The sequence below is a fragment of the Natronococcus sp. A-GB7 genome (genome assembly GCF_029688865.1).
Taxonomy (GTDB): domain Archaea; phylum Halobacteriota; class Halobacteria; order Halobacteriales; family Natrialbaceae; genus Natronococcus.
Window position 1 is genome coordinate 1 of the sequence record NZ_JARUKV010000015.1, and the last position, 54,219, is coordinate 54,219.

The following is a 54,219-nucleotide window of genomic DNA, read 5'->3' on the forward strand; positions in this document are numbered from 1 at the left end:
CATCGGCTCGTTCAATCCAGTGCAAAACATACCGAGTCGGTGCCGAACACGAAACGCGAAATCTGTTTGTGGCTCAGTTGCACAGCCCTGTAGAGGTTATTTACGCGCAGGTACCGTGGATTGGATGATGGCTACGGAGGCTTCGTTTACGGTTCCATCCGACGAGTTCCCGCTGGGAACGGTGTTCGAGCAACTGCCGGATGTATCAGTCGAACTGGAGAGGATTATCCCCGCCCGAGACGTGGTGATACCCTACTTCTGGGTTCGGGGAACCGCAGTTGACGACGTCAAAGAGGCGTTCTCGGAGCATCCGGGTGTGAATAAAATCCAGTTCATTGACTCCGTCGAAGACGAGTATCTGTTGCGCGTCGAATGGGCGGTGGATTACGACGACGTGTTAACCACGTTGACGGAGACGCAGGTCGCGCTCATCGAAGCTCTCGGGACGAACGAACAGTGGACGTTCGATATTCGTGGAGACACCCGTGGGGATCTTGCTGATTTTCAATCCCGGTGTCGGGAGATGGGCATCCCGATTACGCTCACGGGGCTTCGCGCGCTCACACCGGTCGAGACGGCCACCGAGGCGGCACTGACCGATACCCAGCAAGAAGCGCTAGTGCTCGCCTACGACCTCGGCTATTTCGAATCACCTCGTGAGGTAACGATGGAAGAGATCGGCGACGAGCTCGGTATCACTGAGCAGGCCGTCGCATCCAGACTCCGGCGCGGAATCAAGCACATTCTCGGAAGTACGCTATCCGACGTATCGGCTCCCTCTCGATAGATGGCTTAAAAGCGTGTTGGGTACTAAAAAGTGAGAGTGATCCGGACAGGTCTCCGAAGATAGCGCAGTGAGTCAAGCCCCCCATCACCTTCAACACGATTCTTGAACTGTGTGGTGATGAACACCGTCGCATCATTCTTGCGGTACTCGCAGAAGAACAGCGTTCGTTGACGGTCAATGACCTCCGAAGAACGATTCTCACCTATAATCATCACACGCCAGTTACCGACGCTTCTGAAGAGGTGCTAACGGAAATTCGGGTCTCGCTATCCCACACGCACATTCCGAAGTTAGAATCGGCAGGAGTCATCGAATATGATTCGGAACGGCAACTCGTAGAACCAACAGAACAGTTCGACCAGCTACAGCCCCATCTATCTGCAATCCTCGGTACCGATCCGAATCTCGACGAACCAATTGAGTTGTGAGTTCGGGCAAGACCCTCTATTTTCGATATAGGGCTTGGAATGCGTCCGTACCGTCTGAGTGGAGATAGGGTCAACAAGCACGTCTTTGTACGATTAGTCAGGGCCGGTTAGACGAAATAATGTGAGTCGTCGTGATGGATACACCCTCTAGGCCTTGTTTGAACGCGTGATTTCACGGGTGTGAGTCCTCGATGGCGCGTTCGATGTTGCGGACCGCCGATTTCATGACAAGTTCACGGAATTGACCGAACCAGGTTCTCGACCAGAGCGTATCGCCGTATCTGCGTCGGAGTCAGAAAAACACCGATTCAGCGTTCGAACGTTGGTGATACGCCCGATCCCTGATGAGCAAATTTCTCGCCCACCCCCGTATTCCAGGGTCTCGCTGCGGAATCAGCGGTGTGATACTTTCTGCACGCAACCTCGTACGAATCTCTTCCCAGTCGTAGCCCTTATCGGCAGCGACAGTCGCCAAATCGTCGAGATTCCGCACTAGCACCTGCCAACCGACCTGTGTATCGTGCGGTTGTTTCATCGAGCAGTGTATGTCGAGAATCGCACTGGTTTCACAATCGATAAGCAGTGTCGTCTTCACCCCCTCAAACGTATAGTCCGTCCGTTTTGCGTAGTGCTGGCTGGCCTGGACGCGATCGACACCGGTTGCGTCAATCGCCTGTACATCACCGAGATCATACAGCTCGACGGACTGATCAAGGATCGCTCGCCACCGCTTCATCGGAATTGCTTGCTTTCGCGTACACACCGTCGAGAAGTGTGGAACCGTTTCAGGCGTCAATCCGAGTGATTTTGTCACTCTCGGCATCTCGCGGAGGACGTCCATCAGCTTCCGGTACGGATGGCCGAGATACTCTTTCAATCCCTGAACGGCGAGAATTACCCAGTCAGCGTAGCCTTCTTCTCCCCGACGGTAGGCCGGTGCTGGCGTTCCAACGACGGCTTTTTGGGCGAGCGATACAACCTTCTCTGTGAAGCGGGAGGTCTTCGTGTGCACAACGAACCCGTCCCGCTTCACTTCCTAGTAGATTTGGTATTTTCCCCGAGCTACTAGCACGGCGATACGAGTTTGATCGACTCTACACTGCTAACGTTTGAGCGTCTAAACAAGGCCCACCCTCTATATTCAGCAGACGGTTTTTGACAGCTATCGGAGAGATTGATCGTCTCTCCGTTACCTGCTTCATCTGTGCTGATCACGAGAGAAACTGCTCGGACTGGATTCGATAGAATCGTGGAATCCACGCCGACAGTCGCACGTGGACGTCAGAACGCTGCCGTCGCGCCCCAGGCGACCATCGAGGTCACCATGAGCACGACGAACAGGAGCGCGATGATCTGGTTTCGGTCCATGTGTACGCGCAGTCAGCCCGGCAGTAAGAATGTCACGCCCGACTCACGCCTCGAGTCGCGTCGACTCACGCTTCGTCGCCGAACCGCGCGTCGACGACGACGTGAGCGACGCCCGCGCTGTGGCTCTTGACTCGTCGCTTTTCCAGGACCTCGAGCTCCCGACCCGCTCTCTTGGCGGCCGCCTCGAGCCGTTCGATCGGGCGTTCCCACAGCCGCGACTCGGGGACTGCCTCGTGGTAGTGGACGATCCCGCCGGGCACGAGGGCCTCGAGGGCATCGGGGAGGAACTCGTGGGCCTCGTCGGTTCTGGCGGCGCGGGCGTCCTCGGTGTCGGCGTCGTCCCCCGCGTTGTCGGCACGGCCGTAGTAGCCCATCACCACCCTGTCGACCTCGAGCTCGCTCGCGACGTCCCGACAGTCGGTCATGTAGGCGTCGACTCGGTCTGCGACATCGTTGAGGACGGCGTTCTCGAGGAGATAGCGGAAGGCGGTCGGATTCAGCTCGGTCGCGGTAACGGTCGCGCCCGCACGGGCCATCGGGAGCGTGAAGTAACCGATGCCGGCGAACATGTCGAACACCCGCTCCCCGGGATCGACGACTTCGCCCATTCGGGCGCGCTCGGCCTGGTTTCCCGGCGAGAACATCACCTTCGCGGGGTCGAGCCCGTAGCGAGTCCCGTGTTCGGTGTGGACCGTCTCGGTGTCCGTCTCGCCCGCGAGCAGGCGGGTCCGGGGCTCGCGGTAGGTGCCCGCCGCCCCCTCGTTGGTGATCCCCTCGTCGGCCAGCACGCTGTCGGCCTCGCCGTGGAGCTCGAGCAGGGCCTCCGCCAGTTCGACTTCGTCAGGGCAATCGTCGGGTACCGTTACGAGGACGACCGAGCCGATGACGGCCCAGGAGCCGGGCGCGGCCTCGCACTCGGCGTCGCTCCAGCCCCGCTCGGCCAGCAGGTCCTCGAGGTCTCGACTCCGGCGTTCGGGCTCGAGCTGGCGGACGACCTCGAGGACGCGCGTTTCGGTCGGGGGCTCGGTGATCGGGAGGGCGATCCGTTCGGACCCCTTCTCACGAGTGGCATCGTCCTCCGAGGACGTCATTTCGCTCGCAGCCCGGTCCGCCTCGAGTGCGTCGCCGACTCGATCGCCGTGATCGCGAACCACACCGCTGACCTCCTGTACGCGCCGCGAGTCGTCGTAGACCCCCTCGGAGCGAAGCGATTCGATGGCCGTTTCCGTTCGCGCCCTCTCGACGACGGCCGCCAGCGGCGCGTCGGCGCGCTCGAGCGAGTCCATCGCCGCTGTCGCGTTCGGGTCGGGATCGGACTCCTCAGGCATCGTCCTCGTAGGGGTCGTAGTAGCCGTCGTCGTCCTCGTCGCCGGTGTCGGGGTCGGGATCGGGCAGGACGTGGACTCCGGCGCGACTCTTCAGGACGGGTACCGTCTGCGCGTCGGGGTCAAAGTAGTCCGGCCGGGCGACCGTCTTGGCCTGGAACGTCTCGGGGTCGAGCACCTGGACGGCGTTCTCGTCCTCGACGGTGACGACGGTCGTTTCGACGGCGTCCTCGAGGTCGCCGAGCCTGCGGGCCTCCGGCGAGTTCCCCTCCTCGTAGCTCGCCTCGTAGCGCTCGCCGGTCGTCACGCGGGTCCCCTTGAGGTTGCCTCGAGCGCTGCGGACGAGGACGGGGCCGCCGTCGTCGTCCGCGAGGTCGATGACCTCTCCCGGAACGTACGGCGGGAGTCGAACGGCGAACGTTACTCGATACACTTCGTTGCCGTCCTCGTCCTCCGTGACGAGCGTCTCGGCGTCGTTGACGGTGCCGCCGAACTCCTCGACCATCTTGTTCGAGATTTTCTTGCCGATCTTGTTGGTCGAGACCTTGATGTCGAGTCCGTCGTCGGTCTCGCTCGTCTCGGTGACGAAGGCGTTGCGATCGCCCGTCGCCTCCATGTCGGCGACGACCTGGTTTGCGATCTCCCTCGCGCGGTCGACTTCCTCGCTCGTCGGCGTTCGATCCTCCGCGCGGATCTGGACGATGCTGGCGTAGTAGTCGCCGGCGATCCGACCGCAGCGCTTGCAGGTCTGGCGGGCGATCTTCACCGGGACCATCACCTGCTCTTCGACCGGCGTGTCACGGACGACGCCCGTGAAGTAGGCGTGCATCCGGATCGTGTTCTCGCCGACCTGCTCGGGCTCGACCTGCCAGGCGACGTCCTCGACGTCGACGTGGACCGCCAGCGCCTCGCTGACCTCCTCGATGGCGATGTCGGTGTAATCCTTCGCGCCGACGTCGACCCACCGGTTGCCGCGGTGGACGGCGCCACAGCGGGCACAGACCTGCACGTCGATCCGGTCGGGCGCGTCGATGAAGTCGAAGTCGTCGAAGTAACAGCCGTCGCAGAGTTCGACCTCCGTCCCGGGTCGGAGCGGATCCGCGGCTGCGTCCGCGTCGCTCGCCGATCGGTCGGGTACCGGATCCCCACACCGGGGACAGAACGTACGCGACTCACTCATTGTCCCCGATTGGGCCGTGGCGGTGTTAAACGGCCCGCTCTCGGCTCGTCGCTCGCACAGCCGAACTCGAGCGGCAAGCGGGTCGTCCGGGCGTAGACCCGTTTCGACCGCCCGCTCACTCCGACTCCGATTCCACGGGCTCGACGCCTGCACTCCGCCGGAGCCACTCGAGCGCGACGGCACCGCCGAGGATCCCGGCACCGGTCGTGAACCCTGGTATTCCCTCGTCCTGCCCGTCGTCGTCCCCGAGGACCTCGTCGGCCGATTCGGTTTCCCCGTCGTCGGTTTCGTTGCCGTCTCCGTCGCCGGAGTCGTCGGCGTCGTCCCCGATGTCTTCCGGATCCTCGGTGTCGAACGTATCGTTTCCGTTCTCGGGTTGGGTGACGTTGTCGCCGTCGGTCTCGTTGGCGTCGATGTCGTCGAACGCCGACTCCGCTCGAATCGCGAGCAACTCGTCGGCGACGGCGTAGAGGGTGTTGTCGGCGATCGCGAGATCCCCGGGCTGCGCGTCGGTTTCGATCGACCACTCGACGGTTCCCTCTTCGAGGTCGAACGCGACGATCCCGGGACCCTGGTTCGCGCTCTCGATACCGACATACAGCTTCTCACCGTCGGCGACCGGCGGGCCGTACGTCGCCGACTCGAGACCGGGACGCCACTGCTCCTCGCCGCTCTTACGGTCGTAGCCGACGACGTCGGGCCCGGTCAGCGCGTAGACGCGGTCGTCGGTCGCGAGCGCCGAGGCGTACCCGTCGCCGATCCAGCGGAGGTCGCCGCTATCGGTCTCGTAGACGGCGATCTCGTCGAGACCGCCGGCCTGCACCGAAACGGTGTCGTCGGTCGCAACGACGACCTGTTTGCGGAATCCGCCGTCGTGGTTCGCCCACCGACGGCTGCCGTCGCTGGCCTCCAGCGCGTACAGGGTTCGACCGTCGGTCACGAAGACGGCGCCGTCGGCGACGGCGACGGCTCGTCCGTGTAGCTTTCGGCCGTTGCCCTCGGACCGCCAGCGCTCGGTCCCCTCGGCGGCGTCGATCGCGTAGAGGATACCGTCGACGACGACGAACGCGCTCCCCTCGGCGACGATCGGTTCGGGCACGTCGTCCTCGAACCCGATCGTCCACTCGATCCCCTCGAGGTCGGCGTCGAGGACCGCCAGTCGGTCGCCGCCGACGTAGATCCGCCCGTCGGCGACCGTCGGCGCGCCGTCCGCGCCGACGTCGGGGCTCGTTTCGATTCGATCCCCGTCGTCGGCGTCGAAGGCGTGGACCGCGCCGTCGTCCGTCTGATAGACGACTCCGTCGACGACCGCGACGGGACCGGTAGCGTCGCGTCTCCACTCGACGACGGCCGGATCGTCCGGTCCGCTCGCCTCGGGAGCGTACCCGGTGTTGCCCGGGTTCCCGCGGCGGGACGTCCAGCCCTGCGTGTCGGACCGGACCGCTGACCCGGCGCTCGCGCTGTCGGTGATCGCCCGATCGTCGGCAACCGCGGCGTTCACTGCGAGGGTGCCACCGATCGCGACGATACCGGTCCGTTTCAGCACCTGCCGTCTGCCGTACCCCGTCATATCACGCTCTTGGACTGATCACTCTTCCCTATCGACTTCGTAGTATCGTTCCGGCGGCCCGATCGATCGTTGCGGTTCCGGAACGACCCCCCGACCGCTCCGGCACGACCGCTAGAACTGACCGGCAGACGCGTGTCTGACGGCGCTCGAGCGACGGCGATACGGTCTGTCGGTTTCCACGCGAAACGAGGGGGTTGGGACGGCGGCCCGTGAGAGCTGTCCTCGTCCATCACTGCCCATACTTATCTCGCCGGAGTCCCTCGTTCCGGGTATGGATTGGCAGCCGGACTGGGGTCTCCGCGCGCGGATGTTCGTCACGATGTTTCTGCTGTTCGCGCTGTACATCGTCTTCGCCGGAGTACTCACCGCCTACATGCAGGGTGGCGTCGTGCTGTTCGCCCTCTTCTTCGGGGGGTTCTCGCTGGTGCAGTACTACTTCAGCGACACCCTCACGCTGAAGAGCATGGGCGCGAAGACGGTGTCGGCCGAGGAGTACCCGCAACTGCACAGCTCCGTCGAACGCCTCTCCCAGCAGGCCGACCTCCCGAAGCCGAAGGTGGCGGTCGTCGACTCGAAGGTTCCCAACGCCTTCGCGACCGGCCGCAACCAGAAGAACGCCGCCGTCGCGGTGACGACGGGACTGATGCGGACGCTCAACCAGGACGAACTCGACGGCGTCATCGCCCACGAACTCGCCCACGTCAAGAACCGGGACATGATGGTGATGACGATCGCTTCGTTCCTCTCGACGATCGCCTTCATGATCGTCCGCTGGGGAGCCTTCTTCGGGGGCGGGGGACGAAACAAAAACCAGGGCGGGATCATGGTCGCGATCCTCGTCTCGCTGGTCGTCTGGATCATCAGCTATCTGCTGATTCGCGCGCTCTCGCGGTACCGCGAGTTTTCCGCCGATCGAGGCGCCGCGGCGATCACCGGCAAGCCCTCGGCGCTCGCCTCCGCGCTGATGAAGATCTCCGGCGAGGTCGACAAGGTTCCCGACAACGACTTGCGCGAGGAGGCCGAGATGAACGCCTTCTTCATCATCCCGCTGAAGTCGGGGATCGTCGGGAAGCTGTTCAGCACCCATCCCTCGACGGAACGACGGGTCGAACAGCTTCGGGACCTCGAGCGCGAGATGGAGGGCTTCTAAGAGGACCCACCCCTCATTCCGGGTATGGGACTACTGGACGGGCTTCGCTCCATCCTCGGCACGCGCGCCGAATCCGACGCGAAACGCGACGCCGATCCGGACGACCTCTTCGGAATGAGTACCGCCTACCTCACGATGGAGGCCGACCTGGGCTACGAGTCCGCGGACGTCGGCGCCCTCTGCTTTTCGGGCGTCGACTCGAGCAGCTTTCGCGAGGCCGTCGACGAGGTCGAGGCGATCCTCGAGGCCGGTCGCGAGGACACTGGCACCGAGTTTTCGGTCTCGGAAGACGACCACGGCTACCACTGGGTCGTCCTCGAGGACACGGATCCGGAGGACCTGATCACCAGTCTCCACTTCGCCGCGGACACGTTCATCGAGCACGGCTACGGCTCGCGGCTGCTCGCGGCCGTTTTCGCCTACCGGAACGAGTCGGGTCCGGCCTACTGGATCTACTCGTTCCGCCGAGGGCGGTACTACCCGTTCGCACCTCGCCCCGGCCGGGAGCGGGATTCGAACGCCGAGTTCAAACTCGAGGCGACGCTGGACGGCGAACTCGAGATCGAGCGCGACAAGGAGTACTGGTATCCCCTGTGGCCCAGCGAGGGTGGCACCCATCCCTGGGAGTAGGTAAGGCTCCGACCCGCTCGACGGGACCCAAATCTGTTTGGGGTTAGCGATAATGCGTCCACTCCCGTAGGACTGAGTACGGCAGGACGCGAAACCAGCTGCGCCATACACCAGCTGTCCTGTCGCACCCCTTCCCTCACCCCCCTCTTCCGTTTTCGTCTCTCCCCCGTAGCGACCGCTGTCGAACCAGTTATCCGGTCGGCATCGGTACGCCCGAGCAGTGACCGACTGGAATCAGTTCAAACGGGATCCACAGCACTCGGGCGTTCGTCGCGACCTCGAGGGACCCGAGCGCGTCGAGTCGGCCTGGACGGTCGAACTCGCCGGTGCGGCGGGGTCGCCGGTTCTCGACCGCGACACCGTCTTCGTCGGGACGACGCGCGGAAACCTGTACGCCCTCGACCGCGGAACGGGCCGTCGCCGGTGGGTGTTCGAGTCGACCGACGGGATCGACGCGACTCCGATCGCCACCTACGACGGCGTCTACGCCGCGACCGACACCGGCACCGTCCACGCGCTGGATCCGGGAACCGGCGACCCCCTGTGGCGGATCGAGCTCCCGGCCGCCCTCGAGTCCGACCTCGCGTTCGCGGACGGGCGACTGTACGCCGGCCACGCCGCGGGCTTATCGGCGCTCGAGACGGCGACGGGCGAGCTCGCCTGGACCCACGAGACCGACGCCCCGACCGCCGGCTCCCCGGTGGTCGCCGCAGACCGCCCTCGAGTGTACGTCGGCACTGCCGACGAGCAGGTTCGCTGTCTCGAGGACGGGACCGACGCGGTCGAGGAGGAGTGGAGCGCGCCGACCGACGGGGTCGTCGCGGCGCCGCTCACGATCGCCGACGGCCGGGTCTACGTCGCCGACGACGACGGCACGCTGCTCGCGCTCGACACCGAGACCGGCCAGACCTGGTTCAGCTACGAGATCCGGGGCGCGTTCACGTCGTCGGCGACGGTACTCCCCGAGGAGGGGACCACCTTCGTCGGCGCCGACGACGGATACCTCCACGTCACCGACACCCGTTTCGGCCGGCGCAAGGTCCGAGGATGGCTGTTCTCGAAGAAGGGGATCGCGCTGGACGGCGAGGTCGACGCGAGTCCCGTCGTCGCCGGCGACGTCGTCTGCGTCGGCGACTCGACCGGTTCGCTCTACGGCGTCGACGCGACCGACTACGACCTGCGCTGGCACGTCGACCTCGGGGCTCCCGTCTCGAGTACGCCCGCACTCGCACCCGGAAGGCTGTACGTCGCTGCCGACGACGAACTCTCCTCGCTGGAGTGGGCGACCGACGAGCCAACCGCCTGACCCCTCTCGAGGCGCGACGGCACGACCTCCCGTCCACGCGGCCTCGGCCGCGCCTTGAGATCTAAACCTTCGTTCCTCGTCTCCAATCATCGCGGCGCCCTCCGGCACTTTCACTTTCACTCTCCTGTTAACGAGGCTTTATGGGGCGTCCGCCACAACGAGTGAGTAATGCCAGACGCAGACCTAGAATCCCTCCCTGGTGTCGGACCGGCAACCGCAGACAAACTTCACGAGGCCGGCTTCGATTCCTTCCAGAGCCTGGCCGTCGCGTCGCCCTCCGAACTCTCGAACACGGCCGACGTCGGCGAATCGACGTCGGCAGACATCGTTCGTGCGGCCCGCGACGCCGCCGACGTCGGCGGCTTCGAGACCGGCTCCACGGTGCTCGAGCGACGAAACGAGATCGGCAAGATGAGCTGGCACATCGACGAGGTCGACGACCTTCTCGGCGGCGGGATCGAGACGCAGTCGATCACCGAGGTGTACGGCGAGTTCGGTTCCGGTAAATCGCAGGTCACTCACCAGATGGCCGTCAACGTCCAGCTTCCCAAGGAGGTCGGCGGTCTCCACGGCCGCGCGATGTTCATCGACAGCGAGGACACGTTCCGTCCCGAGCGGATCGACGACATGGTTCGGGGGCTTCCGGACGACGTCATCGAGGCCACCCTCGAGGACCGCGAGATCGAGGGAACGCCGGGCGACGAGGCGACGATGGAGGAACTCGTCAACGACATCCTCGACAAGATCCACGTCGCGAAGGCGTTCAACTCCAACCACCAGATGCTGCTGGCGGAGAAGGCCAAGGAGCTCGCCGGCGAGCACGAGGAAGGGGAGTACCCCGTTCGACTGCTCGCGGTCGACTCGCTGACCGCGCACTTCCGCGCCGAGTACGTCGGTCGGGGCGAACTCGCCGAGCGCCAACAGAAGCTCAACAAGCACCTCCACGACATCGACAAGGTCGGCAACCTCTACAACACCGCCATCATCGTCACCAATCAGGTCGCCTCGAACCCCGACTCGTTCTTCGGCGACCCGACCCAGCCGATCGGCGGGAACATCCTCGGCCACAAGTCGACGTTCCGGATCTACCTCCGCAAGTCCAAGGGCAACAAGCGGATCGTCCGACTGGTCGACGCACCGAACCTCGCCGACGGCGAGGCCGTCATGCGCGTCGAGGACGGCGGACTGAAGCCCGAATAACGCGCCTCGACGACCGCCATTCTCGTGTCTCGTTTTCGCGCTCGTTCGCTCGTCCAGCGATAGCCGTACCCGGCTCGAGCGCTACGCGTCGCTCTCGATTCTCGCTACCGACGGCACACCGGTTTCCGGTTCAGGCGACGACAGAAAGGGGACGGATCGGGCTCAGCTACTCCTCGGTCGAGGTCTTCTCCTTGTCGAGCTCGCCCCGGTAGATCTCCGCGCCGTCTTGGGCGACCTTCTCGGCAAGCACCGCACACTTGACTCGCATCGGCGAGATATCGACGCCGAGCATGTCGATGACGTCGTCACGGTCCATCTCGAGGAGTTCGTCGATGGACTTTCCCTGGAGCTTCCCCGAGAGCATGCTCGCGGAGGCCTGACTAATCGCACAGCCGTCCCCGGAGAAGGCGACGAACTCGATCGTCTCGTCGTCGTCCTCGAGTCTGACGTCCATTCGGATCTCGTCGCCACACATCGGGTTCTCGCCGATGTGGGTAAAGGTCGGATCCTCGAGCTCTCCGTAGTTGCGGGGGTTCTTGTAGTGGTCGAGGATCTGCTGTCGGTACATATCGGAGCCGAGTCCCATCGTTGAAAACGCGTACGGCTGTCCGCTGTAAAAGGGTTCCGGGGCTCGAGAGCCGTCGCTACGGAACTCGGCGTCGACGAAAACCGGTTCGGATACCGGATCGCCTCCGGCTCCGTCAGGTTGCAGACGGTCGTCGGTCAGTACTCCGTCGATCCCCGGTCGACCGGCGGGTTCAGGTAGCAGGCGTCGGCGATAACGCCGATGCCGACGACTGCCGCGGGCGCGAGGGCGTACACCACCGGGATACCCAGTGCGCCCGCGGCGACCAGCGCAACCGCAAACGCGATCGGGATGAGCCCGAGCGCGAGATCGTACCGGTTCGCCGCGGCGAGAACGTCGACCAGGGTGTCGAACGGATCCCGTTCGGGACGTCCAGTCGTACTCTCGTGCATTGATTCTCACCTCGGCGGCTACCCGTATGTGATCGAATCTAAAGAACTTTTCTCGGGTTTCCCGTTGTTCGGACAGCTGGACGGACTACGTATCGCCCGACGCCTCGGCCTCGAAGCGCTCGAGGTACTCGCGGACGAACGTCGCTCGGTCCGCGGCGAGCTCCCGGCCGGCGTCGGTGTACATCCGTTCGGGAAGCTCGAGGATCTTCTTGTAGAAGTGGTTGTACTGGCTCCGTCCGTCCGTCGTCTCGTCCGCGGCGGGCGGAACGTCGGGATCGTACAGCGGACTCCCGATCACCGAGCCGTGGGCGAACGCGCGGGCGATGCCGACCGCGCCGAGGGCGTCGAGGTTGTCCGCGTCGCAGACGATCTCGGCCTCGAGGGTCTCGGGTTCGATCTCGTTCGAGTAGCGGTGGGCGCGGACGCAGTGTCGAACGCGCTCGATCGTCTCTTCGCTCGCCCCGACGTCGGCGAGGATCCGGCTGCCCTCTCGAGCGCCCCACGTCGCGTGGTCGTCGATCTCGCCGCGGTCCTCCCGCTCGCGGCCGATGTCGTGGAGCGCGACCGCCAGCTGGACGATCCGCTCGTCGACGGGCGCCGTCTGTTCCGCGACGAGAGTGTCGGCCAGCGCCGCGACCCGCCGGACGTGGTGCCAGTCGTGAGCTGGCGGCGCGTCCTCGAAGTACGGGCTGGCGCGGTCGCGGACGGTCTCGAGCATACCGTCGCGTTTCGGCGACCGGCTGATAAGGACTCCGCACTCACCCCGGTGCGCGGAATGCCTTCCGCCGGAACTGCAGGACGATCGGCTCGACGGCGTCGGGCCGGCCCGTCCACACAACTGTCACCTCGGTCAGCCGGTACGACGGTCCCACCGGGACTTTCTCCGCCGACAACCGGGCTCGCCAGCCGTCTCCCTCGACCTCGCTCTCCCCGATTCGTTCGCCGCCAAGTCCCTCGAGGTAGCCGGCCGCCTGCTCGAGCGTGAGCCCGCGAAACCGTCGCACGAGTCGAAGCTCGCCGTCCTCGATCGAGCGTTCGATCGGCGGAATCGCCTCAAGCGCCGCTTGCTGTTTTCGCATCCTCGACGTGAGCGTGGTGCTTGTCACTGTAAGAGCCTCACCGTACTACTCGGTCGGCAGCGAGCATAACCGCTTGTCCCGATCGAACGGAGTGTCCGCGACGCGTTACGGTGTTTCGAGGTGAGGCCCGCAACTCGCCGCCTACGTCCGTCGTGGTCTGCCAGGTTCACTATCGGGGATCTCACGGGTTCGATCGTGGAGTCGAACTACGACGTTTTGGGCCGGGGATTCTCGAGGGGGTAGTCGACGTCGTCGGGATACGCGCTCTCGTCGGTCGGCTGGAGCTCGAGGGCGATACAGAACCGGTCGAGCCCGACCTCCAGACTGGCGAATAACAGGAGTTCGACGACCTCCTGCTCGGTGAACGCCTCGCCCAGTTCCGCGAAGAAGTCGTCGGAGAACCTGTGCGGATCGGTCGAGAGCCCCTCGGCGAGCGAGACGGCGAGGTACTCCCGCCGAGAGAGTTCGTCCTCGTCGACGTCGCCGAAGACGGCATCTTCCTTCGGCGCGACCGCCTCGCGCACCTCGAGGGTGCGGACCGTCGCGCAGTAGGCACACTGGTGGGTTTCGGCGACCTTGATCCGCATCAGCTCCAGCAGCGCCGTGTCGACGTTCGCTCCCCGACCGAACGACTCGAACGCCGCCACGATATGCTCGAACAGCTCCGGGCAGTGGGCCATCGCGCCGAAGAACGCGCTGTCGCCGTACCAGCCGGTTTCGGCCTCCTCGAGCAGCTCTCGGATTCGCTCATCGTCTACGTCCTCGGGGTCGCGTGGCTCCGGTCGCGGTAACATAGCTCGCCGTTTACCACGTGTGATGTTATATCTTGCCGTGATCGGATTCGGACCGCAGCCCCCGTCGCAACCGACAAAGGATAAGACGGTAGCGCCGATTTCGTCTACCTATGACGCCCTCGCCGTCCGACGGTTCGACCGACGACGACGCGCTCGCACCGGCGGAGATCACGGACCGCCTCGACGGACTGGAAGCCGGCGATACTGTGCGGGTAAACAGCCGCGAGTTCCCCTACGAGGTGGTCGAGACGGACGCCTACTCCGTCGTCGCGGTGGATCCGAACGGCCACCGGGTGACTATCTCCCAGAACCTCCAGTCCGGCGGCTGGACGATCAACGAGCCCGTTTTCGACGTCGAGCCGCTCGAGGAGTAGTCACTCCCGCTCGAGGAAGAGCCGAAACTCCAGTTCGTTCTTGTCGTCGCCGACGACGTCGGTGTACTCCTTCTGAAACGGCCTCGAGAGATCGCTTTCATCGGTCACGGACGGCTCGCAGAGCCGATCCGCCAGCCGCTGGACGGCGTTGGCGCGCTCACCCGGCGACCGGAGGACGATCCCGTCGTACTCCTCGAGCGGAACTCCCTCGAGTCGGTCGAGGATCCCCTCGAGTTCCGCCGGCTCGTCGACGGCGACGCTCGCGAACCGCTTCGAGTCGTGAGTCAGCGCCCGCACGCCGTCGGTACCCCCCATCCTTTGGGTCGCGCGTTCCACAGCGGCAGTTCGGATCCGTTCGGCACGGTCGACTGCGTTGGTCCGCCACGCACGCTCTGGTTCGTCGGGTTCGACTCGCACCGCGTAGGCGTCGCCGTCGAACTCGAACAGTCCGTACGCGACGGCCAGCGCGAGCAGTCGCTGGGACGGGGTGCCGGCGAGCTCCCGCTTCGCCCTGGCAGCCGTAAACGGCTCCGACCCGTACCGTTCGACGGCCGCGGCGTAGAGCTCGAGGCAGTCCTCGAGCCGGGGGAGTTCGGTTTCGCTCATCTCAGTGCCCCATCGAGTGGCCGACGGCCCAGGGGTAGCCCTCGGTGCTCCGGATCAGCCCGTCGGGGCCGTGATCGTGGTCGTGATCGTGACCCGATTCCTCGCCTCGCGGGGCCATCGGGACGTTGTCGTCGATGCGGACGATCATGCTCGCGGCCTCCCCCGCGCTGGCGATCGCCTGGCGCTTGACGTACAGCGGCTCGAGCACGCCCGCTTCGGCCGCGTCGACGACGGCTCCGGTCTCGAGGTCCAGTCCGGCGGTGCCGTCGCCGCCGTGGTGGGCGTTCCGCAGCGCTAGCAGGGCGTCGGTCGACCCGACTCCGCTGGTTTCGGCCAGCGTCCGTGGGATCGTCTCGAGGGCGTCGGCGAACGCCTCGACGGCGAGCTGTTCCGTTCCGTCGCGTCCGGCTGCGAACGACCGCAGCTCGCGAGCGAGCGCTACCTCGGTCGCGCCTCCACCGGGGACGATCGCCTCGTCCTCGATCGCGAGCTTCAGCGCGTAGAAGCAGGTGTCGAGCATCCGCTTGGTCTCGTCGGCGACGTGCTGAGTTCCGCCCCGGAACACGACCGACACCTGCTCGAGCTCCTCGAGTCCCGAGACGACCGTCACGTCAGTTGGTCCGACCGACCGTCGTTCGACGGTCGCGGCGGTTCCGGTCGTCGCTCGCGTCAGGGCCTCAACCGGGACGGGCTTGCCGCCAGTCGCGCGGGCCAGTCTATGGAGTTCGTCCCGCTGCGTCCGTTCGATCGGGAGGATCCCCTGCTGGGCGAGCAGGTAGCGAACGGGGTCGTCGATCGACTGCTGGCAGAAGACGACGTCGGCACCGACCTCCGCGATCGCGTCCGCGTAGTCCTCGTAAACCTCCCGCTCGTACTCCCTGAGCGCCTCGTACTGCTCGACCGTCTCGAGGTCGACGCTCCCGACCCCTCGGGCCGTGTCGATCGACAGCTCCTCGTCGACGAGCGCGACCGTCGCGTCCCGGTAGCGGTTCGGGAGCGTCGCGTCGGGCGAGACGACGTCGGTCGAGGACTCCCGCATGTCGATAACGAGGCCCTCGATCACCGCCGAGTCGTAGAACGACCCCCCCGGGATCGTCTTCCTGGTGAGGCGCTCGAACGCGACGCGGTCGTCGCGCTCGATCGCCCGCACGGCCTCGACGGCCCGGTCGGCGAGAAAGTCGGTTCCCGACTCGTCCCACTTCCCGGTCACGACCGTTCTCGCGATCTCCCGCAGTCGCTCGTCGTCCGCGAGGTCGATCGGGACGGTCAGCTCCGCGAGGCGCTCGACCGCCTGCGAGACGGCGAGGTGGTACCCCTCCGTGATCTTCGCCGGCGGGACCCCGGTCTCGAGCAGCGACTCGGCCTCGCCGAGCAACTCGCCCGCGAGCAACACTGCACTCGTCGTCCCGTCGCCGACGGCGGCGTCCTGTCCCTCGGCAACCTCCAGGACGAGGTTGGCGACCGGGTGAGAGAGCTTCATCCGCGAAAGGATGCTCGCGCCGTCGTTCGTGATCGCCACCTTCCCGTCGTCGGTGATCAGCATCTTGTCCAGCCCGTTCGGTCCGAGCGTCGTTCGGACGGTCTCCGCGAGGCGCTTCCCGGCCTCGAAGTTCCTCGCTCGACTCGGGACGTCGTCGGTGTCACCCACCTCGAGTCGATCGTGTACCGTGTTACTCCCCGACATATCGTATCCGCTCGTGGATACCGAACGGACCGTGATAAAGGGACTCGCACCCGTTCCGGATCGCCGCAATCGCGACGCCGAAGTTCGGTTTCGTCGGTAGGTCCGGAACTATCAGCGACGCTGAATCAGCTATAACTGCGACCGAGCTAATAGTGAACGTGAACCATGCCGGAAACCGTCTTCGAGGTCGATACGGAATCGCCGCCCGACGAACAGCCGGATCCGATCGTCAACCGCTGGCATCCCGACGTGCCGCCGGTGTCGTCGATCGAACCCGGCGAGAAGGTACGGATCGAGTGTCTCGACTGGACCGGGGGACAGGTGAACAACGACGACAGCGCGAACGACATCCGCGACATGGAGCTGGATCCGAACCACCACCTGAGCGGCCCCTTCGAGGTCAAGGGAGCCGAACCGGGCGACATGCTCGTCGTCGACATTCTCGACCTCGGCGCCTTCCCCGACCACGAGTGGGGGTTCAACGCGATCTTCGACCAGGAGAACGGCGGCGGCTTTCTGACCGACCACTTCCCGGAGGCTCGCAAGAGCATCTGGGAACTCGACGGCGTCATGGCCAGCACGCGCCACATCGAGGACGTCCGATTCCCGGGCTGTGCCCACCCCGGCATCCTCGGGACGGCGCCGTCCCACGAACTGCTCGAGGAGTGGAACGAGCGCGAACGCGCGCTCGTCGAGCGCGGGACCGACGCCCCCACCGCGGTCAACCACGAGACGGGCGAGGCCGAGCCGCCGCTCGCCCTCCCGCCCGAGCCCAACGACGTCCTGCTGGGCGACATGGACGAGGATCGGGTCGACGACGCGGCAGAGGAGGCCGCGCGCACGATCCCGCCCCGCGAGAACGCGGGCAACTGTGACATCAAGAACCTCGGCCGCGGCTCGCGAGTGTATCTCCCCGTGTTCGTCGAGGGCGCGAACTTCATCACCGGCGACCTGCACTTCTCGCAGGGCGACGGCGAGATCACCTTCTGCGGCGCGATCGAGTTCCCCGGCTGGATCGACCTGCGGGTCGACGTTATCAAAGACGGAATGGAGAAGATGGGCACCGACTACGCCATGTTCAAACCCGGCTACATGGATCCGGACTTCTCGAACTACGTCGTCTTCGAGGGCTACTCGGTCGACGAGGACGGTACCCAGCACTACAAGAACGCCAATATCGGAATGCGCCGGGCCTGCCTCGACGCGATCGACTACATGACGAACTTCGGCTACTCCGCCGAGCAGGCGTACATGCTGTTGAGCACGGCCCCCGTCGAGAGCCGGATCGCGGGGATCGTCGACCTCCCCAACACCTGCGTCACGGTGTCGGTTCCACAGGAAATCTTCGAGTTCGACATCGACCCCGATCGGCTGGCAGACGGCGGCCCCGACGAGAGCCGCGGCGACGTTGCGAAGACGTCGTAGCCGCGCCGTCCTCGTCGGCTCGATCGAGCCCGACGGAGAGCGGCCTTTCCGGTAGTCGCGCGCTCGAGTCCTCGGAACTCGTTCGGCAGCGATCAGCGAAGCGTCCCCCACTTAAATAGAGGACACGTGCAGCCGAAGAACCGTGACCGTCCCGAGAGACGTTCCGAACGGCCGGGAGCGATCGACGCACCTTCCGTGACACCGGACCCAGTGGTGAGTCGATCACCTCGGCTCCGACGACTATCGTCGTCGTGTTACCAGAGTTGCGGGTCGGGCCCTCTGCCCCACTCGCTTTCCGAACAGCGGTCGCGAAAGTACTGGACCGGCGTCTGTTCGATCAGAGACCTCTCCGAACCCGAGTTACAGTGCGATCGAGCGCGGCTTCGAAGCTGAACAAGTTCCTCCCGAGACTCTCACCGAGCCGAGGGTTCGGGCTACTCTGGTAGGGCGGTACAGTTCGTCGAGTCGTGACGCGACGTTCACCCGAAAGAGCGTAACGTACTCCGCACTGTCGTCACGAACGACTGCAATGGAAGAGACGAGAGGGTGGGGACACCCACGAACGCTGGACCGAGACGGGTCGATACTCCACTACTGGGATGTCGGTCCAAAGGAGGCGCCGGTGGTCGTTTTGACACACGGCGCCAGCATGGACCACCGAATGTTCGACGCCCAGCTCGAACCCCTCCTCGAGGCGGGGTATCGGGTAGTCAGCTGGGACGTTCGAGGACACGGCCTGTCGAAACCGCTCGGTAGGGAGTTCAGCCTCCAGATAGTCGTCGAAGACCTGGTTGCGATTCTCGACCGGTGTGCGGTGGACCGCTGCGTTCCGGTGGGACAGTCGTTCGGCGGCTACGTCTCACAGGAACTCCTGTTTCGGTACCCGGAGCGCGTGACCGCACTCGGCGTTATCGGGGCGACCGACATCACGACGGTCCCGCCGACGCTCGAGCACCTCGCGCTCAAACTCTCGCCGTACCTGTTCCGGATCTGGCCGAACGGACACCTCCGGAAGACGATCGCCGACCGGACCGCGGAGACCGAGTCCGCCAAGCGGTACGCGTACAACGCGACGAGCCAGCTCTCCGGGTCCGAGTTCGTCACCGTCTGGAAAGCCGTTGCCAACACGCTTCACGCCGAACCGGGGTACGTGATCGATCGCCCGTTCTTGCTCACTCACGGGGAGTTCGACCGAACCGGAACGATCAGACGCGATGCGCCCTCGTGGGCAGCAAAAGAGCCGAACTGCCACTATGCGGTGATTTCGAACGCAGGTCACAACGCCAACCAGGACAACCCGGACGAGTTCAACGAGGTGCTGCTGGAATTTCTGCGGCGACAGCTCGACTGATCACGTGACAGCTGTCGTTGCCTTCGCTCGTTCACGTTGCTCACTCCCGAAGCGGTCGTCGGGCGCGGCGATCCTACGCGAACAGCTGTCGCGCGTCGTCGAGGGCCGCGACCAGCTCGTCGACCTCCTCGCGGGTGTTGTAGACGTAGAACGAGGCTCGAGTCGACGCCGGAACGCCCAGCTTGTCGTGAAGCGGCTGGGTACAGTGGTCGCCGGCCCGAACCGCGATCGTGTGGTCGTTCATGATCGAGGTCAGGTCGTGGGCGTGGACGCCCTCGAGGTTGAAACTGACGAGGCCACCCCGGTCCTCGCCGGGTTCGGGGCCGTAGATCTCGACGTCGCCCTCGTCCTCGAGTTGCTCGTAGGCGTAGCGCGCGAGTTCCTGCTCGTGATCCCGGATGCGTTCCATCCCGATCTCCTCGAGCCAGTCGACGGCGGCGTGGAGGCCGACTGCCTCGGCGATCGGCGGCGTTCCGGGCTCGAACTTCCAGGGCAGGTCGCCCCAGGTGGATTCCTCGAAGGTGACCTTCCGGATCATTCCGCCGCCGTAGAGGTAGGGTTCCATCCCCTCGAGCAGCTCCTGCTTGCCGTAGAGGACGCCGATTCCGGTTGGTCCGGCCATCTTGTGGCCCGAGAAGGCGTAGAAGTCGGCGTCGATCTCCTTCACGTCGACGGGGTGGTTCGGGACCGCCTGGGCGCCGTCGATAAAGGAGAGGGCGTCGTGTTCGTGAGCGAGGTCGGTCAGTTCGCCGACGGGGTTGATCGTCCCGAGCGTGTTCGAGATGTGGACCGCCGAAACGATCTCGGTGTCGTCGGTGATCAGCTCGCGAGCGTGGTCCATGTCGAGGCGGCCGTCCTCGTCGACGCGGATGTACTCGACGCTGGCGCCCGTTCGCTTGGCGATCTGCTGCCAGGTCACCAGCGAGGCGTGGTGTTCCATCTCGGTGAGGACGACCTCGTCGCCGGGGCCGAGTTCGTTCAATCCCCACGAGTAGGCGAGCAGATTCTCGCTCTCGGTCGTGTTCTTCGTGAAGATAATCTCCTCGCGGCCGTCGGCGCCGATGAACTCGGCGACGCGGTCGTGGGCGACCTCGTAGGCCTCGGAGGCTTCTTGGCTCAGGTGGTGGATCCCGCGGTGGACGTTCGCGTTGGACTCGCGGTAGTAGTCGCTCATCGCGTCGACGACCGGATCCGGCGTCTGGGTCGTCGCCGCGTTGTCGAGGTAGACGACCTGCTGGCCGTCGAACTCTCGCTGGAGGATGGGGAACTCGTCGCGGATGGCCTCGACGTCGATTGCGAGGTTCTGGGAACTCATTGGGTAGAGAGTAGGCTCCCAGACAAAACACTCCTTCGGTCCCAGCGAACGGTGCGGCCGCTCACCGGGGAGTTTCTGGAAAGGGAAGGGTGGGTGGGTGGTGTGTCACGACAGGGGGTGTCGAACGACTCTGGTGTGATGGGTGGTGGTAGGGCCCTGTCGTACTACACCGTAGCCCCGCTGTGTAAATACCGTTGACTCCAACACAGTTTGGTATCATTCGAACCCGGCCTTACATCAATCGAAGCTCGTCCGTATCTCGACGCCGGCGAGCGCTCCTACATCCACAACAGCTGGGCGTGTTTGGTGTCGCCGACCTCGAGGACGTTCGCCTCGTCGACGAACCCCTCCTCGATCGCGAGCTCGACGGCCCGGGTGCCGACGATGTTGGCGACGGTCGCCCGTGCGAGACTGTCGACGACCGTCGCCTCGTCGGCGGTCTCGCCCCCGTAGAACTTCTCGGTGACCTCGAGGGTGACGCCGTCGCCCTCGAAGCGCTCGCCGAGGACGTCGTCGTCACAGACGGCGACGAGCAGCCCCTCCGGTGTTTCGCGTTCGTTGACGATCATCCCTCACTCGAGTTGCCACTCGTCGTCGGATTCGGGCTCGGGGACGCGTCCCGGATCCGTGATCTCGACGTCCTCGCGGTTCGGCGGACGGCCGCCACCCGCCTGCTGCCCCGCCATCTCCTCGCGTTCTTCCATCACGCGCTGTTCGGCTCGCTCGCGCATCTCGTTTGCCTCCTCGGCGATCTCCTCGGCCTCGTCGTACTCGCCGAGCTCCTCGAGAATTTCGGCCTTCTCCTCTAACACCTGGGAGTTTCGCATCCCCAGCCGGATCGCGTTGTCGACGCAGTGAAGCGCCTCCTCGGCCAGCCCGCGCTCCGAGAGGAAGAAGGCGCGGTTGAACCAGCCTTCGGCGAACCGTTCGTCGATCTCGACGGCGCGTTCGGCGTGTTCGAGCGCCTGGGCGGTCTCGCCGAACTCCCAGAGGGCGTAGGCGAGGTTCGTTTCGGCGGTGGCGGCGTGTTCGCTCTCGGAGTCGATCTGTAGCGCCTCTCGGTAGGCGCCGATTGCCTCGTCGTACTCCTCGAGTTCGGCGTGGGCGACGCCCTTGTTCGTCCAGGCCTCCTGGGCGAGCAGGTCGTCCTCCGCGAAGCTCGCGGTCCGATCGAACGCCTCGGTGGCCTGCTCGAACCGGTTGATCTGCATGTAGTTGAGCCCGACGTCGAGCAACTCGTTAGCGTCGACCTCCTCGTTGTCGATGTTGTGTCGGTCGAGCGTGTCGGTGACGACCCGGGAGTCGACGGGGTCGACCTTCGCGGGGTCGACGCCCAGCTCCGGCGGATCCAGATCGAACTCGTCGTAGTCGCCTCCGAACCCCTCGCCTTCGGAGAACGGATGGTCGGAGTCGCCCTCTCGATCAGTCATTAGTGGAAAATGGTCGCCACGACTGTTAAGGGCTGCGACCTACTGATATCCCCGTTCCGTACTCACGGCGTTGGCAGCGGAACGAACACCACGAAAGCCCCTTTCAGTCCACCCGTGCCGGCCGATCGGTCGAGCCCCGTGGTCGGACTGGAACTCCTCACCGTAAGCTCCCCGAGAGCACCTTCGCCGCGACGAGGACGGGATCCCACGTCGTGTTGAACGGCGGCGCGTACGCCAGGTCGTAGTTCTCGAGCTCCTCGACGGCGGCAGCCTCGTGGAGGGCCGCGACGACCGCGTGACTGCGGTGGACCGCCCCCTCGCCGTACTCGCTGACGAGGCTCGCCCCGAGGACCCGTCCGGTGTCGCGGTCGGCCGTCAGCGTGACGGTGACGGTGCCGTCCTGGGGGTAGTAGCCCGCCCTCGAGTTCGCGTCGATCGTCTCGCTGACGGGGTCGAAGCCGGCTTCGCGGGCCGCCTCGTGATCGAGGATTCCCGTCCGGGCGGCCTCGACGTCGAAGGCTTTGATCGCCGCCGTTCCCGCGATAGCGCCGCCCGTCGTCGGCTGCCCCGCAACGGTCTGGCCGACCGCGCGGCCGTGGCGGTTCGCGGTCAGCGCCAGCGGGACGTACGCCGGCTCGCCGGTGACGGTGTGGATCGCCTCCGCGCAGTCGCCGGCGGCGTAGACGTCGTCGGCGCTGGTCTCCCGATACGGGTCGGTCGCGATCGCGCCCGTCTCGCCGAGTTCGATCCCCGCCTCCTCGGCGAGATCGGTACGGGGTCGGACGCCGGTTCCGAGCAGCGCCATCTCGACGTCGATCCGCTCGTCCGCAGCGACGACTGCCTCGACCGAACCGTCGCCCTCGAGCGCCTCGACCTCGCTGCCGAGGTAGACGCGGACGTCCTGCTCGCGGAGGTGGTCCGCGACGGCCTCGCTGGTCGCCTCGCCGAACGTCGGCAGCAGGCGCTCGCCGCGCTGGAAGAGGTTGACCTCGAAGCCGTTGGCGGCCAGCGCCTCGGCCATCTCGATCCCGACGTACCCCCCGCCGACGACCGCGACGGGACCCGTACACTCCTCGAGGTACTGACAGGCTGGCCCCCGGTCGGGCTGCTGGAACGTCTCCGCCTCGCGCGCTCTGGCGACGTACTCCCGGAGCTCCTTCCCGTCGCTCATCGAGCCCAGCGTGTAGACGCCCTCGAGGTCGGTGCCGTCGACCGGGGGCTCGGTCGCCTCGGCTCCGGTCGCGATCAGCAGGGCGTCGTACGACTGCGTGACGGAGCCGTCCTCGCTCTCGGCGGTCACCGTCTTCTCGTCGGGATCGATCGCGACGACCTCGTGGCCCGTCCGCAGGTCGATGTCCCGCTCCTTGCGGAACTCCTCGGGGGTCACGGAGACCAGCTCCTCGAGCGACTGGATCTCACCCTTGACGTAGTAGGGCAGGCCGCAGGCGCCGTAGGAGACCCACTCGCCCTTCTCGAAGACGACGACCTCGAGCTCGGGGTCGTCTCGTTTTGCCTTGCTCGCGGCTGACATCCCGGCGGCGTCGCCGCCGACGACGACGAAGGTGTCTGACATAGCCGTCCGTTCGGCCCGCAGCCGCTTAAGAAGGCGCCACTTCGCCGTCGGCCTCGACTCTGGGTACCGTTACCGTTGAGTACGATCCCGTCCAAGAGCAGGTATGCGACTGTTCGTCAGCGTCGATCTCCCGGAGGACCTCGCCGAGCCGGTCGCCGACCTCCAGGCGGAGCTCGCGGAGGCGAGCGGGCTGAACGTCACCGATCCCGAGCAGGCCCACCTCACGCTGAAGTTCCTCGGTGACGTGGAGGAGGACCGCGTCCCCACGCTCTCGCGGGAGCTACGGGCCGCGGTCGACAAAGCCGGGGTCTCGCCGTTTACCGTCCGGTTCGACGGGCTCGGCGTCTTTCCCGACCTCGAGTACATCAGCGTCGTCTGGCTGGGAACCGAGGCGGGCGGCGCCGAACTCACCCGCCTCCACGAGGCCGTCGAGGAGCGAACGACTGCGATGGGGTTCGAGGAAGAGTCTCACGACTTCACGCCCCACGTTACCCTCGCTCGGATGGAACACGCCGGCGGCAAGGAGCTGGTTCAGGAGCTCGTCCGCGAACGCGAGCCGACCGTCGGCGAGATGCGCGTCGACGAGATCCGCCTCACCGAGAGCACCCTGACCGAGGACGGTCCCGAGTACGCGACCGTCGAACGGTTTCCCCTCGAGTAGACCGCAGAGAGCCGGACCCGTGAGGCCTCGCGAGATGGACAACATTTTAAGCCACCGCGGGCTACGTCCGGCTACTATGGGTAAGAAATCGAAGGGCAAGAAGAAGCGACTTGCCAAACTCGAGAACCAGAACAGCCGCGTGCCGGTCTGGGTCATGATGAAGACCGACATGGAAGTCACCCGGAACCCGAAGCGACGCAACTGGCGGCGCAACGACACTGACGAGTAACAATGAGTGCAAGCGATTTCGAGGAGCGGGTCGTCACCGTTCCGCTGCGTGACGTCAAGAAGGGCGCCAACCACGAGGCCGCCGACCTCGCGATGCGACTGGTCCGCGAACACCTCGCGAAACACTTCGCGGTCGACAAAGACGCCATCCGACTCGATCCCTCGATCAACGAGACGATCTGGTCGCAGGGCCGATCGAACCCGCCACGGAAGCTCCGCGTCCGCGCGGCTCGCTTCGACGAGGAGGGTGAGGCCGTCGTCGAGGCCGAGGTCGCCGACTAAACTTGCAGCGTCTCGCCTTCGCCGGGTCGGCCTACGTCGGCGTCTTCGCCCGCGCGACCGACTCGTGCGTGCTCGTCCGGCCGGACGTCGACGACGACACCGTCGCCGACCTGACCGACGAACTCGAGGTGCCCGCCGTCCAGACGACCGTCGGCGGCTCCTCGACGGTCGGCGCCCTCGCGACGGGCAACGAGAACGGGCTGCTGGTCAGCTCCCGCGTGCTCGAGTACGAGCGCGAGCGTCTCGAGGAGGAAGTCGACCTCCCGGTCGCCGAACTCCCGGGCAACGTCAACGCCGCCGGCAACGTCGTGCTCGCGAACGATCACGGTGCGTACGTCCACCCCGACCTGACCCGAGAGGCCATCCAGGTCGTCAAGGATACCCTCGAGGTCCCCGTCGAACGGGGCGACCTCGCGGGCGTTCGAACCGTCGGCACCGCCGCGGTCGCGACCAACACGGGCGTGCTCTGTCACCCCAAGTCGACCGACGAGGAACTCGACTTCCTCGAGGACGCGCTGGACGTTCGGGCCGACGTCGGCACCGTCAACTACGGCGCGCCGCTGGTCGGCTCGGGGCTGCTGGCCAACGACGCCGGCTACGTCGTCGGCGAGGAGACGACCGGACCGGAGCTCGGTCGGATCGAGGACGCGCTGGGCTACCTCGACTGACGGTCGCTTACTTCGCTTCGTCGTACCATCGATAGATCCAGCCCGTCAGCGCGAGCGCCGCGATACCGACGACCGCGATGACACCCCCGGGCATCCACTGACCGCTAAAGGCCACGAGCAACAGCCCGACGCTGGTCGCCAGCAGCCCGACGTGGGCGAAAAAGAGCGCACCCACGAACGCGAGCAGCGTCTCTCGGGACATCTCGCCGAACGCCTCCTGGAGCTCCTCGCTTTCGTCGTTCGAGTCCCCCTCGAACGGCGACGGGTCGTCCTCCTCGAGCGCCTCGAGCGGGTTGATCACAGTACGGTGACCGACAGCCGCACGCGTACGGTGGTGTCGCTCATTCGGTTGACTCGAACCGGTGGCGAACGACCTCGCTGTCGTCGTTCCACTCGAAGTCGTCGTGGGCGCGCTCGAGCAGTCCGCGGTACGCCTCGAGGTCGTCCATCCCCTCCGCGCGGGCGTCCTCGTCGGTGAGGTCGCCGAGCGTCCGTTCGGTCACGTCCACCACTTCGAACGTCGTCTCCTCGATGGTGAACGTGTCTCCCTCGTCGGCGTAGCGGTGGCCGCGGTGGATCTGGGTCACCTCGCCCTCGAGAACCTGCCCCTGCATTCGTTCGCTCGGCAGCAACTCGGCTGGATCGTGCTCGGTCATGGGCGATCGTACGCGGGCTCGAGGGAAACCGTTTGGCCCAACGTAGTAGTCATCGGTCCGAACTGTTCACCTCAAGAACTATACTCTGTCCCGAACAATCGTTCAGCATGGTGTTCAGATCGCTGTTCGGACGGATCCGGACCGGTCTTCGGGTGGCGAAGGCGTCGTTCGGCGTCCTGCGCCGGGAGTACTGGCTGCTCGTCTTTCCGGTACTGTACGGGATCACCTGGCTGGCGGGCGTGATCGGCCTCCTCGCCGGAATTTTCGTTGCCCTCGTCGGCGCCGGCTACGGGCTGGCGGCCGTCGACCAGATCGCGACCGTCTCGGAGGGACAGGCTGAGACGACCGTTACCGCGCTTTTGGTGGCCGCCTCGGTCCTGTTCATGTTCGTCGCGACCGCCGTTGCGACGTTTTTCAGCGCGGCGCTCGTCCACTCGGTCGGCTCGCTGTTCGCCGGCGAATCCACGAGCCTCAGAGACGGACTCGCGGGCGCGTGGGAGGCCAAACGGACGATCCTCGCCTGGGGTGCCGTCGGCACCGCGGTCGGACTGGTCTTTCGGGCCCTCGAGAGCCGGGAGGGAACTGCGGCCCGGCTCGCCCGCTCGGTGGCCGGCTTCGCCTGGTTCGCGATGACGTTCTTCATCGTTCCCGTGATCGTCTTCCAGGGGGGTGGCGTCCGGGAGTCGATGCGAAACAGCGTGGAGCTCTTCCGGGACACCTGGGGTGAGGCGGGCGGTACGACGCTCGGTATCGGGCTCGTTATCCTCCCGCTCGTGGCGCTCGTCGGTGGGCTCGGGATCGGCCTCCCGCTGTTCGCGCTCGAGGCGCCGGGTTCGGTCCTCCAGTACACGCTCGTGCCGACGCTGCTCGCGATCGCGGCGCTGTTGGTCGTCCAGAACGCGGCGACGGCGGTCGCGAAGACGGCGCTGTACGAGTACGCGACCGACGGCGAGCTCCCGCCGGAGTTCGACGGGATCGATCCCGACCGGCTCGTCAGATCCAAGCGATCCGTCTCGCCGACGACGAGTTCGACCGGTCGCGAGCCCGGTCAGATATAGCACCGCCGGTTCGCTCGCAGGGGTCCTCGGGCCGACCTGAGTCCGGATTTCGGGCGGAGAGGGGGTTCGGCGACTGACTCCGACGGAAGGGAAGATTCTTCCGACTGCCTGCCGCAAAGACGGCTATGGGACAACAGCAACTTCAGCAGCTCTCGCAGGAACTTCAGGAGATCGAAGAACAGATCGAGACGCTCCAGGGCAACGTCCAGGAGCTCCAGCAGGAGAAACACGACGCCGACGAGGCCATCGAGGCCCTCGACACCCTCGAGAGCGACTCGACGGTGCAGGTGCCCCTCGGCGGCGGCGCCTACCTGCGGGCGACGATCGAGGACATCGACGAAGTGATCGTCGACCTCGGTGCCGACTACGCCGCGGAGTTCGAGGAGGACGGCGCCGTCGACGCCCTCGAGAACCGCAAGGATCGACTCGACGACCAGATCGAGGACGTCAACGAGGAGATCACGGAGCTCGAGGCCGAGAGCAGCGAGCTCGAACAGCAGGCCCAGCAGCTCCAGCAGCAGGCGATGCAACAGCAGATGCAGCAGATGGGACAGGGACAGGGCCCGGACGAGTAACGTAAGGGGTCACACCCATGTTCGACAACCTGAAGAAGAAACTCGGGAGCTTCCGCGAGGACGCCGAGGAAGCCGCCGAAGAGAACGTCGAGGAGGTCGACGAGGAGTCGGCCGAGGCGCTCGCGGAGGAACCGGCCGACGACCCCGACGCCGAGGCGCCCGACCTCGAGGAGTCGCCGACCGAACCCGACGAGCCGAAGTCGGCGTCCGAACCGGCCGCACCCGATACCACCGAGAAACCGGTCGGCGAGAGCGACGTCGTCGCCGATCGCGACCGCGAGGTCGATACGGTAACCGAGACCGCAGACGCGAGCACCGACGAGACGGCTCGCGGAGCGGCGTCGTCGACCGAGCCGGCGGAGAACGCGGGCTCGACACCCGTATCCGAACTCGAGCGCGAGTCGGCCGGTGCCGGGTCCGAACTCGAGGAACCCGACGACTCGCTCGAGACGGGAACGGACGCCGAGCCGGAGACGGAGGTCGACCCCGAAACGGACGTCGAGAGCGTCGAGGCGGGCGCTCCGGCGACGATCGAGGAAACCGATACGGTACCGGCCGACGGCGAGGACGCCGTCGACGCGGCGTCACCTGCCCCCGAAGCCGAGCCCGAACCCGCCGTGGACGACGCCGAGTCCGCGCCTGCTCCCGAGGCCGAGGACAGCGCCGAAGCCGAGACTGAAACCGAGGACAACGGGAGTACCGGATTCGGCGCCAAGGCTCGCTCGCTCGTCAAGGGGAAGTTCGTCATCGAGGAAGAAGACCTCGAGGAGCCGCTGCACGAACTCGAGATGGCACTGCTCACGAGCGACGTCGAGATGGGCGTCGCCGAGGAGATCTGCGACAACGTCCGCGACGAACTGGTCGGCGAGACCCGAACGTTTACGACCTCGACCGGCGAGGTCGTCGAGGAGGCGCTGCGGGACGCGATCTACGACGTAATCAGCGTCGGCCAGTTCGACTTCGACGAGCGCATCGCCGTCGAGGACAAACCCGCCGTCCTCCTGTTTACCGGCGTCAACGGCGTCGGCAAGACGACGACGATCGCCAAGTTGAGTCGCTACCTCGAGCAGCGGGGGTACTCGACGGTGCTCGCCAACGGCGACACCTACCGCGCCGGCGCGAACCAGCAGATCCAGCAACACGCCGACGCGCTGGACACGAAGTGTATCAGCCACGAGCAGGGCGGCGACCCCGCCGCCGTACTGTACGACGCCGTCGAGTACGCCGAGGCCCACGACGTCGACGTCGTGCTGGCCGACACGGCGGGCCGACTCCACACCGACGAGGGCCTGATGGACCAACTCGAGAAGATCGACCGGGTCGTCGGTCCCGATCTGACGCTGTTCGTCGACGAGGCCGTCGCCGGCCAGGACGCGGTCAACCGGGCTCGAGAGTTCAACGAGGCCGCTGCGATCGACGGCGCGATCCTCTCGAAGGCCGACGCTGACTCCAACGGGGGCGCGGCGATCTCGATCGCCCACGTCACCGGCAAACCAATTCTGTTCCTCGGCGTCGGACAGGAGTACGACGACTTAGAGCGGTTCGACCCCGACGAGATGGTCGAACGCCTGCTCGCCGACGAGGAGTAGCACCCCCTCGTCGTTCGGCCTGTCTTCGTTCCGACCTGTCGGAAAACGCCGTGTGAGCTTCTTGCGCTCGTCGGTGGTACGACGACCGCTATGGGAGTAGACTCCGTACTCGTCGTGGGTTCGACCGGGACGCAGGGCGGCGCCGTCGCCCGACACCTGCTCGAGCGAGACGTCGACGTGCTGGCGTTGACCCGAGATCACAACAGCGAGCGGGCACACACCCTCGCCGAACGCGGTGCGGAGGTCGTCGAGGCCGACATCGGCGAGAAAAACTCGATCGAACCGCTCGTCGAGGACGCCGACGGCGTCTTCCTGATGACGAACTTCTGGGAACACGGCTACGACGCCGAGGTCGAGCAGGGGAGCAACGTCGTCGAACTCGCCGCCGACGTGGGGGTCGACCACTTCGTCTTCTCCTCCGTGGGTGGCGCCGAACGCGATACGGGGATTCCACACTTCGACTCCAAGCGGGAGATCGAGCGGGCGGTCGACGACAGCGGCGTTCCCGCGACGATCGTTCGTCCGGTCTTCTTCGCGCAGAACTTCGAGGGCTTTCGCGAGTCGATCGAGGACGGCACGCTCGCGATGGGTCTCGAGCCACACGTCCCGCTCCAGGTGCTGGATATCGAAGATCTGGGCGCCTTCGTCGCCGAAATCTTCGCCGATCCGGACCGCTACGCCGACGAGACGTTCGAGCTCGCGAGCGACGAACTCCCGCTGCGAGCGATGGCTATCCGGTTCGCCGACGCGCTCGAGACCGACGTTCGCGCACGCCACCTCTCGGCCGAAGACGTCCGCGAGGGTCAAGGGGAGGAGTTCGCCGCGATGTTCGAGTGGTTCAACGAGGCGGGGTACGAGTCGCCGATCGACGAACTACAGGCCGACCACGACGTCGACTTCCACCGTCTCGAGGACTTCCTCGAGCGAGCGTGGTAGCGCGACCGGCTCGGGGGTCGGTCGCTCGTTCAGTGGGGGAGACACACCCCCCGCGTCGTTTTATTAGGCAACAGTTGCCGGTAGTCGGGTGCGCTGATCGATTAGCCGACGCGTCGAGCGGCCGCTTTCGACCGTCGCAGGGCTGGTCCGGGTTCGGGTCGACGTCGACACTGGCAAGTGTTACCTCGTCGCGCTAGCCCCGACATGGTTCGCCCGTTTGCGGAGCCGTATACGTGCGGCCGCTCACTACGTGGTAATAGATGACGTACCACGAACGCTCGTCCGCTCGCTCGAGCCGACCGCACTCCAGCCGTCGGTGGTTCCGATGAACACGACCGAGCGGTACAAACAGGAGAAACACCCGCTCGAGGTCGTCGACGACGTCTACGACTATGCCGCAGACGGGCTGACGTTCGAGGAGATCGAGGACCGCGCCGGCGGCGGGGAGTGGGAGCGCCTGAAGTGGGCCGGGATGTACGCCCAGAAGCAGTCGGGCTACTTCATGATTCGGACCAAGGTGCCGGGCGGCCACCTCACGCCCGAGCAGGCCGAAGTGATCGGCGAGTGCGCCCAGGACTACGCCGTCGCGCCCGAGGAGTACGGCGGCGAGGAGCAGAACGAACTCTGGGGCGACGCGTACGTCGACATTACGACCCGTCAGGACATCCAGAAACACTGGATCCGGGTCGAGGACGTCCCCGAAATGTGGGAGCGCTACGACGAGGTCGGCCTGACGACGATCCAGGGCTGTGGCGACTCCGCCCGGAACGTCCTGGGTTGCCCGGCAGCCGGAATCAGCGACCACGAGTGTTTCGACGCCCAGCCCGTCGTCGACGCTGTCTCTGACTTTTTCACCGAGAACCGCGAGTACGCGAACCTGCCGCGGAAGTTCAAGCTCACGATCACGGGCTGCGCCCACGACTGCGCGCAGTCCCAGATCAACGACGTCGGGCTCGTTCCCGCCAAGAAGGACGTGGATGGCGAACGGCTCTACGGCTTTCACGCCCGCGTCGGCGGCGGCCTCTCGGACGGCCCGCGGATGGCCTCGGAGCTCGACGTCTTCGTCAGACCCGAGGACGCCGTCGAGTTCTGCCGCGCGATCGCACAGACGTTCAAGGAGCTCGGCGACCGCACCAACCGCGGCGTCTGCCGGATGCGGTACCTCGTCGAGCAGCTCGGCCCCGAGACGTTCGAGGAGGCGGTTCGCGACCGTTGTACGGTCGACCTTCCGACCGGGGGCGAGAACCTGACCATCGGTTACCAGGGCGACCACGTCGGCGTCCGGGACCAGAAACAGGACGGCCTGCAGTACGTCGGCTTCAACGTCGTCGCCGGTCGAATGGGCGGTGACGAGTTCGCCGAAGCTGCCCGCGCGGCGCGGGAGTACGGCACCGACGACGCCTCCGTGCGCCTCGCGACCGATCAGAACTTCCTCGTCACGCATATCCCGGAAGAGAACGTCGACGATCTGCTGGCCGAGCCGTTCGCCCGGGAGTACCAGCCCGACCCCGGTCCGTTCGCGCGGGGTGCGGTCGGCTGTACGGGCAACGAGTTCTGCAACTACGCGATCATCGAGACGAAAAAACGGACCAAGCGCTGGGCCCGCCAGCTCGACGAACGTATCGACGTCCCCGACGACATCGAGGCCATCCGAATGCACATGTCGGGCTGTTCCGCGTCCTGCGCCCAGCCACAGATCGCCGACATCGGGTTCCGCGGGGAGACGGTCAAGCTCGAGAACGGCGAGGCGTCCGCGGACGTCGAGAGCCCCAACGGGGAGGGAGATAACAGCGAGGCGTCGGAGACGCCTCGAGCAGACGGCGAAGCCGTCGATCTGGTCGAAGGGATGGACTTCGGGCTCGGGGGATCTCTCGGGTCGGACAACGAGTTCCTCGACTGGGTCGAGAGCGCGGTTCCGGCCCACGCCGTGATTCCGGCGCTCGAGGAACTGTTCGACGCCTACGCGGCCGACCGAGAGGACGGCGAGCGGTTCTACGAGTGGTGTCGTCGCGTCGACAACGACCGCCTGCGGACGATCATGCAGGGTGCCGAGGCGCCGGTCGCCGGAGGTGTGGCTCATGGGGACTGAGGGTGAGGACGAACGTAGTGAGTCCTCAGAAACGCGAGCGGGAGCTGCGGGGACCGAGCGGGGCGAGGCCGGGCAACGCGAGGCCTCGGAAATGCGAGCGGGAGCAAAGCGACACGCGAGCCGCGAGGGCCCCGACGACGCGAGCGGTGAAACCGCGAGCGCGAAGCGACACGCGAACCGCGAGGACCGCGTCTTCCCCGGCGTTCCGGAGTCCGAGGACGAGAACGACGCCGTCATCGTTCCCGAGACCAGCGGCGCCGCGCCGCGCTCTCGTGAGGGGCTCGACCACGCCCGAGACGGTGCGATCGAGACCGCCACGAACGAGGGCTGTGGACCCGACGCCTGTACCTGTGGCGAGAAGACCGCAACCGACGCCGACGGCCGTTCCGTCGCCACCGACGGAGCGGGGGTCGCAAACGTCGACGAGCAGGGATCGCTCGGGGACCTCGAGTTCACCGACCCCGCCGAGGACGTGAGCCAGAACGTCGACGACGGCGAGCCCGACGTTCGGGTCGACGTTCCCGAGGGGGTCGAGCTCGACACCCCGACGTACTCGATTCGCTCCGAGATGAACGACATCGAGACGCCCGACGAGAAGACCTGGTTCATGGAGCTCGACGAGGCCGTCATCGACGAGGGACGATGTATCCAGTGTGGCACCTGCGTCGCCGCCTGCCCGTCGGACTCGATCGGCGTCGGCGACGACGACCTGCCCGAACTCGTCAAGATGTGTACGGGCTGTTCGCTGTGCTGGGACTTCTGTCCACGCGGCGGGTTGCGCTACGAGCGCCAGTGGAAGATCACGGGCGGCGAGGACAACGTCAAGGGCGCCGGCGACCCGATCACGGAGTTCTCCGCGAAGGTCGACGACGACTGGACCGACGCGGCCCAGGACGGCGGCGTCGTCACCGGCATGCTCGCCGCCCTGCTGGAGGCCGGGGAGATCGATGGCGCCCTGATCGCGACCGAGAGCGAGGAGGAGGCCTGGAAGGCCGAGAGCTTCCTCGCGACCACCGAGGCGGAACTCATCGAGAACGCGGGGACGGTGTACAACCAGACGCTCGCGCTCGGGAACCTCGACCTGAAACGGTGGGAGCACAAGCTCCCCGACGACAAGGACTGGGACGAACTGAGCCTCGCGCTGGTCGGCACCCCCTGCGAGATCGAGGGGATCCGCGCGCTGCAGGACTTCGACTGGGACTACCAGGGCCACGACGAGGGGATCGACGCCGTCGAGTACACGATCGCGCTGATGTGTACGAAGAACTTCAACTACTACAGCCTCATGGGCGAGCAGCTCGAGGAGCAACGGGGCATCTCGCCCGACGAGATCGGCAAGATGGACGTCCTCCACGGGAAGCTGATGGTCTACGACCACGACGACGAGATGATCTTAGAGGAGGACATCGAGAACTTCCACGACGCCGCCCTCAAGGGCTGTGACGAGTGTGCGGACTTCACCGGATTCTGTGCCGACGTCACCGTCGGCTCCGTGGGCTCGTCCGACGAGTACTCGAGTGTCATCCTCCGGACCGAGCAGGGCGTGCGAGCCTGGGAGCACACCGAGCCGAAACTCGACTACCACGACTTAGAGGACAAGTCGGCAGTCGGCAAGCTCCAGGGCTGGGACAAGAAGAAGGCCTTCGAGAGCCTCGAGCGTCCGTTCGATCCCGACGCACCTCGCTTCATCGACTACACGGACCACGCGGAGAACTACGGAACGGCGACGAATCCTCACGACGAGGGTCACTGACGACGTCGGGTCGTCGTTTCCGACGGCGTTCGTCCCGACCGATTTCGCTCGCACACCGATTAGTAGGCTGGCTGCGATGGTTCGGTAGTGACTCGAGACGGCATCTACCGGTCAGCGAACGGGGAACGATCGATCAAGCGACTGTACGGAGTGCTTCTGGCGGAACTCGAGGCGTCGTTCGATCGTCGGTGGGTCGACACGCGATTCGGTGAGACGCACGTGCTGGTCACGGGCCCGGCCGAGGCCCCGCCGCTCGTGGTCTTCCACGGCGGCAACGTCGTGAACCCGATCAGTCTCGAGTGGTTCCTGCCGCTTGCCGACCGGTTCCGGATCTACGCGCCCGACACGATCGGCCATCCGGGGTTCAGCGCACAGACCCGACTCTCGCCGCGCGACGAGAGCTACGGCGCGTGGGTGGTCGACGTCCTCGACGCGCTCGGCCTCGAGCGCGTGCCGATGATCGGCCCCTCCTACGGCGGCGGGATCGTCCTCCGAACCGCCGCGCACGCCCCCGAACGGATCGAACGCGCCTGTCTCGTGGTCCCATCGGGGCTCGGAACCGGCTCCCTGCGTCGGCTGCTCCTCGAGATCGTGCTCCCGATGGTCGCCTACCGGCTTCGACCGTCCCGGACGCGCCTCGAGCGCGCCGTCCAGCCGATGTTCACCGAGCCCGCGGCGAGGGTCGACGAGACGCTGCTCGACCTCGTCGGAACCGTCTTCGAGGAGGTGAGACTCGAGCGATCGTTCCCGAAGACGGCGACGGCCGACGAGCTCTCGGCGTTCGACGCGCCGACGTTGCTCGCCGTCGCCGAGAACGACGTGTTCTTTCCGCCCGAGGTCGTGATTCCGCGAGCTCGAGCGACGGTTCGAACCCTCGAACGGGTCGTCCTGCTCGAGGACGAATCCCACTTCCCGACGCCGGACGCGCGGTCGGCGCTCCGGGAGCGGCTCCGACCGTTTCTGACGGCCGACGGCTGACTCTCCTTTCGCCGAAGCGGGCGGCGAGTCGCCTTCAGCGAACTTATTCGCGTCCGGGGAATCCTCACTTCTATGAGCGCCAGCATCCGAGTCGCGGCCCCGTCCGACGCGGCGTCGGTCCGGGAGATCTACGCGCCCTTCTGCGAATCGTCCGCCGTTACCTTCGAGGAGACGCCTCCCACCGAGGCGGAGATGGCCGACCGAATCGCGTCGACGCTCGAGACCTACCCCTGGCTCGTCTGCGAGCGAGCGGGCGAGGTGGCCGGCTACGCCTACGCCGGCCCGCTTCGCAAGCGCCGGGCCTACCAGTGGGTCGTCGAACTCTCGGTGTACGTCGCCGAGGACGCGCGCCGAACGGGGGTCGGCGAGGCGCTGTACGAGGCGCTGTTCGCCGTCCTCGAGCGCCAGGGAGTCCGTGACGCCTACGTCGTGACGACGCTGCCGAACCCGGCGACCGTCGGCTTCCACGAGCGACTGGGATTCGAGCGGGTCGTCGAGTTTCCCGCGATGGGGTACGTCGAGGGCGAGTGGCACGACGTCGCCTGGTGGCGCCGATCGCTCGGTGAGAAGCCCGCCGATCCGGAGCCGATCCGACCGTTCCCGTCGGTGCGCGAGGACGACGACTTCGAGGAACTGCTCGCGATCGGCGAGCGGCGACTCGAGGGAACGTCCCGGGGGCGGCAGTAACTCAGTCCGCGAGCGCGTCCGCCAGCTCGTCGAGCCCGCTCACGACGGCGTCGGGATCGGGCCCGAACGGCTCCTCGGGGTTCCCCTTCCGGTCGAGCCAGACGCCCTGCATTCCGGCGTGGACCGCGCCCTGCACGTCGAACCAGAGCGCCGAGACGTGGGCAATCTCTCCGATCGGGGTCCCCGCCCGTCCCGCGGCGTGGCGGTAGAGTTCGGGCGCGGGCTTGAACGTCTCGAGCTCGTGGGCGCTGATCGTTCCCTCGAGCAGGTCGCCGATCTCGGCGCCCTCGACCATCGACTCGAGCATCTCCGGGTTACCGTTCGAGAGGACATAACAGTCGTAGCCCGCCGAACGCAGCCGTTCGACGCTCTCCCGGACGTCGTCGAACACCTCGAGGTCGTGGTAGACCGACAGGATCTCCTCGCGCTCGTCCTCGTCGACGTCGAGGCCGTGGGCCGCGAGGGCGTACTCGAGGGCGTCGCGGTTGAGTTCGTAGAACGTGTCGTAGGCGTCGATGTGATTCGCAACGAGGGTGTACTGCATCGAGCGCTCGCGCCAGGTCCGCGAGATCGACTCGGGGTCGTCGACGGTCGCATGGGCTTCGAGGGCGCTCTCGACGGCGTCGACGTCGACGAGCGTGCTGTAGGAGTCGAAGGTGACGGTCGTGACGGCGTCGGGCTCGAGGGACATGAGATCCATGTTATCGTCCACCACAATCAGTGCCAGGTTTCCGTCGTCGAGCCGGCGTCTCTCCGCCCAGCGCGCCGACGCTCCGGCACGCTCGCTCGAACGGTACCTGCGGGAACCGTCGTCTCTTTGACCCGTACGCGTACAGTACCTACTATGGGACCGACGAACTGGGGAACGTACCTCGTCACGCAGGCGTCGATCTCCGAGGGTCGGTCGACCCCCGAGATCGTCCGTGCAGCTATCGACGGCGGTATCGATGCCGTCCAGCTCCGGGAGAAAGCGCAGAGCGCGCGCTCGCGGTACGAGCTGGGCCTCGAGCTGCGCGAGCTGACCGCCGAGGCCGGAGTCGATCTGCTCGTCAACGACCGCGTCGACGTCGCCGAGGCGATCGGCGCCGACGGCGTCCACGTCGGCCAGTCGGACCTTCCCGTCCCGGTCGCCCGCGAGCTACTCGGCTCCGAGGCCGTCGTCGGCTGCTCGACCTCGACCGTCGAGGAGGCCCGGCAGGCCGAGGCCGACGGCGCGGACTACCTCGGCGTCGGCAGCGTCTACGGAACGACCTCGAAGGACATCCCCGAAGCCGAAACCGGTGTCGGCCCCGAACGGATCGCCGAGATCGCCGAGGCCGTCTCGATCCCGGTCGTCGGCATCGGCGGCATCACGGCCGACAACGCGGCCCCCGTTGCCGAAGCGGGCGCCGTCGGGGTCGCTGTCATCAGCGAGATCACCGCTGCCGAGGATCCGGCGGCCGCAACCGCCGAACTCGCGAGGACGGTCGAAACCGCGAAGGACCTCGAGCACCGAGAGTGACAGAACCATGACGAGATCCGATACGACCCGGCCGACGCTCGCGGACTCACTCGAGGCGCTCGCCGAAACCGAGCCGCTGGTGCAGTCGCTGACCAACGAGGTGACGATCAACGACGTCGCGAACCTCACGCTCCACTGGGACGGGCTGCCCGTGATGGCGGACTCGCCCGGCGACGCCGGCGAGATGGCCGAACTCGCGAGTTCGGTTCTGTTGAACACCGGACAGATTCCCGAGTCGAAACTCGAAGCCATGCGCGAGACGGCGGCAACGGCGAACGAGCGCGGGATCCCGGTCGTTCTCGACCCGGTCGGGGTCGGCTCGACGCCGACGCGGGAGGCGGTCGCCGAGGAACTCCTCACCGAGTACGAGTTCGCCGTTATCAAGGGTAACTACGGGGAGATCAGCGCGCTCGCTGGCGTCGAAGCCGAGGTCAGGGGTGTCGAGTCGGTCGGCGACTACGACGCCATCGAGGAGACGGCTCGCTCCCTCGCCGAGTCGACCGGTGCGGTCGTCGTCGCCTCCGGCGTCGAGGACGTCGTCGCCGACGCCGACGGCGCGACCCGGATCGCGGCGGGTCACGAACGGTTGAGCGAGGTCGTCGGCACGGGCTGTATGCTCGGCGGGACGCTCGCGACGTTCTGTGGCGCCCTCGAGGACGCCCACAGGGCGGCGATAGACGGCACGCTCGCGTTCGGAATCGCCGGCGAACGGGCCGCGGAGCTCCCCCACGAGGGGCCGGCGAGCTACCGGACGAACTTCCTCGACGCCGTGGCCGGCCTCTCCCCCGAGGTCGTCGCGGAGTACGACCCCGAGTCCCGGCTCGAGCGTTTCGACTAAGTCGGGAGGACGCTACTCGTCGTTCTTCCAGTCGCCCGGCTCCTCGCCGTAGATCTCTCCCTTCGCTCGCCGGGTATGGGGCCACTTCGCGAGGGCGAACACGGCGAGGTAGAACGCCCCCAGCAGCGCCGCGACGAACGCGCCGTGGACGCCCGGAAGCTCCGCCGCTTCGGTCCACTGGGTTTCCGGAGTGAACAGCGTCACTTTCGCGACCCACGCGACGCCGAGAACGACGAACAGGAGCGCGTAGATGCGGCGGATCCGCCGGGACAGCGCCTCCCAGCTGGTGACCTTGAACGTCGGATACCGGAGGTCGTCGCTCAGCTCCTCGCGCCACCGTGGGTGCTCGACCCCGACCGGTTTCAGCGCGTTCGCGAAGACGTTCTCCTGGAAGAACCGCACCCGCGCCCGATACATGTCATAGAACCGGTAGCGACGAACCTCGTACCACAGGAACGTCGAGAGGACGAGGATGCCGACCAGCAGCAGGTAGGCGGGCATCTCGGGGCTCGAGAACACCACCGAGAGCAACGCGGCGAGCACCGTGATCGCCCAGTTCGTCGTCTGATCGATCCGATCCTGCGAGCTGCTCGCCTGGGTCACCTCGCCCCGGTAGTAGTGGGGCAGCGCCGAGAGAAGAGTCTCGGGATCTGCCGCGATCTCGGCGCCGATCTCCTGGTCCCCTCTGTCGAGGGGACTGTCTCGGTGTTCGTCGTCGCTCTCCATAGGAGTCGGATCCACGAGGAATCGCATAGATCCGTAGCCAACAACCGTCACGAGCGGTCCTATCGTTCGGTTCGTCCGAACGGACGGTCGGCTTCCCTCTCAGCAGACCGGCTTCGGGTTCGCGCCCAGCTCCTCGAGCGAGGCGACGTACTCCTCGTAGGCGGCCTCGATCGCGCCGCTTGCGGTCTCGACGGCCCGCTCGCGGTCAGTCTCGTCGGCACAGACCTCCTCGAGCAGGGCGGTCGCGCGCTCGAGCTGATCGTCCAGGTCGTCGCCGAACTCCCGGAACAGTCCCGCGGTCTGGGGGTCGGCGTCGCCGACGAAGTAGCCGACGACCTGGTCCTTCGATCGCTGACTCGCGAGGATCCGACCGACGAGCGCGCCGGTGCGTTCGACGGTGCCCTCGAGTCCGCGCAGGTACTCGTGGAGGGTCGGCACCGTCTCGGGCTCGTAGCCGTCGAGCTTCTCGGCGACCGTCTCGTAGTGGGCTCGCTCCTCGGCGGCCGTCGCCTCGAAGGCCTCGCGGGCGGCGTCGTGGGCCTCGTCGTCGGCCCAGGCTTCGAAGGTCTTCCAGGCGGCGTACTCGGCGTCGGCGGTCGCCCGCAGTACGGGTTCGGTGTCGATCTCGCCGCCCGTGTCGGCGTACAGCGACTTCGAGGAGCCGAGCCGCGACAGTTCGGTCTCGTTCTCCGCGCGGACGGTCTCGAGAAACCTCTCGACGTCAGTCATAGGGGCGCGTTACTCCCCGGTCTCGACCGGCGCGTTCACGAGGTTGCCCCACTCGGTCCAGGAGCCGTCGTAGTTGACGGCGTCCTCGTAGCCGAGCAGTTCGTGGAGCGCGAACCAGGCGACCGACGAGCGCTCGCCGATCCGGCAGTAGGCGATGGTCGTCTCGTCGCCGTCGATCCCCTCCTCGGCGTACAGCTCCTCGAGCTCGTCGCGGCTCTTGAAGGTACCGTCGTCGTTCGTGACGGCCGACCACGAGATGTTTTTCGCGCCGGGGACGTGGCCGCCGCGCTGGGCGGTCTCCTGCAGACCCGGGGGAGCGAGGATCTCGCCGGAGAACTCCTCGGGCGAGCGGACGTCGACGAGGGGGACGTCCCGTTCGATCGCCTTCTCGACGTCGTCGCGGTAGGCGCGAATCGTCTCGCGCGGACCGCCGGCCTCGTAGTCGACCTCGGGGAACGACGGGACCTCGTCGGTCGTCGGGTAGTCGTTCTCGAGCCAGTACTCCCGGCCGCCGTCGAGCAGGTAGACGTCGTCGTGGCCGTAGTACTTGAACTGCCAGTAGGCGTAGGCGGCGAACCAGTTGGCGTTGTCGCCGTAGAGGACGACCGTCGAGTCCTCGCGGATGCCGTGGCTGCCAAGCAGCTCCTCGAACTCCTCCTTGTCGAGGATGTCGCGTCGGGTCTGGTCCTGGAGTTGGGTCTCCCAGTTGAACCCGATCGCGCCGGGGGCGTGTTCCTCGTCGTACGATTCCGTGTCGACGTCGACCTCCACCAGCCGGAGGCCGGGATCGTCGCTCTGGAACTCCTCGAGTCGCTCTTCGACCCAGTCGGCCGTGACGAGCGCATCAGTGGCGTAGTCGTTGGTTGCCATATCCGACACGTGGTCCGACAACCACATAGGGCCGCGCTAACCGGTCAATTCGGTCGATGCTAGACCGTTTCGGCAGTCCTTTCCGATATCTCGGTCGACTGTAACGTCCCCGTAGACTCGAGCCGAGGTTCGCGCGCCGAGCGGGGGAACGTGTACGGTGATGGCGCCGTTCGGTCGGACGGGGGCTGCAAGTATTGCCACGGTCTCGGTACGACGGGGAGACGTGCCGGGACCGGTGGCTACTCCAGCCCGTCGCGACAGGTCGGGAGTGATGGACGACTCCGTCATCGTTTCGCCCGACTGGCTCGCGGCCCGACTCGAGGATCCCGGCGTCGCGGTCGTCGACGTTCGAGACGCCTGGGAGTACGACGGGATCGGTCACGTCCCTGGCGCCGTGAGCGTCCCCTTCGACAGCTACCGCGACGAAACCGCCGACGACCCCGGTACCCTCCCCGGACGGGAAGCGTTCGAGGAACTGCTCGGCGAGGTCGGGATCGAACCCGAGGACACGATCGTCGCCTACGATGACAGCAACGGTGTCTTCGCGGCCCGCTTTCGGCTCACCGCACGGGCCTACGGCCACGAGGATGTCCGGCTGCTCGACGGCGACTTCAGCGCCTGGAACCGCGAGCACGAGACCGAGTCCGGGTCGCCGTCGGTCGAGCCGACCGCCTACACTGCTATGCCCTTCTCGTTCGCCGAGAGCCCGTTCGTCGACCGCCCAGGCGTGGAAGCTGCCATCGAGGGCGACGCCGTCCTCGTCGACACCCGTGACCCCGAGGAGTACGCTGAGGCACACCTCCCCGGGGCGGTCCGGTTCGACTGGCGTAGCACCGTCGACGACGAGACGCGACGGCTGAAACCCACCGGGGAGCTCGAGGCGCTGTTCGCCGATCGCGGGATTACCCGCGATCGGGAGATCGTTCTCTACTGTAACACCGCCAGGCGGATCAGCCACACCGACGCGGTGCTCGAGGCACTGGGGTACGAGGACGTCTCAGTCTACGAGGGCAGTCTCACGGAGTGGCTCGCGACAGACGGGGAGATCGAAACCGGCTCGACGGCGTAATCACTCGATCGACGCGTCCGGAAGGGAGAGACAGAACGTCGTCCCCTCGTCGGGGTCGGGGTGGATCCAGATCTCGCCGCCGTGGCGCTCGACGATCCGCTGACAGAGCGCCAGTCCGATCCCCGTTCCGGCGTGGGCGTCGTGGCTGTGGAGCCGTTCGAAAACCTCGAACACCCGCGTTCTGTTGTCGGGATCGATCCCGATGCCGGCGTCGCTGATCGAGATCACCAACTTGCCGTCCCCGGACGAGACGGCCTCGCCACGGGCGCCGGTCGAGTCGGTCGCAGTTTTCCGATCGGCCGTAATGTGGATCGACGGCGGCTCGTCGCCGCTGTACTCGATCGCGTTCTCGAGCAGGTTCTGGAACACCTGCCGGAGCTGGTCGTCGTCACCCTGTACCCGGGGCAGCGAGCCGATCGAGAGCGTCGCGTCGGTCTCATCGAGCCTGAACTGCAGGTCGTCGACGACGTCCTCGAGGACCGTCTCGAGGTCGACGGGTTCGAAGGGATCGCCCTGGGTCTCCACCCGGGAGTACGCGAGCAACCCTTCGATCATCTCGCGCATCCGGTCTGCGCCGTCGACGGCGAACGCGAGGAACTCCTGTCCGTCCTCGTCTAACTCCTCCTCGTAGCGCTGCTGGATCAGCGAGAGGTAGCTCGAAACCATCCGCAGGGGCTCCTGGAGGTCGTGGCTGGCCGCGTAGGCGAACTGCTCTAACTGCTCGTTCGAGGCCTCGAGGCGCTCTCGGTAGCGCTGTCGTTCGAGCTTGTAGCCGATCCAGTTCGCGAGCAGCCCGACGAACGTCTGCTCCCAGTCGGAGAATCCCCCGGGACAGGACTCCCGATCGTAGAAGCAGAACGTCCCGTACACCGAGCCGTCGACGAAGATCGGCGTCCCCAGATAGCAGGCCACTTCCCCGTCCCCGCTGGCGGTGCGCTTGCCGAGTTCGGGCGCATCGGTCTCGAGATCCTCGATCGCCACCGTTCGCCCCGCGGTGACGACCCGCTGGCAGTTCGTCGAATCGAGCGGCACCGTCGTTCCGGCCTGGAGGGCGATCCCCTCGTCCGCGTCGACGGCCTCGAGGGTGTACTCGTTGGTGCTCTCCTGGATCGACGAGAGCGCTCCACACTCCGTCCCGAGCGTCTCGCGGACGATACGTAACAGCCCCTCGACCTGCTCGGAGAGTGGTCGATTGGCGTCGGCCAGCGCCTCGTAGGCGTCCTGAAGCGCGCGTTCACGCCGCCGAAGCTGGTCCTCCCGACGAACTCGGTCCGTGATGTCCCGGAAGTGTACCGTGACCGCCGTTTCGGCGGGATAGACGCGAAGTTCGTACCAGGCGTCGAGCGACTCGAAGTACTCCTCGAACCTGATCGACTCCTGGATTTTCAGCGCGTGTTCACACCCCTCGCGAACCGTCGAGCCGACGCCGTTCGGAATCGCGTCCTGAACCGGCGTTCCCCGAAGCTCCGACTCGCCCTCACCGAGCACTCGCTCGCTCCCCGCGTTACAGAACGTAATCCGAAACTCCCCGTCGAGCGCGATCACCGCGTCGGTGATCCGCTCGTACGTCCGCGCCGCGCCGTCGCCGCCCGGGGTCGTCGACCCCGATTGTTCACCCATTTTGGATACGTAATGCGGCTATGATAAATAAATCACTCGTCACCGACGTCCCGCCAGTTCGGCGCCGTCAAGTACGGAACTGCGGCCAGCTCGTCGAGCGCCTCGTAGACGACCTCCGAGAGCGCCGGGTGAACGCGGACCGCGTTCGCGACGTTGTCGACAGCCGTTCGAGGAACTCGTCGGTTTCGACGTAGTCGTCGTCCGTCTCGACGCCCGCGTTCTCGAGTGCGAGCGTGTCGGTGTTCGGCTGTCGGCCGACCGCGACGCGGACGTCGCCGGCCTCCACGGGGACGAGTTCGTCGGGTCGCTCGTCGAAAACGGATTCGCGAACGCGACTCGAGAGCGGTGATTTCGGTGCCGCCCGTTTCGACGGCGGTTCGCCGACACGAATGCGGCTCTCGTCTCGTTCGATTCCGGCTCGAGCCTGTCAGGCCAGAACTACTATCTCGTCGGGGCGACCAACAGCACCCATGCGTATCGACCTGATGATCGGCGTCGCCGCGCTCTGGTTGGCTGCCGTCCAGCTCGTCGATACGCTCCTCGTTAACAGCTTCAGTCCGGCGCTCGAGGGGTTTCCGCCGTCGTTCGACCTCGTGCTGAGTTTGCTTCTGATCGCGCTACTCGGTGCGATCGGCGCGAGCTACGTACGCAACGGCCGAGAGATCCCGGATGATACCGGCCAACGGCTGGTACCTCCGAGAGTGACGTGGTCGCTCGTTGCGGCGGCGTTCGTCGCGACTGCGCTCATTCGGACGGTACAGCTCGTCGCGCCACTTCTCTGATTCCGTTGATTCGTGCTTTGGCCGACGATAGGCTCGTCAGCGGCGTCGCTACAGCCAGTCGTCGCCGGTGTCGTCGCTCTGGCCGTCCGTGTAGGTGGCGACGGTTTCCGCGAGGTTCGCGATCGCTTCCTCCTCGGAGGGGCCCTGGCTCGAGACGCCCGTTACCTCGTCGTCGGCGATGTACAGGCCGTCCTCGAGGCGGACGGTGACGTCGGCACCCTCGAGGGCCGGGTACTGGCCGGTGTCGATCTCCGGTTCGGTTGGCATACCCGATCTTGTCGGCGGACGGCTGAAATACTCTCCGACGCCGGGTTCGAACTGCCGGTCGTGCTCGGAACCGCTCACGGTGGCTCCCCTCGAGAGGGGCGCGCGGAGTTCGGTCGGTACGCAACGTCAAGATCCGCCGATCGCCGACGATCGACCGACGGGAACGGTGAGCGACGAGCTGGCGTGCTGGCGGTCGAGAAAAAGCCTTTAACGCCATCGCCACGTACACCGAGCAAATGGTACTCGACGATCTCGGGAGTTCTCTGCGGGGCACGCTCGACAAACTCCGCGGGAAGTCACGGCTCAGCGAGGAGGACATCGAGGAGATCGTCAAGGAGATCCAGCGCTCCTTGCTCTCGGCCGACGTCGACGTCTCGCTCGTGATGGAGCTGTCGGACAACATCAAAGAACGGGCCCTCGAGGAGGAACCCCCAGCCGGCACCCCGGCGCGGGACTTCGTCCTCCGTATCGTCTACGAGGAACTGGTCGACCTCATCGGCGAGTCGACGGATCTCCCACTCGAGGAGCAGACGATCCTCCTGGCGGGGCTGCAGGGATCCGGGAAGACCACGTCCGCGGCGAAGATGGCGTGGTGGTTCTCGACCAAGGGGCTTCGCCCGGCGGTCATCCAGACGGACACGTTCCGGCCCGGCGCCTACGACCAGGCAAAGGAGATGTGCGAACGCGCCGAGGTCGACTTCTACGGCAACCCCGACGCAGAGGACCCGGTCCAGATCGCCCGCAACGGGCTCGAGGAGACCAGTGAAGCCGACGTCCACATCGTCGACACCGCCGGACGGCACGCCCTCGAGGACGACCTGATCGACGAGATCGAGGAGATCGAGGATACGGTCGAACCCGACAAGTCCCTGCTCGTGTTAGACGCGGCGATCGGGCAGGGCGCGAAGGAGCAGGCCCAGCAGTTCGACGAGTCGATCGGTATCGACGGCGTCGTCATCACCAAGCTCGACGGGACCGCCAAAGGCGGAGGGGCACTGACGGCGGTCGACCAGACCGACTCCTCGATCGCCTTCCTGGGGACCGGCGAGGAGGTCCAGGACGTCGAGCGGTTCGAGCCCGACGGCTTCATCTCCCGGCTGCTGGGGATGGGCGACCTCGGTCAGCTCGCCGAGCGCGTCGAGCGGGCGATGCAACAGACCGACATCGAGGACGACGAGGAGTGGGATCCCGAGGATATGCTGACGGGGCAGTTCACCCTCAACGACATGCAAAAACAGATGGAGGCGATGAACAACATGGGGCCCCTCGACCAGGTCATGGACATGATCCCCGGCTTCGGTGGTGGGATCAAGGACCAGCTCCCCGACGACGCGATGGACGTCACCCAGGAGCGCATGCGTACGTTCAGCGTCATCATGGACTCGATGACCGACACCGAAAAGGAGTACCCAAAGGCGATCGGCGCCGACCAGATCGAGCGCATCGCCCGCGGTTCGGGGACGAGCGAGGACCAGGTCCGGGAGCTGCTCCAGCAGTACAAGATGATGGAGCGCACGATCAAGCAGTTCCAGGGAATGGGCTCGGACAAGGAGATGCAGCGGATGATGCAACAGATGCAACAGGGCGGCGGCGGTGGCGGTGGCGGCGGCATGGGCGGGATGGGGCCGTTCGGATAGGTCACGCTCGCCCTCGAGCATCCCACCGATTGTTTCCTGCCAGTAAACTCATTATATCTTAGTAGTATAGTCGGAGTCGAATGGATCGCCGTCAGTACCTCGGCGCCGCGCTCGCGTTCGGGTGTAGTTCCGCCCTCGCGGGCTGTTTCGATCGGGTCGACGCGGCCACCGGCTCGGACGCCGACGACCTCGAGGTCGCGGACCGATCCGGGGAGCGCGCGCTCGCCCGGTCGGCCGGCCGGCTGAACGAGGCCACTTACGCGTTCGAGGCCGATTCGAACCTCGAAAACGGGGAGTTCGATCCGAGCGGCGCCGAGACCCTGCTCGCGACTGCCCGGGAGTCACTCGAGGACGCCGCCGAAGCTGGCGAAGACGACGTCGACGAGCTCCGAGCCTACGCGGCGGTCCTCGAGGCGCTGCTCGCGGTCGCCGAAACCGTCACCGACGACGGCCTCGAGACGGACGCGGAGACGATCCCCGACGCGATGGCGGAACGCCGGCTCGAGAACGCGGCCGCCACCGTCGGCGACCTGGACGACCGGGTCGACGGCGCGGACGATCGCCTCGAGGAGGCAGTTGCGGGGCTCGACGCGCTCGACGCCGATCGGCTGACGGCACGGTCGGTGGTCGACCCTGCCGAACTCGAGCCAGGGGTGGCGAAACTCGAGGACGTCGTCGGGGCGCTGGCGGCGCTGGTGGCGGGTTTCGAGGCGACGATCGAGGGGTACGAATCCCTCGAGTGCGGCCGGGAGCGCTCCGAGGACGGCGAGCACGAACGCGCCCGAGAGGCGTTCAGAGAGGCCGAACGGACGTTCGAGGCGGCGACGAAACGGCTCGAGGACGGGCAACCGCGGGCGCCCGCAACTCTCGACTCGCGGTTCGAGACGGAACTCCGTCGAACCGCTCACCTCGAGCGGGCCGCGGCGGGGTTCGTCGCGGCGACCGGCGCGACCCTCGAGCGCGACCCGGTGACGGCTCGCAACAGTCGGGACGACGCCGAAGCGGAGCTGGAAGCGGCCGACTCGGTCTGACCGTCAGGCGTCGACGGGCCGGCCGTCTTCGGTCGGGGGAGCGATGTGGTCGACGTAGCTCTCTACGTCGGGTTCGTGAACGCGAACACGGACGGCGATCTCGCCGAGCTCGTCCGGTTCGCCGACCGAGAAGTTGACCCGATCCTCGAACGCCGCCTGCTTTTTCAGCGTGAACGAGAAGGCGTCACCCTCCCGATTCCCGAAGAACTCTCCGCGGGCGGTGTCTAAGATCTCCTGTCGGTGGAGCAGCTCCGAGAAGTGATCCAGCGAGTGGACCTCGCCTCTGATCTCGCCGAACTCCTCCTCGAGGTCGGCGTTCGGAAAGACGTTCGTAACGGCGTCGGCGACGCGGCTCGTTACCTCGGTGTCGTACACTGGTGCGGTGATCTCGACGTCGACGCTGTAGATCTGGCTCATGGCTGGTAGGGTTCGGTTTCCTGCTCGTCGCTCTCGCCCGCTTCCTCGCGGATGATCGTCCGGATTCGCCCGTGAAACGCCTCGAGCGAGTCGGTGTTCTCGATGACGACGTCGGCACGATCCATCGCGTCGTCCATCCCGAATCCGCGCTCGCGCTCGTCGCGTTTCTCGAGGGGTTCGCCGCCGTCGTTCGCGCCGGCGTCCCGCCCGCGCGCGTCGATCCGTTCGGCTCGCACGTCGAAGGGCGCTTCGATGCTGACGAGCGTAAACGACTCGCCGAACCGCCCCTCGAAGGTGTCGACCTCGACGTCCGATCGGAGTCCGTCGACCAGTACGGCCTCGTGGTCCTCGAGGCGGTCGTCGATCATCGGCAGCGAGCGTTCGGCGATCGCCGCCGGACCGTTCTCCTCGCGCAGCGCCTGGGCGACGCCCCCGTGGTCTTTGGCGGGATCCAACCCGCGGTCGGCCGTCTCCTGGCGGACGACGTCGCCCATCGTCACGACGGGAATTCCTTCCTCGCGCGCGACGGTGGCGGCCTCGCCCTTGCCGCTTCCGGGCAGTCCCACCGTTCCGATGACGTGCATCGGACGAACGTACCGTCGAGACGTGCATAAGGGCTGTGTTCGTCGCGAGGATCGATCGAAACCCGCAGTCGACCACGGACTTCGACCCCGGTTGCTGTGAAACAACCTCATTATGAACCAGTGTAGGTCATCCGTTACGTTCCCATCCCGCGGGAGCACAGCGCTCCTCGGAGGGAAATCACGGTCCTCAGAACGGCCAGCGGAGTCGGAACGGGGACCGGTCGTGCTTTCAGTTGCGAAACAGCGGGCGTGTTCGCAACCGTTTATCCAGTCGGACTGGTCAGCTCAGAACTCATTTAAATCGAAACCAACCGTCGAAACGGAGTGTACCCGTTATTTACTAGCCCGGTCTTCGGAACAGACGCGTACTATGGCAAAACTCGATAGACGGAAATTCACGATGGCAGTCGGTGCTGGTATGGTTGCGGCAATCGCTGGCTGTGCCGACGACGAAGAGGACGACGATCTCGAGGACGATCCCGACGAGAACGGGATGGACGACGAGAACGGGATGGACGACGAGAACGGCATGGACGACGAGGACGACGACCTCGAAGACGATGACGACGCCATGGACGACGAGGACGACGACCTCGAAGACGATGACGATGCCATGGATGACGAGGACGACGACGCCATGGAAGACGATGACGACGCCATGGACGACGAGGACGACGACCTCGAAGACGACGACGCCATGGATGACGAGGACGACGGCCTCGAAGACGACGACGCCATGGACGACGATGACGACGCCATGGACGACGACGAGGACGACGACGGTCTCGGGGACGACTGAACAGGCTGACGCAGTGGGCTGACGTCAGTTTGGGTCTTTCCCTTTTCGACCTTCAAGCCGCTCGAGCCGATAGCCGCTCGTGTATCGCGAGTACCCGGCACGAGGTTCGATCGCCGGGAACCATGGTGTGTCACGACAGCGGGGCGACGTGGTGGTCGCTATCCGCACGCTTCTTCCAGGCAGCCGAATCCCAACCGCTTATATCGCTCGATGGACGACTCGTACTCGAGGGCACGTAGCTCAGTCCGGAAAGAGCGTCGGACTTCTAATCCGACGGTCGTGGGTTCAAATCCCATCGTGCCCGTGCAGCGAACGAAGTGAGCGAACCGGCACGTGGGATTCGAATCAGGGAACAGCTTCGCTGTGGCCGTGGTTCAAATCCCATCGTGTCCGCTAATTTTGCGACGTGTAGAGCGAGCGACGAACCGAAGTCCGCCAGCCGCAGCGTCCGATCGCGTCGAGCGCGGATCGTGGCGTCCCGGGGTGCGCCCGAAACCGCCGGTCACCACCAGTTGTATCATCACGAACGATTTGACAACCGGATAAACTCGACACGACGCCTAACTGTGTAGGATATGTCGATCGTCGACTCCGACCCAGCGTGGGGTACCGGCCTCCTCGAGTTCCGGCACCACTGTCTCTCGATCGAGGGAGTACCCGGGCTATTCTCGCGGCTCGCTCGACCGGTCTGGTACCGATCGCCTGTGCAGGCCGCCGATACAACTCGCTCGAGTCGCTGTCACGAGTATGAACGGACCGACCGCCGAAACGGTCGCCAGCGCGGAGACGTTCGCCGAACAGGCCCGACGGCGCGCGGAAACCGAGCGAGAGGCCGTCGAGTGGGCCGTCGACGAACTCGAATCCGAGATCGACGAACAGGGGATCGAACTCGAGTCACTGCTCGAGTACGCCCGGCGGAGCCGCGAGAGCCTGCCGGATCGCCACCGCCGGGCGTACGAGGCGATGGCCGCGGCGTTCGACGTCGATTCGGCTGTCTACGAGGCGTACGTCTTCGCGTACTCGGAGCTCTGCGAGGAGCTGGCCGACGGGGAAGGGCGCTCCGAGAAGAACCCGAAGGGGTGTACGAACGTGCTCGCCGCGCCGTCCGATTCCGAGCCGCCCGCCGACGCTGGGTCCAACTCGGCATCCAGCGGACCGCTCGTCCTCAAGAACCGGGACATCGCGGGCCGAGGAACCCGTCCGAAGTCGATCGTCGAGCAGCCGTCGATCGGCGACTACTACGGATTCCTGACGGTCGACACCTGCGGAACGGTCTCGATCTTCAAGGGCGTCAACGATCGGGGACTGGTCGCGGCGAACACCTACATCGACAGCGAGCGAGCCGATGTCGATCCCGAGGACCAGCTCCGAAACGGAACCGTAATCCGGGTTCTGTTGGAGGAGTGTGCCACCGTCGAGGAGGCTCGGTCGCTGCTCGAATCCGTCCCGACCCGTCAGCTGTGCGGACAGACGCTGTTTCTCGCCGACGAAGCCGACGCCGTCTTGCTCGAGGTCGACCCGGTCGCCGAGCGAATCGCCGCCGACGACGCACCCGTCGTCGCGCGAACGAACCACTTCGTGCTGTCGTCGTCGACCGAGACCGAGAGCTCACTCAGGCGGCGCCGTCGGGCGCTGTCCCTGCTCGATGGAAGCGGGTATCCCGACCGAGACGAGCTGTGGGCAGTCGCGCAGGACCACGAGAACGGCCCCGGCGACGAGTCGATCTGTCGCCATCCGGAACCCGAAACGGACGAGCCCCACGCGTTCGGCCAGCTGACTACCGCGAGCGCGGCCGTCTTCGAGGGCGGTTCGCCGGCGATCGAAGTCGCGATGGGGAACCCCTGTACGGGGCGACGCACGCGGTGGTCGTTCGGCGACGAGATCCCGATCGATCTTCGAACCGGTCGGCGGTGGCTCGAGCAACGGTAGCGATCGATCGTGGTCGGCCTGGAACCGACAAAATAGCGTTTAGGCGCGAACGCGCGACTGGTCGAGATCGGCCTCGAGCTGTCTCGCGGCCTCGAGTCGCAGCCGCTTCGCCCGGCGTTTCGTCAGTCGCGAGTCGGGCAATCGATCCGCGAGCGGATCGTACTCCTCGGGGGAAAAGCCCAGCTCTCGGAGGTAGTGTCGTACGCTGGAACTCTCGAGCCCGTCGTGGATCGCGGCGTCGGTAACCGTTTCGACGGTTTCGAACTCGGGGAGGGACATCTCTTCGCCAGTGGCGTCGGCCGACGGATCGGCGCCGTCGACGACGGTTCCGCGAGCATCCGCGTGGGTGACGATCGACCGAACCGCCTCTGCCAGCCGAAGCACCTGACTCGGCAGGGCCGCGTCCGGCGATCGCCACTCGACCGTCGGCATCGCCTTCCGTAGCCGAACGGGGGTCCAGACCGCGTCATAGGGATCGAACTCGTCGTTGAACTCGTCCGGCTCGACGCCCCGCTCGAGGGCGCGCTCGCGGAACTTCTCGTAGGCGTTCTCGAGGCGTTGCTCCCACTCGCCGACGCCGTCGACGTAGGGCCAGAGCTGGCCCTGCTCCGGACAGGCGTCGTAACACGAACGCCGATAGAGGTAGGGGCGTGCACACGCGGCGATCCGCTCGCCGCGGTAGTGCGACGAACTGTTGACGAGGGCGAACGCGGGGTCGATCGCCGTCAGGGCATTGAGCTGATCGGCGACGTTCGACTGTTCGAAGTGCATGTGGGTGCCGGCACAGACGCGGGCGTCGTCGAACGTCGGTCCCACGATCCGACGCTGGAGGTCGGTCCCTCGCTTCTCGCGATACGGTATCTCGGCTGGCGAGGCATACAGCGGGGTCGCCAGCGGAACGAGCCGCTTGTCCCGTGCGCGTGCCGCGTCGACGACGCGCTCGATCCGACCGAGGAACTCCTCGCGGAGTTCGGTCATCGACGTGCAGGGGGTGGTCTTGATCTCGAGCATCGGCTCGACGAACTCGGGGTCGATTCCTTCCGCAACGTCGAGCAGTGGTCCGGGTGGCACCAGGTCGCCGTCGTCGTCGACGACCCAGTACTCCACCTCGAGGCTGGTTTTCATAGGGGGGTTCCGTTGAGCTGCGGTCGTTTGGCCCTCGAACGGGTTGTCGTCGGGCCAGCGCTGCAGTCGGGCGCGGTCCGACGAACCGTCGGACGGCGTCCGTTTTTCTCTCCGGGTGGCGGCTAAGCCAGTCCGTCGTGAACCGCTTGAGCCTGCATATCAAGGGAAACTACATCGTTCCGCACCGGGTTTGCGCCGCGGTACGGGTTCGAGTGTGAGCCGTCGCTCTCGGTGACGGTCGTCCGCTCCTGAACGTTAGGTCGGGGCTTATTCGCTCTCGGCTCCTTCCTCCAGTATGGCCGCAGTCGGGACGACCAGGCGGAGACTGCTTTCGACGCTCGGTACTGCCGGCGCGGTCCTCGTAGCCGGCTGCGTCGGGTCCGAGGAGGAATCGGAAAACGACGACGAACCGATCGTCGAGGAGGCCGAAACGCTCGAGAACGACACCGACCCCGACGCGTGGCGGGACGTCGCAGAGATTCGCCTCGACGCCTACGTCGGCGGCTGGGTCGGGGTCGATCCGCCCCACATCGATCGCGTCGAGAACCCGACGCTGGTGTTGTTCGAGGGCAGATCGTACGAGATCACCGTCGAGAACCGGGACAACGTCAAACACAACCTGGCGATCTGGGACGCAGGCGACGAACGTATCGAGGAGTACGCGACCGGTGTCGTCGCCGAGGTCGGATCCGTCGAGACACTCGCGTTTACCGCGACCGACGAGATGGCGACCTACATCTGCGAGCACCAGCCACGAATCCAGCTCGGCGAGCTCGAGATCGTTTGACCCCTCGGATCAGCGAACCACGGTTACCGGAACCGGCGCACGGCGGACGATCTTCTCGGCGACGCTGCCGAGCAAGACGCGGGAGACGCCCTCGCGACCGTGGCTGCCGATGACGATGTGATCGACGTCGTGTTCCTCCGCGAAGGCGACCACCTCGCGCTCGGGCTTCCCGACGGCCGTCTCGGTCCGAAACTCGATTCCGGCGGTGTCGAGCGGCTCCGTGACGTCCTCGAGGGAACCCGAGGCTTCTTGCTCTCGGTCGCGGAGCGCTTCCCGTAGGAGACCGACGCCGGCCTCGGTCGAGCCGCCCGCGGCCTCGACGACGCGCAGCAGGACGATCTCCTCGTCGGCGTGGGAGTCGAACGCGTACTCTACGGCCTTCTGTGCCGACGCCGAACCGTCGTATGCGACGAGTACTGCCATACGCTACTCTACCCAGTTCCGAACCATAAACGCGATGCACGAACCGTGCCGGCGGTCCTCGATCCACCGATTCGGCCCACGTTGCCTTCTCCGCGGCGGTCTCGAGGGCACGGTTTCGACTCGAGTTCCTTCCAGTCGTACCTCGCCGTTCTCGAACCCGCCCCTACGGCTCGCGGCGCTTGCCGTTCCGAACCGCGGTTCTCGCTTCTCGAGCGTCGAATCGCGCTACGCCTCGCGGCTCGTGCTACTCGCCGCTCGGTTCCCGAGGACTTCCCGTCGGTCAGTCCTCGCCTTCCTCGAACCCGTCCTCGAACCGGAAGGTGCCGTTCCGCTGGACGACCTCGCCGTCGATCTCGATCCGGGAGTCCTCGCTCATGTCGACGATCATGTCGACGTGGACGGCCGACTCGTTGGCCTCGTTGTCCTCGCCGACGGTGTCGTCGTAGGCTCGACCGACTGCCATGTGGACCGTATCGCCCATCTTCTCGTCGAACAGCATGTTGTAGGTGAACCGGTCGATATCACGGTTCATTCCGATCCCGAGCTCGCCCAGCCGGCGGGCGCCGTCGTCGGTCTCGAGGACGTTCGTCAGGACGTCCTCGTTTTTCGCCGCCGAGTGCGAGACGACCTCGCCGCCCTCGAACTCGAGGGAGACGTCCGTGATCTCCCGGCCTTGGTGGTACAGCGGCATATCGAACAGCACCTCGCCCTCGACGGAGTCGGGCTGGGGAGCGGTGAAGACTTCGCCGCCGGGGAGGTTGTGCTCGCCGTGGTCGTTGATCGTCGGATTGCCGTCGATCGACATCGTGACGTCGGTCGTCTCGCCGCTGACGATGCGAATCTCCTCGCCGGCGTCCATCAGCTCGACCATGTTTGCCTGGTGTTCGCGCTGGGCCTCCCAGTCCTTGTTGACGGCGTCCCAGACGAACCCCTCGTAGGCCTCGGTGCTCATCTCGGCGAGCTGGGCGTTCGCGGGCGCGGGGAACTGCGTGAGACACCAGCGGGTCGAGAGCCGTTCCTCGAGGATCGGCTGGTGGGCCTGTCGGTGGGCCGCCTGGGTTTCGGGGTCGACGTCGCTGGTCTGGGTGACGTTGTCGGTGGCCCGAATCGCGATGTAGACGTCGGTGTGCTCGATCAGCGCGAGCTCGTGTTCGGGCGTCTCGAACTCGCCTTCGGCTGCGCGGAGATAGGCGCGCTGTTGGCGTTTGCCGGTTCGCTGGCTGGTCGTGATCGGGTTCGCTCCGCGATCGCCGATCACCTCGTGGAGGGCGACGACCAGATCCTCGGCGACGGGGTGGGCGTCGACGACGACGTTGTCGCCCTCCTGGAGATCGACGGAGTGGTTCGCGATGATCTCGGCGTGTTCGCGGAT

57 protein-coding genes, 1 tRNA gene and 1 pseudogene (1 of these 59 only partly in view) are annotated in these 54,219 nt (G+C 66.1%); 30 read left to right on the plus strand and 29 right to left on the minus strand.

Annotated features, from left to right (window positions below; genetic code table 11):
• Positions 1–127: 127 nt before the first annotated feature.
• Positions 128–787 (plus strand): helix-turn-helix domain-containing protein, encoded by a 660-nt coding sequence (locus QA609_RS14140; RefSeq protein ID WP_278303263.1) that lies wholly within the window; start codon positions 128–130, stop codon positions 785–787.
• 600 nt (positions 788–1,387) lie between these two features.
• Here QA609_RS14140 and QA609_RS14150 read toward each other — a convergent pair.
• From QA609_RS14150 to QA609_RS14165, 4 genes and pseudogenes are all read right to left on the minus strand, one after another.
• Positions 1,388–2,227: pseudogene (locus QA609_RS14150) on the minus strand (IS5 family transposase).
• Positions 2,228–2,648: 421 nt separating this feature from the next.
• Positions 2,649–3,911: a class I SAM-dependent methyltransferase family protein gene (locus tag QA609_RS14155; protein ID WP_278303264.1), complete on the minus strand. Its 1,263-nt coding sequence runs from the start codon at positions 3,909–3,911 to the stop codon at positions 2,649–2,651.
• The gene (locus tag QA609_RS14160) at positions 3,904–5,088 is read right to left on the minus strand and encodes a 60S ribosomal export protein NMD3 (protein WP_278303265.1); all 1,185 of its coding nucleotides are present in this window, start codon (positions 5,086–5,088) and stop codon (positions 3,904–3,906) included. The genes QA609_RS14155 and QA609_RS14160 overlap by 8 nt, the downstream gene beginning before the upstream one ends.
• Before the next feature lie 115 nt (positions 5,089–5,203).
• A complete protein-coding gene (locus QA609_RS14165; protein ID WP_278303266.1) occupies positions 5,204–6,658 on the minus strand; it encodes a PQQ-binding-like beta-propeller repeat protein in 1,455 nt (484 codons plus the stop codon).
• Positions 6,659–6,929: 271 nt separating this feature from the next.
• Between QA609_RS14165 and htpX the strand changes: the two genes are divergently transcribed.
• The 4 genes from htpX to radA all read left to right on the plus strand — a co-directional run bounded on the left by htpX (position 6,930) and on the right by radA (position 10,944).
• Positions 6,930–7,808 (plus strand): zinc metalloprotease HtpX, encoded by an 879-nt coding sequence (htpX, locus tag QA609_RS14170; RefSeq protein ID WP_278303267.1) that lies wholly within the window; start codon positions 6,930–6,932, stop codon positions 7,806–7,808.
• A gap of 24 nt (positions 7,809–7,832) precedes the next feature.
• Positions 7,833–8,438: a hypothetical protein gene (locus QA609_RS14175; protein WP_278303268.1), complete on the plus strand. Its 606-nt coding sequence runs from the start codon at positions 7,833–7,835 to the stop codon at positions 8,436–8,438.
• A 220-nt stretch (positions 8,439–8,658) separates the two neighbouring features.
• Positions 8,659–9,744, plus strand: a complete 1,086-nt coding sequence (locus QA609_RS14180; protein ID WP_278303269.1) for a PQQ-binding-like beta-propeller repeat protein — start codon at positions 8,659–8,661, stop codon at positions 9,742–9,744.
• A gap of 168 nt (positions 9,745–9,912) precedes the next feature.
• Positions 9,913–10,944 carry a DNA repair and recombination protein RadA gene (radA, locus tag QA609_RS14185; protein WP_278303270.1) on the plus strand — a complete coding sequence of 344 codons (1,032 nt, stop codon included), beginning with the start codon at positions 9,913–9,915 and terminating at the stop codon, positions 10,942–10,944.
• A 166-nt stretch (positions 10,945–11,110) separates the two neighbouring features.
• On the opposite strand, the gene sufU is transcribed toward radA, so the two are convergent.
• The 5 genes from sufU to QA609_RS14210 all read right to left on the minus strand — a co-directional run bounded on the left by sufU (position 11,111) and on the right by QA609_RS14210 (position 13,795).
• On the minus strand, positions 11,111–11,530 hold the full coding sequence (gene sufU / locus QA609_RS14190; protein ID WP_278303271.1) for a Fe-S cluster assembly sulfur transfer protein SufU: 420 nt from the start codon (positions 11,528–11,530) through the stop codon (positions 11,111–11,113).
• A gap of 137 nt (positions 11,531–11,667) precedes the next feature.
• Positions 11,668–11,922 (minus strand): hypothetical protein, encoded by a 255-nt coding sequence (locus QA609_RS14195; RefSeq protein ID WP_278303272.1) that lies wholly within the window; start codon positions 11,920–11,922, stop codon positions 11,668–11,670.
• Positions 11,923–12,007: 85 nt separating this feature from the next.
• Positions 12,008–12,640, minus strand: a complete 633-nt coding sequence (locus QA609_RS14200) for an HD domain-containing protein (protein ID WP_278303273.1) — start codon at positions 12,638–12,640, stop codon at positions 12,008–12,010.
• Between the two features lie 40 nt (positions 12,641–12,680).
• Positions 12,681–13,001, minus strand: coding sequence for a hypothetical protein (locus QA609_RS14205; RefSeq protein WP_278303274.1), 321 nt, complete (start codon positions 12,999–13,001; stop codon positions 12,681–12,683).
• Between the two features lie 206 nt (positions 13,002–13,207).
• Positions 13,208–13,795, minus strand: coding sequence for a carboxymuconolactone decarboxylase family protein (locus QA609_RS14210; protein WP_278303275.1), 588 nt, complete (start codon positions 13,793–13,795; stop codon positions 13,208–13,210).
• A 110-nt stretch (positions 13,796–13,905) separates the two neighbouring features.
• On the opposite strand from QA609_RS14210, the gene QA609_RS14215 reads away from it, so the two are divergent.
• Entirely contained in the window at positions 13,906–14,169 is a 264-nt protein-coding gene (locus QA609_RS14215; protein ID WP_278303276.1) for a transcriptional regulator, read from the plus strand.
• On the opposite strand, the gene QA609_RS14220 is transcribed toward QA609_RS14215, so the two are convergent.
• Both QA609_RS14220 and thsA read right to left on the minus strand, forming a co-directional pair.
• The gene (locus tag QA609_RS14220; RefSeq protein ID WP_278303277.1) at positions 14,170–14,775 is read right to left on the minus strand and encodes a hypothetical protein; all 606 of its coding nucleotides are present in this window, start codon (positions 14,773–14,775) and stop codon (positions 14,170–14,172) included.
• A 1-nt stretch (position 14,776) separates the two neighbouring features.
• Positions 14,777–16,459, minus strand: coding sequence for a thermosome subunit alpha (gene thsA, locus QA609_RS14225; protein ID WP_278303278.1), 1,683 nt, complete (start codon positions 16,457–16,459; stop codon positions 14,777–14,779).
• 165 nt (positions 16,460–16,624) lie between these two features.
• Here thsA and fmdA point away from each other — a divergent pair, with 165 nt between their 5' ends.
• Together fmdA and QA609_RS14235 are read left to right on the plus strand one after the other, a co-directional pair.
• Positions 16,625–17,884, plus strand: a complete 1,260-nt coding sequence (fmdA, locus tag QA609_RS14230) for a formamidase (RefSeq protein ID WP_278303279.1) — start codon at positions 16,625–16,627, stop codon at positions 17,882–17,884.
• A gap of 529 nt (positions 17,885–18,413) precedes the next feature.
• Positions 18,414–19,235: an alpha/beta hydrolase gene (locus QA609_RS14235; protein ID WP_278303280.1), complete on the plus strand. Its 822-nt coding sequence runs from the start codon at positions 18,414–18,416 to the stop codon at positions 19,233–19,235.
• A gap of 73 nt (positions 19,236–19,308) precedes the next feature.
• On the opposite strand, the gene QA609_RS14240 is transcribed toward QA609_RS14235, so the two are convergent.
• From QA609_RS14240 to QA609_RS14255, 4 genes are all read right to left on the minus strand, one after another.
• The gene (locus tag QA609_RS14240) at positions 19,309–20,550 is read right to left on the minus strand and encodes a cysteine desulfurase (RefSeq protein ID WP_278303281.1); all 1,242 of its coding nucleotides are present in this window, start codon (positions 20,548–20,550) and stop codon (positions 19,309–19,311) included.
• Positions 20,551–20,828: 278 nt separating this feature from the next.
• Positions 20,829–21,119, minus strand: a complete 291-nt coding sequence (locus tag QA609_RS14245) for a DUF424 family protein (protein WP_278303283.1) — start codon at positions 21,117–21,119, stop codon at positions 20,829–20,831.
• A 3-nt stretch (positions 21,120–21,122) separates the two neighbouring features.
• Complete coding sequence (locus QA609_RS14250) at positions 21,123–21,980, minus strand: tetratricopeptide repeat protein (protein ID WP_278303284.1); 858 nt, start codon at positions 21,978–21,980, stop codon at positions 21,123–21,125.
• A gap of 157 nt (positions 21,981–22,137) precedes the next feature.
• The gene (locus tag QA609_RS14255; RefSeq protein WP_278303285.1) at positions 22,138–23,553 is read right to left on the minus strand and encodes an FAD-dependent oxidoreductase; all 1,416 of its coding nucleotides are present in this window, start codon (positions 23,551–23,553) and stop codon (positions 22,138–22,140) included.
• A gap of 103 nt (positions 23,554–23,656) precedes the next feature.
• Here QA609_RS14255 and thpR point away from each other — a divergent pair, with 103 nt between their 5' ends.
• The 4 genes from thpR (at position 23,657) to QA609_RS14275 (ending at position 25,392) form a co-directional block, all read left to right on the plus strand.
• Positions 23,657–24,214 carry an RNA 2',3'-cyclic phosphodiesterase gene (thpR, locus tag QA609_RS14260; RefSeq protein ID WP_278303286.1) on the plus strand — a complete coding sequence of 186 codons (558 nt, stop codon included), beginning with the start codon at positions 23,657–23,659 and terminating at the stop codon, positions 24,212–24,214.
• A gap of 76 nt (positions 24,215–24,290) precedes the next feature.
• A complete protein-coding gene (locus tag QA609_RS14265) occupies positions 24,291–24,443 on the plus strand; it encodes a 50S ribosomal protein L39e (RefSeq protein ID WP_278303287.1) in 153 nt (50 codons plus the stop codon).
• 2 nt (positions 24,444–24,445) lie between these two features.
• Positions 24,446–24,724, plus strand: a complete 279-nt coding sequence (locus QA609_RS14270) for a 50S ribosomal protein L31e (RefSeq protein ID WP_278303288.1) — start codon at positions 24,446–24,448, stop codon at positions 24,722–24,724.
• 2 nt (positions 24,725–24,726) lie between these two features.
• On the plus strand, positions 24,727–25,392 hold the full coding sequence (locus QA609_RS14275) for a translation initiation factor IF-6 (RefSeq protein ID WP_278303289.1): 666 nt from the start codon (positions 24,727–24,729) through the stop codon (positions 25,390–25,392).
• A 7-nt stretch (positions 25,393–25,399) separates the two neighbouring features.
• Here the strand turns inward: QA609_RS14275 and QA609_RS14280 are convergent, their stop codons facing one another.
• Complete coding sequence (locus tag QA609_RS14280) at positions 25,400–25,693, minus strand: hypothetical protein (RefSeq protein ID WP_278303290.1); 294 nt, start codon at positions 25,691–25,693, stop codon at positions 25,400–25,402.
• Between the two features lie 40 nt (positions 25,694–25,733).
• Complete coding sequence (locus tag QA609_RS14285; RefSeq protein ID WP_278303291.1) at positions 25,734–26,048, minus strand: ASCH domain-containing protein; 315 nt, start codon at positions 26,046–26,048, stop codon at positions 25,734–25,736.
• A gap of 107 nt (positions 26,049–26,155) precedes the next feature.
• Here QA609_RS14285 and QA609_RS14290 point away from each other — a divergent pair, with 107 nt between their 5' ends.
• The 8 genes from QA609_RS14290 to QA609_RS14325 all read left to right on the plus strand — a co-directional run bounded on the left by QA609_RS14290 (position 26,156) and on the right by QA609_RS14325 (position 35,713).
• Positions 26,156–27,106: a DUF6159 family protein gene (locus QA609_RS14290; protein ID WP_278303292.1), complete on the plus strand. Its 951-nt coding sequence runs from the start codon at positions 26,156–26,158 to the stop codon at positions 27,104–27,106.
• A gap of 125 nt (positions 27,107–27,231) precedes the next feature.
• Positions 27,232–27,681, plus strand: coding sequence for a prefoldin subunit alpha (pfdA, locus tag QA609_RS14295; RefSeq protein ID WP_278303293.1), 450 nt, complete (start codon positions 27,232–27,234; stop codon positions 27,679–27,681).
• 17 nt (positions 27,682–27,698) lie between these two features.
• Positions 27,699–29,270, plus strand: coding sequence for a signal recognition particle-docking protein FtsY (ftsY, locus tag QA609_RS14300; protein ID WP_278303294.1), 1,572 nt, complete (start codon positions 27,699–27,701; stop codon positions 29,268–29,270).
• A gap of 90 nt (positions 29,271–29,360) precedes the next feature.
• Positions 29,361–30,206, plus strand: a complete 846-nt coding sequence (locus QA609_RS14305) for an NmrA/HSCARG family protein (protein ID WP_278303295.1) — start codon at positions 29,361–29,363, stop codon at positions 30,204–30,206.
• Between the two features lie 325 nt (positions 30,207–30,531).
• Complete coding sequence (locus tag QA609_RS14310) at positions 30,532–32,295, plus strand: ferredoxin--nitrite reductase (RefSeq protein ID WP_278303296.1); 1,764 nt, start codon at positions 30,532–30,534, stop codon at positions 32,293–32,295.
• Positions 32,285–34,048: a Coenzyme F420 hydrogenase/dehydrogenase, beta subunit C-terminal domain gene (locus tag QA609_RS14315; protein ID WP_278303297.1), complete on the plus strand. Its 1,764-nt coding sequence runs from the start codon at positions 32,285–32,287 to the stop codon at positions 34,046–34,048. Before QA609_RS14310 ends, QA609_RS14315 begins: the two co-directional genes overlap by 11 nt.
• 87 nt (positions 34,049–34,135) lie before the next feature.
• Positions 34,136–35,026, plus strand: coding sequence for an alpha/beta hydrolase (locus QA609_RS14320; protein ID WP_278303298.1), 891 nt, complete (start codon positions 34,136–34,138; stop codon positions 35,024–35,026).
• 72 nt (positions 35,027–35,098) lie between these two features.
• The gene (locus tag QA609_RS14325) at positions 35,099–35,713 is read left to right on the plus strand and encodes a GNAT family N-acetyltransferase (RefSeq protein WP_278303299.1); all 615 of its coding nucleotides are present in this window, start codon (positions 35,099–35,101) and stop codon (positions 35,711–35,713) included.
• Between the two features lies 1 nt (position 35,714).
• Here the strand turns inward: QA609_RS14325 and QA609_RS14330 are convergent, their stop codons facing one another.
• Complete coding sequence (locus QA609_RS14330; RefSeq protein ID WP_278303371.1) at positions 35,715–36,404, minus strand: haloacid dehalogenase type II; 690 nt, start codon at positions 36,402–36,404, stop codon at positions 35,715–35,717.
• 153 nt (positions 36,405–36,557) lie between these two features.
• Here QA609_RS14330 and thiE point away from each other — a divergent pair, with 153 nt between their 5' ends.
• Positions 36,558–37,214: a thiamine phosphate synthase gene (gene thiE / locus QA609_RS14335; protein ID WP_278303300.1), complete on the plus strand. Its 657-nt coding sequence runs from the start codon at positions 36,558–36,560 to the stop codon at positions 37,212–37,214.
• A 7-nt stretch (positions 37,215–37,221) separates the two neighbouring features.
• Positions 37,222–38,052, plus strand: coding sequence for a hydroxyethylthiazole kinase (gene thiM / locus QA609_RS14340; protein WP_278303301.1), 831 nt, complete (start codon positions 37,222–37,224; stop codon positions 38,050–38,052).
• A gap of 12 nt (positions 38,053–38,064) precedes the next feature.
• On the opposite strand, the gene QA609_RS14345 is transcribed toward thiM, so the two are convergent.
• From QA609_RS14345 to QA609_RS14355, 3 genes are all read right to left on the minus strand, one after another.
• On the minus strand, positions 38,065–38,778 hold the full coding sequence (locus QA609_RS14345; RefSeq protein ID WP_278303302.1) for a DUF2270 domain-containing protein: 714 nt from the start codon (positions 38,776–38,778) through the stop codon (positions 38,065–38,067).
• A 99-nt stretch (positions 38,779–38,877) separates the two neighbouring features.
• A complete protein-coding gene (locus QA609_RS14350; protein ID WP_278303303.1) occupies positions 38,878–39,507 on the minus strand; it encodes a rubrerythrin family protein in 630 nt (209 codons plus the stop codon).
• Between the two features lie 9 nt (positions 39,508–39,516).
• A complete protein-coding gene (locus QA609_RS14355) occupies positions 39,517–40,377 on the minus strand; it encodes a sulfurtransferase (RefSeq protein ID WP_278303304.1) in 861 nt (286 codons plus the stop codon).
• 271 nt (positions 40,378–40,648) lie between these two features.
• On the opposite strand from QA609_RS14355, the gene QA609_RS14360 reads away from it, so the two are divergent.
• Complete coding sequence (locus tag QA609_RS14360) at positions 40,649–41,446, plus strand: sulfurtransferase (protein ID WP_278303305.1); 798 nt, start codon at positions 40,649–40,651, stop codon at positions 41,444–41,446.
• Here the strand turns inward: QA609_RS14360 and QA609_RS14365 are convergent, their stop codons facing one another.
• Complete coding sequence (locus QA609_RS14365; RefSeq protein WP_278303306.1) at positions 41,447–43,066, minus strand: ATP-binding protein; 1,620 nt, start codon at positions 43,064–43,066, stop codon at positions 41,447–41,449.
• A 67-nt stretch (positions 43,067–43,133) separates the two neighbouring features.
• On the minus strand, positions 43,134–43,352 hold the full coding sequence (locus QA609_RS14370) for a hypothetical protein (RefSeq protein ID WP_278303307.1): 219 nt from the start codon (positions 43,350–43,352) through the stop codon (positions 43,134–43,136).
• Positions 43,353–43,536: 184 nt separating this feature from the next.
• Here QA609_RS14370 and QA609_RS14375 point away from each other — a divergent pair, with 184 nt between their 5' ends.
• Complete coding sequence (locus tag QA609_RS14375; RefSeq protein ID WP_278303308.1) at positions 43,537–43,848, plus strand: hypothetical protein; 312 nt, start codon at positions 43,537–43,539, stop codon at positions 43,846–43,848.
• Positions 43,849–43,896: 48 nt separating this feature from the next.
• Here the strand turns inward: QA609_RS14375 and QA609_RS14380 are convergent, their stop codons facing one another.
• The gene (locus QA609_RS14380) at positions 43,897–44,115 is read right to left on the minus strand and encodes a hypothetical protein (RefSeq protein WP_278303309.1); all 219 of its coding nucleotides are present in this window, start codon (positions 44,113–44,115) and stop codon (positions 43,897–43,899) included.
• Between the two features lie 236 nt (positions 44,116–44,351).
• Between QA609_RS14380 and QA609_RS14385 the strand changes: the two genes are divergently transcribed.
• Both QA609_RS14385 and QA609_RS14390 read left to right on the plus strand, forming a co-directional pair.
• Positions 44,352–45,752: a signal recognition particle protein Srp54 gene (locus QA609_RS14385; RefSeq protein WP_278303310.1), complete on the plus strand. Its 1,401-nt coding sequence runs from the start codon at positions 44,352–44,354 to the stop codon at positions 45,750–45,752.
• An 80-nt stretch (positions 45,753–45,832) separates the two neighbouring features.
• Positions 45,833–46,783 (plus strand): hypothetical protein, encoded by a 951-nt coding sequence (locus tag QA609_RS14390; protein WP_278303311.1) that lies wholly within the window; start codon positions 45,833–45,835, stop codon positions 46,781–46,783.
• Between the two features lie 3 nt (positions 46,784–46,786).
• Here the strand turns inward: QA609_RS14390 and QA609_RS14395 are convergent, their stop codons facing one another.
• Positions 46,787–47,200: an RNA-binding domain-containing protein gene (locus QA609_RS14395; RefSeq protein ID WP_278303312.1), complete on the minus strand. Its 414-nt coding sequence runs from the start codon at positions 47,198–47,200 to the stop codon at positions 46,787–46,789.
• Positions 47,197–47,784: an AAA family ATPase gene (locus QA609_RS14400; RefSeq protein WP_278303313.1), complete on the minus strand. Its 588-nt coding sequence runs from the start codon at positions 47,782–47,784 to the stop codon at positions 47,197–47,199. Before QA609_RS14400 ends, QA609_RS14395 begins: the two co-directional genes overlap by 4 nt.
• A 418-nt stretch (positions 47,785–48,202) precedes the next feature.
• Between QA609_RS14400 and QA609_RS14405 the strand changes: the two genes are divergently transcribed.
• The 3 genes from QA609_RS14405 to QA609_RS14415 all read left to right on the plus strand — a co-directional run bounded on the left by QA609_RS14405 (position 48,203) and on the right by QA609_RS14415 (position 50,512).
• The gene (locus tag QA609_RS14405; RefSeq protein ID WP_278303314.1) at positions 48,203–48,583 is read left to right on the plus strand and encodes a hypothetical protein; all 381 of its coding nucleotides are present in this window, start codon (positions 48,203–48,205) and stop codon (positions 48,581–48,583) included.
• Between the two features lie 229 nt (positions 48,584–48,812).
• Positions 48,813–48,887 (plus strand) — tRNA-Arg (locus QA609_RS14410).
• Between the two features lie 443 nt (positions 48,888–49,330).
• Positions 49,331–50,512 (plus strand): C45 family autoproteolytic acyltransferase/hydolase, encoded by a 1,182-nt coding sequence (locus QA609_RS14415; protein WP_278303315.1) that lies wholly within the window; start codon positions 49,331–49,333, stop codon positions 50,510–50,512.
• A 39-nt stretch (positions 50,513–50,551) separates the two neighbouring features.
• Here the strand turns inward: QA609_RS14415 and QA609_RS14420 are convergent, their stop codons facing one another.
• Positions 50,552–51,637, minus strand: coding sequence for a glutamate--cysteine ligase (locus QA609_RS14420; RefSeq protein WP_278303316.1), 1,086 nt, complete (start codon positions 51,635–51,637; stop codon positions 50,552–50,554).
• A gap of 295 nt (positions 51,638–51,932) precedes the next feature.
• Here QA609_RS14420 and QA609_RS14425 point away from each other — a divergent pair, with 295 nt between their 5' ends.
• Positions 51,933–52,424, plus strand: a complete 492-nt coding sequence (locus tag QA609_RS14425; protein ID WP_278303317.1) for a hypothetical protein — start codon at positions 51,933–51,935, stop codon at positions 52,422–52,424.
• Between the two features lie 9 nt (positions 52,425–52,433).
• Here the strand turns inward: QA609_RS14425 and QA609_RS14430 are convergent, their stop codons facing one another.
• A complete protein-coding gene (locus QA609_RS14430; RefSeq protein WP_278303318.1) occupies positions 52,434–52,847 on the minus strand; it encodes a universal stress protein in 414 nt (137 codons plus the stop codon).
• Positions 52,848–53,127: 280 nt separating this feature from the next.
• Positions 53,128–54,219, minus strand: partial view of an aminopeptidase gene (locus QA609_RS14435; protein ID WP_278303319.1) — the 3' portion only. 12 nt of this gene lie beyond the right edge of the window; 1,092 of the gene's 1,104 nt are visible here — the last part of the coding sequence; its start codon lies off the right edge, out of view — the gene reads right to left on this strand; its stop codon occupies positions 53,128–53,130.

What these genes read in the sequence shown, in the direction of transcription:
- QA609_RS14140 (WP_278303263.1), top strand. Translation starts at nt 128, where the DNA reads ATGGCTACGGAGGCTTCGTTTACGGTTCCATCCGACGAGTTCCCGCTG.
- QA609_RS14155 (WP_278303264.1), bottom strand. Translation starts at nt 3,911, where the DNA reads ATGCCTGAGGAGTCCGATCCCGACCCGAACGCGACAGCGGCGATGGAC.
- QA609_RS14160 (WP_278303265.1), bottom strand. Translation starts at nt 5,088, where the DNA reads ATGAGTGAGTCGCGTACGTTCTGTCCCCGGTGTGGGGATCCGGTACCC.
- QA609_RS14165 (WP_278303266.1), bottom strand. Translation starts at nt 6,658, where the DNA reads ATGACGGGGTACGGCAGACGGCAGGTGCTGAAACGGACCGGTATCGTC.
- htpX (WP_278303267.1), top strand. Translation starts at nt 6,930, where the DNA reads ATGGATTGGCAGCCGGACTGGGGTCTCCGCGCGCGGATGTTCGTCACG.
- QA609_RS14175 (WP_278303268.1), top strand. Translation starts at nt 7,833, where the DNA reads ATGGGACTACTGGACGGGCTTCGCTCCATCCTCGGCACGCGCGCCGAA.
- radA (WP_278303270.1), top strand. Translation starts at nt 9,913, where the DNA reads ATGCCAGACGCAGACCTAGAATCCCTCCCTGGTGTCGGACCGGCAACC.
- sufU (WP_278303271.1), bottom strand. Translation starts at nt 11,530, where the DNA reads ATGGGACTCGGCTCCGATATGTACCGACAGCAGATCCTCGACCACTAC.
- QA609_RS14195 (WP_278303272.1), bottom strand. Translation starts at nt 11,922, where the DNA reads ATGCACGAGAGTACGACTGGACGTCCCGAACGGGATCCGTTCGACACC.
- QA609_RS14200 (WP_278303273.1), bottom strand. Translation starts at nt 12,640, where the DNA reads ATGCTCGAGACCGTCCGCGACCGCGCCAGCCCGTACTTCGAGGACGCG.
- QA609_RS14205 (WP_278303274.1), bottom strand. Translation starts at nt 13,001, where the DNA reads ATGCGAAAACAGCAAGCGGCGCTTGAGGCGATTCCGCCGATCGAACGC.
- QA609_RS14210 (WP_278303275.1), bottom strand. Translation starts at nt 13,795, where the DNA reads ATGTTACCGCGACCGGAGCCACGCGACCCCGAGGACGTAGACGATGAG.
- QA609_RS14215 (WP_278303276.1), top strand. Translation starts at nt 13,906, where the DNA reads ATGACGCCCTCGCCGTCCGACGGTTCGACCGACGACGACGCGCTCGCA.
- QA609_RS14220 (WP_278303277.1), bottom strand. Translation starts at nt 14,775, where the DNA reads ATGAGCGAAACCGAACTCCCCCGGCTCGAGGACTGCCTCGAGCTCTAC.
- thsA (WP_278303278.1), bottom strand. Translation starts at nt 16,459, where the DNA reads ATGTCGGGGAGTAACACGGTACACGATCGACTCGAGGTGGGTGACACC.
- fmdA (WP_278303279.1), top strand. Translation starts at nt 16,625, where the DNA reads ATGCCGGAAACCGTCTTCGAGGTCGATACGGAATCGCCGCCCGACGAA.
- QA609_RS14235 (WP_278303280.1), top strand. Translation starts at nt 18,414, where the DNA reads ATGGAAGAGACGAGAGGGTGGGGACACCCACGAACGCTGGACCGAGAC.
- QA609_RS14240 (WP_278303281.1), bottom strand. Translation starts at nt 20,550, where the DNA reads ATGAGTTCCCAGAACCTCGCAATCGACGTCGAGGCCATCCGCGACGAG.
- QA609_RS14245 (WP_278303283.1), bottom strand. Translation starts at nt 21,119, where the DNA reads ATGATCGTCAACGAACGCGAAACACCGGAGGGGCTGCTCGTCGCCGTC.
- QA609_RS14250 (WP_278303284.1), bottom strand. Translation starts at nt 21,980, where the DNA reads ATGACTGATCGAGAGGGCGACTCCGACCATCCGTTCTCCGAAGGCGAG.
- QA609_RS14255 (WP_278303285.1), bottom strand. Translation starts at nt 23,553, where the DNA reads ATGTCAGACACCTTCGTCGTCGTCGGCGGCGACGCCGCCGGGATGTCA.
- thpR (WP_278303286.1), top strand. Translation starts at nt 23,657, where the DNA reads ATGCGACTGTTCGTCAGCGTCGATCTCCCGGAGGACCTCGCCGAGCCG.
- QA609_RS14265 (WP_278303287.1), top strand. Translation starts at nt 24,291, where the DNA reads ATGGGTAAGAAATCGAAGGGCAAGAAGAAGCGACTTGCCAAACTCGAG.
- QA609_RS14270 (WP_278303288.1), top strand. Translation starts at nt 24,446, where the DNA reads ATGAGTGCAAGCGATTTCGAGGAGCGGGTCGTCACCGTTCCGCTGCGT.
- QA609_RS14285 (WP_278303291.1), bottom strand. Translation starts at nt 26,048, where the DNA reads ATGACCGAGCACGATCCAGCCGAGTTGCTGCCGAGCGAACGAATGCAG.
- QA609_RS14290 (WP_278303292.1), top strand. Translation starts at nt 26,156, where the DNA reads ATGGTGTTCAGATCGCTGTTCGGACGGATCCGGACCGGTCTTCGGGTG.
- pfdA (WP_278303293.1), top strand. Translation starts at nt 27,232, where the DNA reads ATGGGACAACAGCAACTTCAGCAGCTCTCGCAGGAACTTCAGGAGATC.
- ftsY (WP_278303294.1), top strand. Translation starts at nt 27,699, where the DNA reads ATGTTCGACAACCTGAAGAAGAAACTCGGGAGCTTCCGCGAGGACGCC.
- QA609_RS14305 (WP_278303295.1), top strand. Translation starts at nt 29,361, where the DNA reads ATGGGAGTAGACTCCGTACTCGTCGTGGGTTCGACCGGGACGCAGGGC.
- QA609_RS14310 (WP_278303296.1), top strand. Translation starts at nt 30,532, where the DNA reads ATGAACACGACCGAGCGGTACAAACAGGAGAAACACCCGCTCGAGGTC.
- QA609_RS14315 (WP_278303297.1), top strand. Translation starts at nt 32,285, where the DNA reads ATGGGGACTGAGGGTGAGGACGAACGTAGTGAGTCCTCAGAAACGCGA.
- QA609_RS14325 (WP_278303299.1), top strand. Translation starts at nt 35,099, where the DNA reads ATGAGCGCCAGCATCCGAGTCGCGGCCCCGTCCGACGCGGCGTCGGTC.
- QA609_RS14330 (WP_278303371.1), bottom strand. Translation starts at nt 36,404, where the DNA reads ATGTCCCTCGAGCCCGACGCCGTCACGACCGTCACCTTCGACTCCTAC.
- thiE (WP_278303300.1), top strand. Translation starts at nt 36,558, where the DNA reads ATGGGACCGACGAACTGGGGAACGTACCTCGTCACGCAGGCGTCGATC.
- thiM (WP_278303301.1), top strand. Translation starts at nt 37,222, where the DNA reads ATGACGAGATCCGATACGACCCGGCCGACGCTCGCGGACTCACTCGAG.
- QA609_RS14345 (WP_278303302.1), bottom strand. Translation starts at nt 38,778, where the DNA reads ATGGAGAGCGACGACGAACACCGAGACAGTCCCCTCGACAGAGGGGAC.
- QA609_RS14350 (WP_278303303.1), bottom strand. Translation starts at nt 39,507, where the DNA reads ATGACTGACGTCGAGAGGTTTCTCGAGACCGTCCGCGCGGAGAACGAG.
- QA609_RS14355 (WP_278303304.1), bottom strand. Translation starts at nt 40,377, where the DNA reads ATGGCAACCAACGACTACGCCACTGATGCGCTCGTCACGGCCGACTGG.
- QA609_RS14360 (WP_278303305.1), top strand. Translation starts at nt 40,649, where the DNA reads ATGGACGACTCCGTCATCGTTTCGCCCGACTGGCTCGCGGCCCGACTC.
- QA609_RS14365 (WP_278303306.1), bottom strand. Translation starts at nt 43,066, where the DNA reads ATGGGTGAACAATCGGGGTCGACGACCCCGGGCGGCGACGGCGCGGCG.
- QA609_RS14375 (WP_278303308.1), top strand. Translation starts at nt 43,537, where the DNA reads ATGCGTATCGACCTGATGATCGGCGTCGCCGCGCTCTGGTTGGCTGCC.
- QA609_RS14380 (WP_278303309.1), bottom strand. Translation starts at nt 44,115, where the DNA reads ATGCCAACCGAACCGGAGATCGACACCGGCCAGTACCCGGCCCTCGAG.
- QA609_RS14385 (WP_278303310.1), top strand. Translation starts at nt 44,352, where the DNA reads ATGGTACTCGACGATCTCGGGAGTTCTCTGCGGGGCACGCTCGACAAA.
- QA609_RS14390 (WP_278303311.1), top strand. Translation starts at nt 45,833, where the DNA reads ATGGATCGCCGTCAGTACCTCGGCGCCGCGCTCGCGTTCGGGTGTAGT.
- QA609_RS14395 (WP_278303312.1), bottom strand. Translation starts at nt 47,200, where the DNA reads ATGAGCCAGATCTACAGCGTCGACGTCGAGATCACCGCACCAGTGTAC.
- QA609_RS14400 (WP_278303313.1), bottom strand. Translation starts at nt 47,784, where the DNA reads ATGCACGTCATCGGAACGGTGGGACTGCCCGGAAGCGGCAAGGGCGAG.
- QA609_RS14405 (WP_278303314.1), top strand. Translation starts at nt 48,203, where the DNA reads ATGGTTGCGGCAATCGCTGGCTGTGCCGACGACGAAGAGGACGACGAT.
- QA609_RS14415 (WP_278303315.1), top strand. Translation starts at nt 49,331, where the DNA reads ATGAACGGACCGACCGCCGAAACGGTCGCCAGCGCGGAGACGTTCGCC.
- QA609_RS14420 (WP_278303316.1), bottom strand. Translation starts at nt 51,637, where the DNA reads ATGAAAACCAGCCTCGAGGTGGAGTACTGGGTCGTCGACGACGACGGC.
- QA609_RS14425 (WP_278303317.1), top strand. Translation starts at nt 51,933, where the DNA reads ATGGCCGCAGTCGGGACGACCAGGCGGAGACTGCTTTCGACGCTCGGT.
- QA609_RS14430 (WP_278303318.1), bottom strand. Translation starts at nt 52,847, where the DNA reads ATGGCAGTACTCGTCGCATACGACGGTTCGGCGTCGGCACAGAAGGCC.